68 protein-coding genes (1 of these 68 cut by a window edge) are annotated in these 55657 nt (G+C 43.5%); 53 read left to right on the top strand and 15 right to left on the bottom strand.

Translation table 11 applies throughout. The features are described from left to right. The 3 genes from astA to DZ860_RS07805 all read left to right on the top strand — a co-directional run. Positions 1–212 carry the end of an arginine N-succinyltransferase gene (astA, locus tag DZ860_RS07815; protein WP_120030371.1) on the top strand. Its footprint begins 808 nt before the window's first position, so 212 of the gene's 1020 nt are visible here — the last part of the coding sequence; its start codon lies off the left edge, out of view; it ends in the stop codon at positions 210–212. Between the two features lie 35 nt (positions 213–247). Continuing rightward, positions 248–1705, top strand: a complete 1458-nt coding sequence (gene astD, locus DZ860_RS07810) for a succinylglutamate-semialdehyde dehydrogenase (protein WP_120030370.1) — start codon at positions 248–250, stop codon at positions 1703–1705. Positions 1706–1840: 135 nt separating this feature from the next. Then, positions 1841–2632, top strand: coding sequence for a DUF1338 domain-containing protein (locus tag DZ860_RS07805; RefSeq protein WP_120030369.1), 792 nt, complete (start codon positions 1841–1843; stop codon positions 2630–2632). A 69-nt stretch (positions 2633–2701) separates the two neighbouring features. On the opposite strand, the gene crp is transcribed toward DZ860_RS07805, so the two are convergent. The 6 genes from crp to DZ860_RS07775 all read right to left on the bottom strand — a co-directional run bounded on the left by crp (position 2702) and on the right by DZ860_RS07775 (position 8324). Further along, positions 2702–3334, bottom strand: a complete 633-nt coding sequence (crp, locus tag DZ860_RS07800) for a cAMP-activated global transcriptional regulator CRP (protein ID WP_005597159.1) — start codon at positions 3332–3334, stop codon at positions 2702–2704. 240 nt (positions 3335–3574) lie between these two features. Further along, a complete protein-coding gene (locus tag DZ860_RS07795; RefSeq protein ID WP_120030368.1) occupies positions 3575–4444 on the bottom strand; it encodes a phosphoribulokinase in 870 nt (289 codons plus the stop codon). A 217-nt stretch (positions 4445–4661) separates the two neighbouring features. Next, positions 4662–4874 (bottom strand): YheU family protein, encoded by a 213-nt coding sequence (locus DZ860_RS07790; RefSeq protein ID WP_120030367.1) that lies wholly within the window; start codon positions 4872–4874, stop codon positions 4662–4664. A 53-nt stretch (positions 4875–4927) separates the two neighbouring features. After that, a complete protein-coding gene (locus DZ860_RS07785; protein WP_120030366.1) occupies positions 4928–5920 on the bottom strand; it encodes a hydrolase in 993 nt (330 codons plus the stop codon). A 5-nt stretch (positions 5921–5925) separates the two neighbouring features. Then, positions 5926–6405 (bottom strand): TIGR02444 family protein, encoded by a 480-nt coding sequence (locus DZ860_RS07780; protein ID WP_120030365.1) that lies wholly within the window; start codon positions 6403–6405, stop codon positions 5926–5928. After that, positions 6405–8324, bottom strand: a complete 1920-nt coding sequence (locus DZ860_RS07775) for an ABC transporter ATP-binding protein (RefSeq protein WP_120030364.1) — start codon at positions 8322–8324, stop codon at positions 6405–6407. Before DZ860_RS07775 ends, DZ860_RS07780 begins: the two co-directional genes overlap by 1 nt. 235 nt (positions 8325–8559) lie before the next feature. Here DZ860_RS07775 and kefG point away from each other — a divergent pair, with 235 nt between their 5' ends. From kefG to motX, 7 genes are all read left to right on the top strand, one after another. After that, the gene (gene kefG / locus DZ860_RS07770; RefSeq protein ID WP_120030363.1) at positions 8560–9123 is read left to right on the top strand and encodes a glutathione-regulated potassium-efflux system ancillary protein KefG; all 564 of its coding nucleotides are present in this window, start codon (positions 8560–8562) and stop codon (positions 9121–9123) included. Beyond that, positions 9123–10919: a glutathione-regulated potassium-efflux system protein KefB gene (gene kefB, locus DZ860_RS07765; RefSeq protein ID WP_120030362.1), complete on the top strand. Its 1797-nt coding sequence runs from the start codon at positions 9123–9125 to the stop codon at positions 10917–10919. Before kefG ends, kefB begins: the two co-directional genes overlap by 1 nt. A gap of 39 nt (positions 10920–10958) precedes the next feature. Further along, entirely contained in the window at positions 10959–11153 is a 195-nt protein-coding gene (locus tag DZ860_RS07760) for a YheV family putative zinc ribbon protein (RefSeq protein ID WP_120030361.1), read from the top strand. A gap of 87 nt (positions 11154–11240) precedes the next feature. Then, positions 11241–11819 carry a peptidylprolyl isomerase gene (slyD, locus tag DZ860_RS07755; protein ID WP_120030360.1) on the top strand — a complete coding sequence of 193 codons (579 nt, stop codon included), beginning with the start codon at positions 11241–11243 and terminating at the stop codon, positions 11817–11819. A 155-nt stretch (positions 11820–11974) separates the two neighbouring features. Then, entirely contained in the window at positions 11975–12916 is a 942-nt protein-coding gene (locus DZ860_RS07750; RefSeq protein WP_120030359.1) for an isoaspartyl peptidase/L-asparaginase family protein, read from the top strand. Positions 12917–13052: 136 nt separating this feature from the next. Then, the gene (locus DZ860_RS07745) at positions 13053–14369 is read left to right on the top strand and encodes an adenylosuccinate synthase (RefSeq protein ID WP_120030358.1); all 1317 of its coding nucleotides are present in this window, start codon (positions 13053–13055) and stop codon (positions 14367–14369) included. 252 nt (positions 14370–14621) lie between these two features. Beyond that, positions 14622–15257 carry a flagellar protein MotX gene (motX, locus tag DZ860_RS07740; protein WP_120030527.1) on the top strand — a complete coding sequence of 212 codons (636 nt, stop codon included), beginning with the start codon at positions 14622–14624 and terminating at the stop codon, positions 15255–15257. 78 nt (positions 15258–15335) lie between these two features. Here the strand turns inward: motX and DZ860_RS07735 are convergent, their stop codons facing one another. Further along, a complete protein-coding gene (locus DZ860_RS07735; protein WP_120030357.1) occupies positions 15336–16739 on the bottom strand; it encodes an amidohydrolase in 1404 nt (467 codons plus the stop codon). A 259-nt stretch (positions 16740–16998) separates the two neighbouring features. Between DZ860_RS07735 and rnr the strand changes: the two genes are divergently transcribed. The 30 genes from rnr (at position 16999) to rplQ (ending at position 34366) form a co-directional block, all read left to right on the top strand. Continuing rightward, positions 16999–19485, top strand: coding sequence for a ribonuclease R (gene rnr, locus DZ860_RS07730; protein WP_120030356.1), 2487 nt, complete (start codon positions 16999–17001; stop codon positions 19483–19485). Between the two features lie 21 nt (positions 19486–19506). Continuing rightward, a complete protein-coding gene (gene rlmB, locus DZ860_RS07725) occupies positions 19507–20250 on the top strand; it encodes a 23S rRNA (guanosine(2251)-2'-O)-methyltransferase RlmB (RefSeq protein WP_120030355.1) in 744 nt (247 codons plus the stop codon). Positions 20251–20706: 456 nt separating this feature from the next. After that, positions 20707–21018 carry a 30S ribosomal protein S10 gene (gene rpsJ, locus DZ860_RS07720; protein WP_001181007.1) on the top strand — a complete coding sequence of 104 codons (312 nt, stop codon included), beginning with the start codon at positions 20707–20709 and terminating at the stop codon, positions 21016–21018. A gap of 14 nt (positions 21019–21032) precedes the next feature. After that, positions 21033–21662: a 50S ribosomal protein L3 gene (gene rplC, locus DZ860_RS07715; protein WP_120030354.1), complete on the top strand. Its 630-nt coding sequence runs from the start codon at positions 21033–21035 to the stop codon at positions 21660–21662. 16 nt (positions 21663–21678) lie between these two features. Continuing rightward, positions 21679–22281: a 50S ribosomal protein L4 gene (gene rplD, locus DZ860_RS07710; RefSeq protein WP_005597132.1), complete on the top strand. Its 603-nt coding sequence runs from the start codon at positions 21679–21681 to the stop codon at positions 22279–22281. Beyond that, positions 22278–22580, top strand: a complete 303-nt coding sequence (gene rplW / locus DZ860_RS07705; protein ID WP_120030353.1) for a 50S ribosomal protein L23 — start codon at positions 22278–22280, stop codon at positions 22578–22580. Before rplD ends, rplW begins: the two co-directional genes overlap by 4 nt. 16 nt (positions 22581–22596) lie before the next feature. Then, entirely contained in the window at positions 22597–23421 is an 825-nt protein-coding gene (gene rplB / locus DZ860_RS07700; RefSeq protein WP_120030352.1) for a 50S ribosomal protein L2, read from the top strand. Between the two features lie 19 nt (positions 23422–23440). Beyond that, positions 23441–23719, top strand: a complete 279-nt coding sequence (gene rpsS, locus DZ860_RS07695) for a 30S ribosomal protein S19 (protein WP_011078827.1) — start codon at positions 23441–23443, stop codon at positions 23717–23719. A gap of 10 nt (positions 23720–23729) precedes the next feature. Continuing rightward, positions 23730–24062: a 50S ribosomal protein L22 gene (gene rplV, locus DZ860_RS07690; RefSeq protein ID WP_120030351.1), complete on the top strand. Its 333-nt coding sequence runs from the start codon at positions 23730–23732 to the stop codon at positions 24060–24062. A gap of 19 nt (positions 24063–24081) precedes the next feature. Continuing rightward, the gene (gene rpsC, locus DZ860_RS07685; protein ID WP_120030350.1) at positions 24082–24780 is read left to right on the top strand and encodes a 30S ribosomal protein S3; all 699 of its coding nucleotides are present in this window, start codon (positions 24082–24084) and stop codon (positions 24778–24780) included. A gap of 11 nt (positions 24781–24791) precedes the next feature. Beyond that, a complete protein-coding gene (rplP, locus tag DZ860_RS07680; RefSeq protein ID WP_005379577.1) occupies positions 24792–25202 on the top strand; it encodes a 50S ribosomal protein L16 in 411 nt (136 codons plus the stop codon). Further along, positions 25202–25393, top strand: coding sequence for a 50S ribosomal protein L29 (gene rpmC, locus DZ860_RS07675; RefSeq protein ID WP_120030349.1), 192 nt, complete (start codon positions 25202–25204; stop codon positions 25391–25393). The genes rplP and rpmC overlap by 1 nt, the downstream gene beginning before the upstream one ends. After that, on the top strand, positions 25393–25647 hold the full coding sequence (gene rpsQ / locus DZ860_RS07670) for a 30S ribosomal protein S17 (protein WP_120030348.1): 255 nt from the start codon (positions 25393–25395) through the stop codon (positions 25645–25647). Before rpmC ends, rpsQ begins: the two co-directional genes overlap by 1 nt. A 165-nt stretch (positions 25648–25812) precedes the next feature. Next, positions 25813–26184 carry a 50S ribosomal protein L14 gene (gene rplN, locus DZ860_RS07665; RefSeq protein WP_004745883.1) on the top strand — a complete coding sequence of 124 codons (372 nt, stop codon included), beginning with the start codon at positions 25813–25815 and terminating at the stop codon, positions 26182–26184. An 11-nt stretch (positions 26185–26195) separates the two neighbouring features. Next, positions 26196–26513: a 50S ribosomal protein L24 gene (gene rplX, locus DZ860_RS07660; RefSeq protein ID WP_120030347.1), complete on the top strand. Its 318-nt coding sequence runs from the start codon at positions 26196–26198 to the stop codon at positions 26511–26513. Positions 26514–26536: 23 nt separating this feature from the next. Continuing rightward, positions 26537–27076 carry a 50S ribosomal protein L5 gene (gene rplE / locus DZ860_RS07655; protein WP_120030346.1) on the top strand — a complete coding sequence of 180 codons (540 nt, stop codon included), beginning with the start codon at positions 26537–26539 and terminating at the stop codon, positions 27074–27076. A gap of 17 nt (positions 27077–27093) precedes the next feature. After that, the gene (rpsN, locus tag DZ860_RS07650; protein ID WP_120030345.1) at positions 27094–27399 is read left to right on the top strand and encodes a 30S ribosomal protein S14; all 306 of its coding nucleotides are present in this window, start codon (positions 27094–27096) and stop codon (positions 27397–27399) included. A 29-nt stretch (positions 27400–27428) separates the two neighbouring features. After that, positions 27429–27821 carry a 30S ribosomal protein S8 gene (gene rpsH / locus DZ860_RS07645; protein ID WP_120030344.1) on the top strand — a complete coding sequence of 131 codons (393 nt, stop codon included), beginning with the start codon at positions 27429–27431 and terminating at the stop codon, positions 27819–27821. 13 nt (positions 27822–27834) lie between these two features. Continuing rightward, the gene (gene rplF, locus DZ860_RS07640) at positions 27835–28368 is read left to right on the top strand and encodes a 50S ribosomal protein L6 (protein ID WP_120030343.1); all 534 of its coding nucleotides are present in this window, start codon (positions 27835–27837) and stop codon (positions 28366–28368) included. Positions 28369–28377: 9 nt separating this feature from the next. Continuing rightward, the gene (rplR, locus tag DZ860_RS07635) at positions 28378–28731 is read left to right on the top strand and encodes a 50S ribosomal protein L18 (protein ID WP_120030342.1); all 354 of its coding nucleotides are present in this window, start codon (positions 28378–28380) and stop codon (positions 28729–28731) included. 14 nt (positions 28732–28745) lie between these two features. After that, the gene (gene rpsE, locus DZ860_RS07630; protein WP_093278393.1) at positions 28746–29246 is read left to right on the top strand and encodes a 30S ribosomal protein S5; all 501 of its coding nucleotides are present in this window, start codon (positions 28746–28748) and stop codon (positions 29244–29246) included. A 7-nt stretch (positions 29247–29253) separates the two neighbouring features. Further along, positions 29254–29430, top strand: coding sequence for a 50S ribosomal protein L30 (gene rpmD / locus DZ860_RS07625; RefSeq protein WP_000201159.1), 177 nt, complete (start codon positions 29254–29256; stop codon positions 29428–29430). 5 nt (positions 29431–29435) lie between these two features. Then, entirely contained in the window at positions 29436–29870 is a 435-nt protein-coding gene (gene rplO / locus DZ860_RS07620) for a 50S ribosomal protein L15 (protein ID WP_120030341.1), read from the top strand. Positions 29871–29890: 20 nt separating this feature from the next. Next, positions 29891–31225, top strand: a complete 1335-nt coding sequence (gene secY, locus DZ860_RS07615) for a preprotein translocase subunit SecY (RefSeq protein WP_120030340.1) — start codon at positions 29891–29893, stop codon at positions 31223–31225. Between the two features lie 39 nt (positions 31226–31264). After that, entirely contained in the window at positions 31265–31378 is a 114-nt protein-coding gene (gene rpmJ, locus DZ860_RS07610; RefSeq protein ID WP_000868186.1) for a 50S ribosomal protein L36, read from the top strand. Between the two features lie 149 nt (positions 31379–31527). Next, the gene (gene rpsM, locus DZ860_RS07605) at positions 31528–31884 is read left to right on the top strand and encodes a 30S ribosomal protein S13 (RefSeq protein ID WP_120030339.1); all 357 of its coding nucleotides are present in this window, start codon (positions 31528–31530) and stop codon (positions 31882–31884) included. 18 nt (positions 31885–31902) lie between these two features. Then, the gene (rpsK, locus tag DZ860_RS07600) at positions 31903–32292 is read left to right on the top strand and encodes a 30S ribosomal protein S11 (protein WP_001118870.1); all 390 of its coding nucleotides are present in this window, start codon (positions 31903–31905) and stop codon (positions 32290–32292) included. A gap of 27 nt (positions 32293–32319) precedes the next feature. Further along, positions 32320–32940, top strand: a complete 621-nt coding sequence (gene rpsD / locus DZ860_RS07595) for a 30S ribosomal protein S4 (RefSeq protein ID WP_120030338.1) — start codon at positions 32320–32322, stop codon at positions 32938–32940. Positions 32941–32963: 23 nt separating this feature from the next. Further along, positions 32964–33956 (top strand): DNA-directed RNA polymerase subunit alpha, encoded by a 993-nt coding sequence (locus DZ860_RS07590; protein WP_120030337.1) that lies wholly within the window; start codon positions 32964–32966, stop codon positions 33954–33956. A 26-nt stretch (positions 33957–33982) separates the two neighbouring features. Further along, positions 33983–34366 carry a 50S ribosomal protein L17 gene (gene rplQ, locus DZ860_RS07585; protein ID WP_120030336.1) on the top strand — a complete coding sequence of 128 codons (384 nt, stop codon included), beginning with the start codon at positions 33983–33985 and terminating at the stop codon, positions 34364–34366. Positions 34367–34445: 79 nt separating this feature from the next. Here the strand turns inward: rplQ and DZ860_RS07580 are convergent, their stop codons facing one another. Both DZ860_RS07580 and bamJ read right to left on the bottom strand, forming a co-directional pair. Then, positions 34446–34931 (bottom strand): DUF2780 domain-containing protein, encoded by a 486-nt coding sequence (locus DZ860_RS07580; protein WP_120030335.1) that lies wholly within the window; start codon positions 34929–34931, stop codon positions 34446–34448. 120 nt (positions 34932–35051) lie between these two features. After that, positions 35052–35672 carry a BamJ family beta-barrel-assembly machinery protein gene (gene bamJ, locus DZ860_RS07575; protein WP_120030334.1) on the bottom strand — a complete coding sequence of 207 codons (621 nt, stop codon included), beginning with the start codon at positions 35670–35672 and terminating at the stop codon, positions 35052–35054. A gap of 233 nt (positions 35673–35905) precedes the next feature. Here bamJ and DZ860_RS07570 point away from each other — a divergent pair, with 233 nt between their 5' ends. Next, a complete protein-coding gene (locus DZ860_RS07570) occupies positions 35906–36469 on the top strand; it encodes a LysM-like peptidoglycan-binding domain-containing protein (RefSeq protein ID WP_120030333.1) in 564 nt (187 codons plus the stop codon). Positions 36470–36471: 2 nt separating this feature from the next. Here the strand turns inward: DZ860_RS07570 and DZ860_RS07565 are convergent, their stop codons facing one another. The 4 genes from DZ860_RS07565 to cpdB form a co-directional block, all read right to left on the bottom strand. Beyond that, complete coding sequence (locus tag DZ860_RS07565) at positions 36472–37323, bottom strand: DMT family transporter (protein ID WP_120030332.1); 852 nt, start codon at positions 37321–37323, stop codon at positions 36472–36474. A 1-nt stretch (position 37324) separates the two neighbouring features. Then, positions 37325–37777, bottom strand: a complete 453-nt coding sequence (locus DZ860_RS07560) for a GNAT family N-acetyltransferase (protein WP_120030526.1) — start codon at positions 37775–37777, stop codon at positions 37325–37327. 78 nt (positions 37778–37855) lie between these two features. Continuing rightward, a complete protein-coding gene (locus tag DZ860_RS07555) occupies positions 37856–38419 on the bottom strand; it encodes a Crp/Fnr family transcriptional regulator (RefSeq protein WP_120030331.1) in 564 nt (187 codons plus the stop codon). A 141-nt stretch (positions 38420–38560) separates the two neighbouring features. Further along, entirely contained in the window at positions 38561–40522 is a 1962-nt protein-coding gene (gene cpdB / locus DZ860_RS07550; protein ID WP_120030330.1) for a 2',3'-cyclic-nucleotide 2'-phosphodiesterase, read from the bottom strand. Positions 40523–40785: 263 nt separating this feature from the next. Here cpdB and cobA point away from each other — a divergent pair, with 263 nt between their 5' ends. The 5 genes from cobA (at position 40786) to cysC (ending at position 46578) form a co-directional block, all read left to right on the top strand. Continuing rightward, positions 40786–41670 (top strand): uroporphyrinogen-III C-methyltransferase, encoded by an 885-nt coding sequence (gene cobA, locus DZ860_RS07545; protein ID WP_120030329.1) that lies wholly within the window; start codon positions 40786–40788, stop codon positions 41668–41670. A 69-nt stretch (positions 41671–41739) separates the two neighbouring features. Then, positions 41740–42681 carry a sulfate adenylyltransferase subunit CysD gene (gene cysD / locus DZ860_RS07540; protein WP_120030328.1) on the top strand — a complete coding sequence of 314 codons (942 nt, stop codon included), beginning with the start codon at positions 41740–41742 and terminating at the stop codon, positions 42679–42681. Positions 42682–42701: 20 nt separating this feature from the next. Beyond that, entirely contained in the window at positions 42702–44129 is a 1428-nt protein-coding gene (gene cysN, locus DZ860_RS07535; protein ID WP_120030327.1) for a sulfate adenylyltransferase subunit CysN, read from the top strand. Between the two features lie 91 nt (positions 44130–44220). Next, positions 44221–45945 (top strand): SLC13 family permease, encoded by a 1725-nt coding sequence (locus tag DZ860_RS07530; RefSeq protein ID WP_120030326.1) that lies wholly within the window; start codon positions 44221–44223, stop codon positions 45943–45945. A 12-nt stretch (positions 45946–45957) separates the two neighbouring features. Then, positions 45958–46578 carry an adenylyl-sulfate kinase gene (gene cysC / locus DZ860_RS07525; protein WP_120030325.1) on the top strand — a complete coding sequence of 207 codons (621 nt, stop codon included), beginning with the start codon at positions 45958–45960 and terminating at the stop codon, positions 46576–46578. 200 nt (positions 46579–46778) lie between these two features. On the opposite strand, the gene DZ860_RS07520 is transcribed toward cysC, so the two are convergent. Both DZ860_RS07520 and zur read right to left on the bottom strand, forming a co-directional pair. Next, the gene (locus tag DZ860_RS07520; RefSeq protein WP_120030324.1) at positions 46779–47240 is read right to left on the bottom strand and encodes a chemotaxis protein CheX; all 462 of its coding nucleotides are present in this window, start codon (positions 47238–47240) and stop codon (positions 46779–46781) included. Positions 47241–47256: 16 nt separating this feature from the next. Next, entirely contained in the window at positions 47257–47721 is a 465-nt protein-coding gene (zur, locus tag DZ860_RS07515) for a zinc uptake transcriptional repressor Zur (protein ID WP_120030525.1), read from the bottom strand. Positions 47722–48136: 415 nt separating this feature from the next. Between zur and dusA the strand changes: the two genes are divergently transcribed. The 7 genes from dusA (at position 48137) to DZ860_RS07480 (ending at position 55119) form a co-directional block, all read left to right on the top strand. After that, the gene (gene dusA / locus DZ860_RS07510; RefSeq protein ID WP_120030323.1) at positions 48137–49117 is read left to right on the top strand and encodes a tRNA dihydrouridine(20/20a) synthase DusA; all 981 of its coding nucleotides are present in this window, start codon (positions 48137–48139) and stop codon (positions 49115–49117) included. A 160-nt stretch (positions 49118–49277) separates the two neighbouring features. Further along, positions 49278–49487 carry an envelope stress response protein PspG gene (pspG, locus tag DZ860_RS07505; protein ID WP_120030322.1) on the top strand — a complete coding sequence of 70 codons (210 nt, stop codon included), beginning with the start codon at positions 49278–49280 and terminating at the stop codon, positions 49485–49487. A gap of 87 nt (positions 49488–49574) precedes the next feature. Next, positions 49575–50246, top strand: coding sequence for a TIGR04219 family outer membrane beta-barrel protein (locus DZ860_RS07500; protein ID WP_120030321.1), 672 nt, complete (start codon positions 49575–49577; stop codon positions 50244–50246). A gap of 151 nt (positions 50247–50397) precedes the next feature. Continuing rightward, positions 50398–50637 (top strand): hypothetical protein, encoded by a 240-nt coding sequence (locus DZ860_RS07495; RefSeq protein ID WP_120030524.1) that lies wholly within the window; start codon positions 50398–50400, stop codon positions 50635–50637. 96 nt (positions 50638–50733) lie between these two features. Continuing rightward, positions 50734–52623, top strand: coding sequence for an assimilatory sulfite reductase (NADPH) flavoprotein subunit (locus tag DZ860_RS07490; RefSeq protein ID WP_120030320.1), 1890 nt, complete (start codon positions 50734–50736; stop codon positions 52621–52623). Further along, the gene (gene cysI / locus DZ860_RS07485; RefSeq protein ID WP_120030319.1) at positions 52623–54350 is read left to right on the top strand and encodes an assimilatory sulfite reductase (NADPH) hemoprotein subunit; all 1728 of its coding nucleotides are present in this window, start codon (positions 52623–52625) and stop codon (positions 54348–54350) included. Before DZ860_RS07490 ends, cysI begins: the two co-directional genes overlap by 1 nt. Beyond that, the gene (locus tag DZ860_RS07480) at positions 54343–55119 is read left to right on the top strand and encodes a phosphoadenylyl-sulfate reductase (RefSeq protein ID WP_120030318.1); all 777 of its coding nucleotides are present in this window, start codon (positions 54343–54345) and stop codon (positions 55117–55119) included. Before cysI ends, DZ860_RS07480 begins: the two co-directional genes overlap by 8 nt. Positions 55120–55657 lie beyond the last annotated feature (538 nt).

The raw sequence follows: 55657 nt of genomic DNA, 5'->3' as shown, positions 1-55657 counted from the left end.
CTGTACGTCACTCAATACGGGCCAAAGTCAGTGTTGCTGAGCACTCTAGCTCGCAAGATTATTTGGTCGCAAATACCTCATTTGAAAACTTCCGTGCCACAGCAGCAAAAGTGGCTTATGACCAAGAGACAGAAAGCGTCATTATCTCTCCTGACGTAGCAGATTTACTGTTGGTTAGTGAGGGCGATTACGTACGTATGCTTCCTCAGTAATAGAACCCAACAACAGAAACAAGGATGGACTCGAAATGACACATTGGATTGCAGGTGATTGGGTACAAGGACAAGGTGAGGCTATGTCTTCGCTTAGCCCTTACGATGATGAAGTGATCTGGCGTGGTAATAGTGCCACACCAGAACAAGTGGATTCAGCTGTTGCTGCGGCGCGTGAAGCTTTGATGGTTTGGAAGAAACTCAATTTTTCTCAGCGAGAGAAAGTCATCTTAGCTTTTGCCGATGAAGTTAAAGCGCATAGCGAAGAGATTGCTGTCGTGATTGCTCAGGAAACGGGTAAGCCGCTATGGGAAACTCGAACGGAAGCCGGAGCGATGGCTGGGAAGATTGCCATATCAATTCGTGCTTATCATGAACGTACGGGAGAAGCGGTTCGAGAAGTTGCAGGTAATCAAATCGTTCTCCGCCATCGACCTCTTGGGGTGTTAGCCGTATTCGGTCCGTATAATTTCCCCGGTCACTTACCTAATGGCCATATTGTGCCAGCGTTATTGGCGGGGAATACCGTGGTATTTAAACCATCTGAGCAGACGCCGCTTACCGGCGAGTTGGTCATGAAGCTATGGCAAAAAGCAGGCTTGCCATCCGGTGTTATTAACCTCGTTCAAGGGGCGAAAGAAACTGGTGTTGCTTTAGCTAACTCTAAAGGTATCGATGGTTTGCTATTTACCGGAAGTGCCAATACTGGGCATATTCTGCATCGCCAATTTGCCGGACAGCCAGAGAAGATGTTGGCGTTAGAGATGGGTGGCAATAACCCGATGGTGATTTCTGAACAATACGGTCAACTTGATGCTACCGTGTACACCATTATTCAATCAGCATTCATTAGTGCAGGGCAACGTTGTACTTGTGCTCGCCGTCTCTATGTTCCAATTGGCCTCAAAGGCGATGAGCTTGTCGAGGCTCTCGTTGAGGCGACAAAGAAGATTCGTGTTGATCAACCTTTTGCAGAGCCCGCTCCGTTTATGGGCCCACAAATATCCAAAGCAGCCGCCAACTTTATTCTAGAAGCGCAAGCTAATCTGCAGCGTCTTGGTGCTAATTCGTTACTTGAAGCGCAAGCAGGGAAAGCCGCATTTGTCTCTCCGGGTATTATCGATGTAACGAACGTTACTCATCTGCCTGATGAAGAATACTTTGGGCCTTTACTTCAAGTCATTCGTTATCGTGATTTAGAACAAGCGGTTGAACTGGCTAACAATACCCGCTTTGGTTTATCGGCAGGACTTGTCTCTACTGATGATAGTGAGTGGGACTATTTTGTTGAGTACATTCGTGCTGGGATTGTAAATCGAAACCGACAACTAACGGGAGCGAGTGGTGATGCACCATTTGGCGGTCCTGGTGCTTCTGGTAATTTACGCCCGAGTGCTTATTACGCTGCAGACTACTGCGCTTACCCTATGGCGTCGATGGAAGGGCAAGAAACGGTATTGCCGGCCACATTGAGTCCGGGTTTAGATCTCTAACTCCCTGTTCGAGCATCAACGAAAGTTCGAACAACATTAGAAGTGGCTGACGAAATATTAATTTTGAAAGTCACTTCAACGTTAACGCGTTTATATGGAATTGATACACACCGATAGCCAATGCAAGGAGGCGTTATGACGCCAGAAGCACTATTTCACTCACTTTGGGGCGATTACATTGACCGATTGTGCCCATCAGCAAGAAATGTCCACCAGTTGCTCCAAGAGGACGAAGCCTTGATAAATGATCATATTGCACTTCGCACCTTCAATATTGCGCCAGTTAATCTCGCGACATTAGCAAAGCCATTTATTGAATTAGGATATCGTGAGGCTGGCGATTATCTTTTTGAGAGTAAAAAGTTGGTGGCGAAGCATTTTGAGCACCCAGATCCGAAGCAACCGAAGGTGTTCATCAGTGAGTTGAAAGTTGATGAGTGTTCAGAAACACTGCAAGGCATAGTAAAGGGTCTTATTACACAAGTGGCTGAAACGGATTTTTCTGATAGTCGCTTTCTTTACCAAGGTCGCCCATGGCAATTGAGCTATGAGCAATATGCATTGCTTTCAAAAGAGAGTGAATATGCCGCTTGGCTTGCCGCTCATGGGTATGGCGCGAATCATTTCACCGTCAGTGTTAATCAGCTCAATCAATTTGAGCAAGTACAACAAGTGAATGACTATTTAAAACTAAATGGCTTTGATATCAACCAATCAGGTGGTGAAGTGAAAGGTTCTCCCGAGGTGTTACTTGAACAGTCTTCGACGATGGCAGATAAAGTGGAAGTCATATTCTCGGAGGGGACTAAAGTTATTCCCGGTGGTTTTTACGAGTTTGCTAAGCGTTATGCGATGACAGATGGTGAGTTATACCCAGGATTTGTGGCCGCTTCGGCAGATAAGATTTTCGAAAGTACGGACAGTTAAGCTTTAACTGAAAACAAAAAAGCCACCGTTAAGGTGGCTTTTGAACAGTAATTGCTTATTCCCAAAGAATTAGCGAGTACCGTAGACAACGATCGTTTTGCCGTGAGCAGAAATTAAGTTCTGTTCTTCTAGCATCTTCAAGATACGACCAACCGTTTCGCGAGAACAACCCACGATTTGACCGATTTCTTGACGAGTGATCTTGATCTGCATCCCATCAGGGTGAGTCATCGCATCAGGTTGCTTCGCTAGGTTAAGTAGCGTTTGAGCAATACGGCCTGTTACGTCTAGGAATGCTAGGTCACCAACTTTTTGGCTGGTTACCTGTAAACGGCGAGCCATTTGAGAAGATAGACGCATTAGGATATCAGGATTAACTTGAATCAGCTGACGGAATTTCTTGAACGAGATTTCCGCAACTTCGCAAGGAGATTTAGCGCGAACCCAAGCGGTACGCTCTTGGTCTTCTTCGAATAGACCTAGTTCACCGATGAAATCACCTTGGTTTAGGTAAGATAGAATCATCTCCTTACCTTCTTCGTCTTTGATAAGTACTGCAACTGAACCTTTAACGATGTAATACAAAGTTTCAGCTTTTTCGCCCGCATGAATTAGCGTGCTTTTTGATGGGTACTTATGAATATGACAGTGTGAAAGGAACCATTCTAATGTTGGGTCGGTTTGAGGTTTACCTAGAACCATAATATCTCACTTCCTCTGCAGGGTACGCTTGTCGCTTTCCATGATATAGCCAAGCTATTATCAAGCTTGCTCGGATAAGAGCACATTATTTGTGCTGCAAGCCAACTTGTGTTTCGCTACAAATAGTATCCTTTTTCTCAAACGATTTCTTGATTTTAATCGGGTCGAGTAAAGGATTTTGATTATTAAAACGTGCACATGATCACGGTATGAAAAGTAATCGTGTTTTAGGCGCAGCCACTAACCAATTTTTCCAGTTTCAATCAACTGTTGAAGTATCGGTCGAACGATCAGTTCCATAGCGAAACTCATTTTTCCCCCGGGTACGACAATCGTATTATGACGCGACATAAATGAGCCATCAATCATCGCCAGCAAATAAGGGAAATCGACGTTTTTGATGCCTCTTAATCGAATAACTACGAAGCTCTCATCGAGACTGGGGATACCTTTCGCATTGAGCGGGTTTGAAGTATCGACGGTAGGAACGCGCTGAAAGTTGATATGAGTACGAGAAAACTGAGGGGTAATGTAATTTAAATAATCATCCATTGAGCGAACAATCGAATCCATTACGGCTTCTCGAGAGTGGCCACGATCGCGGGTATCACGAACAAATTTCTGAATCCACTCTAAGTTTACAATCGGTACCATTCCAATCAGAAAATCGACATGTCGTGCGACATTCACATCGCCATCAACGACACCTCCGTGTAAACCCTCGTAAAACAGAACATCACTATCGGCAGGCAATTCTTGCCACGGAGTAAAGGTGCCGGGCATTTGGTTGTACGGAACCGCTTCATCAAAAGTATGTAAGTAACGGCGGATTTTCCCGGTTCCATCATGACCGAATGTTTTGAAAAAACTTTCTAGGGCGGTGAAATCGTTGGCTTGTGGGCCAAAGTAACTAATGTGGCGTCCTTGTTCGCGCGCCTTACGGATTTCCACATCCATTTCAGGACGAGTAAATTGGTGGAAACTGTCTCCCTCAACCCATGCAGGCTTGATGTTCATCATATTGAACATTTTGCGAAAGGCTTCTGAGGTGGTGGTCGTTCCGGCTCCGGACGAGCCAGTCACGGCGATAATTGGATGTTTAGCTGACATGACAAACCTTGTCTTAGGATTACTTACCTGTAATGCCGAGTGATATAGGTATGGCCTGTGTCAGGCAAATGACGATGACTAGGTAAACCTAACATGATTCATTGCTGAGTGAGTTGTGTTATTCACAACTTACAGGTCATAACCTAACGATGTTGGTTAGGCTACAGCAATATAACATGCTGGTATAAATAATCACCGTTTGCTGTTTGGGAACGTGCTAGAACTGACGTTTGAGTTGAATATCGACGGTTTCATGAAGCTCAGAGTAGACAACGGTGGCTTCCCCCGATGCTAGCTTATGTTTCACCTGATCGACTTTATCTTGCAATGAAACCTCTACTGAACCGTAATCAGTACCTTCACGTAACACAAATTCGCGAATAAGGTTATCTAGCGTGTCTGGTGCAATGTCTTGCCAAGGGATAATCATAAATACCTCGTTTTTTTATGATTTTGAATAGCGGTATTCTACTGTAATTGTCATCAAGAGACAGTTTGAAGATAGTATTTAGCGATACTTTCATAGTAGGCAGGTAAGGCTTCTTCTAACCAAAAACGCGGTTTTAGAGCATGGCCTGATAGGAAACCGACATGACCACCTTGATCAAATAATCGGTAATCAATGTTATCTGGCAAGATAAACTTTGGGATCACGGCATCAGTCATAAACGGATCATCTTTGGCATGAATGATCTGCGTCGGCAGACGAATTTCATTGAGACGATGAATTCCAGAGCAGCGTTGGTAGTAATCCTCAGCATCTCTAAAACCATGCAGTGGCGCTGTAATTAAGTCGTCAAACTCATAGAGGCGTCGGACTTGTTTTATGTGATTGAGCGAAAGACCGAGTTTTCCCTCTAATAGGTGGTGCTTATGTAACGCGCTATTTTTTAATGAGCGCAATAAGTAGCTTTTATAGAGTTTTGAAAATCCTTTTTCTATTCGCTCAGAGCAAGCCGCTAAATCTAACGGAGCGGAAACCAAGGTGGCTGCGGTAAGCAAAGGGTCATCTGCATATGTTGCTAAGTAATTCGCGAGCATGTTACCGCCGAGTGAAATCCCCACGGCAACTTTAGGTTGGTTTGGGAATAACGTATCGAGATGCGATAAGAATAGTCGAGCATCTTCAATTTCGCCTGAATGATAGGCTCGAGCGAGTTTATTGGGTTTTCCGCTACAGCCGCGAAAATGCATCATAACGGATAACCACCCAGATTGAGCAAAGGCGTTCATCAAACCATTCGCATACGGACTATAAAAGCTACCCTCCAAACCATGGAATAAGACAAAGATGGGTTTGTCATTTGCTTGCTCTGTTTGCCAATCTTCTGACCAAGCGAGATCAAGAAAATCACCATCATGCGTGTTGAGTGTCTGCCACACAGGAGTGAATAGCGCTTTTTTACGAATGAGTCGAGGCGTTAGTGTTTGCAAATGAGGGTTATTCAGTCCGGTTGCAGCAACGAATTGGGTCATGATGTCTACTTCATTTTTAGTTGTTCAGCACTCGTTTCAAACGAGGTAAATAGATGTTCACAGCCTAATTTAAGGCAGTACTGTTGCGTGAGGGGCTTTTCAGTGGCGCGGTATAACGTGAGTGTGTTGATGTGCTCAACAAGATCGGATTGTTGTCGTTGTTCTAATTGCAGTTCAAATTCTAAGGCTTCTCGATAAAGCGGTTCTGATACGTGATTCTTGAGTTTTCTTCTTAGCTCTCGGTAAGGCAGTAATAGGCTTTCCGAATGATCTAATGTGTTTTCTATACTTACCCAATCTTCTGCTTGAATAGTTAATTGATGTTGATCGAGCCATACTAAAAGCAGCAATAAATTGACGTTACCATTGAACTGGTTTTGCAAATTTAAGCACGCCGTTTTTACTTCTCTAATACCATAGTAATTAAGACTAAATTGCCATAATTGTGCAGTGGTGAGTAAAAGTGAGGCGTGCTGTTTGGTCATTATTGGTTAAACTCCATTTCCATTTCTTCAAGAGTTTCTTGATGCCCCATCCATTCAAGCTCGACTTCTTCCAGTGCTGTCTTATTCGTGGCTTGAGAAGCTAGGACTTGAGTAAGTTTAGCCTTATTTTCCGCCTCATACAGTGATATATCTGACAATTGCTCTTCTGCTTCGCTCAGTGCTTGGCTGATTTTGTCCATCTGGTTTTCGAGGCGTGTGATCTCTTTTCGAATTGGTGCAGTTTGTTTTCTAAACTCCGCATCTCTGCGTTTTTGTTCTTTTTTGGCCGCGGCGCTATTGGCACTATTTTTTTCTGGTTGATCTGCTTGAGCTTCACGACGTTCAGCTTTTTGCTGATCAGTTAACCACTTGTAGTAGTCACTGAGATCACCATCGAAAGGCGCAACTTGGCGATCATGTACAAGGTAAAGATCATCTGTGGTGGCTCGGAGTAAGTAGCGGTCGTGCGAGACAATGACCATCGCACCCTCAAATGTTTGCAGTGCAAACGTCAGGGCTTGGCGCATGTCTAAATCCAAGTGGTTGGTTGGTTCATCGAGTAATAGCAAGTTAGGTTTTTGCCATACAACGAGTGCTAATACGAGGCGAGCTTTTTCACCACCAGAGAATGGCGCCACTTTTTCTAGGGCTTTATCCCCTTGAAAACCAAAGCTACCCAAATAATCACGCAATTGTTGTTCTGTGTGCTTAGGCGCAATCTGCATCATATGCTGCAGTGGTGTTTCTTCCGGGTGCAATGTTTCGAGTTGATGCTGAGCAAAGTAACCAATTTTTACGCCCTGTGAATAAGTCAACTCGCCGCTTTGCGGTGTTAATTCTCCAGAGAGTAATTTGATTAGCGTTGATTTACCCGCGCCGTTACGACCAAGCAAACCAATACGACTGCCAGGAACAAGATTAAGGCGAATCTTCTCTAGGATCAGATTATCACCATAGCCTGCAGATACTTCATCCATCATCATGATCGGATTTGGTAGTGCATCAGGTTCACGGAACTCAAAGCTAAATGGGTTATCAAATTGAGCAGGTAGTACCTGTTCCATTTTTTCAAGTGCCTTAATACGGCTTTGGGCCTGGCGTGCTTTTGATGCTTTATAACGGAAACGGTCAATATAGCTCTGCATATGTGCCATGTGCTTTTGCTGCTTCTGGTACATTGCTTGTTGCAGAATTAACTTTTGAGCGCGTTGTGTTTCAAATGAAGAGTAGTTGCCGGTGTATTCATTTAACTGCTGGTTCTCAACGTGAATGATACGTCCAATAATTGGATCTAGGAAATCACGGTCGTGAGAGATTAGAACTAACGTACCAGGGTAGTTTTGCAGCCAACGTTCAAGCCACATAACCGCATCTAAATCTAAGTGGTTCGTTGGTTCATCGAGTAGCAATAGATCAGAGCGACATAATAAGGCTTGAGCTAAGTTAAGACGCATACGCCAACCACCTGAAAACTGTGTCAGGCTCCAACTCATCTGTTCTTGGGAAAAACCTAAGCCATCAAGTAGTTCTGCGGTACGGGCGCGAATACTATAACCACCGATAGTTTCAATTTTGCCATGTAATTCGGCAACCAAATTGCCATTGTCGGCATTTTCAGCTTCGACTAGACGGCGTTCTAAATCGCGGTATTCACGGTCACCATCAATAACATATTCGATTGCGCTACGATCCAGTGCTGGAGTTTCTTGAGCTACCCAAGCGAGTTCCCAGTGTGCTGGCTTGCTAAAGTTACCAGCATCGATGGAGAGTTCATCCTTAATCAAAGCGAATAACGTGGATTTACCGCAGCCATTTTTTCCGACCAAACCGACTTTGTCGCCCGGATGGATAGTGGCTGAGGTTTGCTCTAAAAGCGGTTTGCCGCCGCGCAGTAGTTGGATATCAGAAAAGGTAATCATAGTTTCAGTATTTTAGTGGTGGTGACACATCAAATGGGTGAGGCGATATTATACCCAACTTCTCGTAAGAAGCTCGTTACGAGTCATGGGTATGTCTATTTCTGTCATCGGTTAAAGGAGATTCCACTCGATTGAGGGTTATTGTGTTATGCTTCTCAAGTGCGTATAACAAACTGATAACGAAAAACAAACAGCATTTTTTTACTTTTTAGAACCCAAAGGAATGAGCTCACGGATGACGATGTTTGCCTCGACTAAACCCCAAGTGTTGGTTATTTATGCCCACCCAGAATCTCAAAGTTCGGTCGCGAATCAAACCTTGATCAATAAGATCGAATCACTAGAGCATGTCACGGTGCATGATCTTTATGCCCACTACCCAGATTTTTTTATCGATGTAAATGCCGAGCGTCAACGTCTACTAAAGCATGATGTGATTGTTTTTCAGCACCCACTTTATATGTACTCCTGTCCTGCATTACTAAAAGAGTGGTTGGATCGAGTTCTAGGGAAAGGATTTGCATTTGGTGATGGTAATGCGTTGCAAGGCAAGGTATGGCGCAGTGTGATTACAACTGGCGGCAATAGGGATGCTTTTGGGTCTGAGGGTTATAATAAATATCCTCTTGATCAAATCTTGCAACCTTTCGAACTAACGGCGGCACTTTGCCGAATGAGCTGGTTTGATCCTTTGGTGCTGTATTGGGCGCGTAATGTGTCGGATAGTGAGCGTCATCAACATGCCCATCAATATTATCAGTGGTTAATGAATCCTCTTGCCAGTATGGAGGTTAGCTAATGGCTTTAGAAAATGATTTCTTACAAAGCAGTGCCATTTTTCTTGCTGCCGCTGTTATTGCGGTACCACTAGCTCAACGACTTGGACTGGGTTCGGTTTTAGGCTACTTACTTGCGGGTGTTGCGATTGGTCCATGGGGGTTGGGGCTAATCAGTGATGTTGAAGCCATTTTGCACTTTGCTGAATTTGGTGTGGTCTTGCTGTTGTTCTTGATTGGTTTAGAGCTGAACCCTAGTAAATTGCTACAAATGAAAGGCCCAATCCTTGGCTTAGGGGGAGCGCAAGTCATACTCACCACTGTAACGTTAGCTGGGATCGCTCATTTTTCTGGTTTAACTTGGCAAACCAGTCTAGTGATAGGTATGGGCTTGGCTCTCTCTTCTACGGCAATAGCACTTAAAGTAATAGAAGAACAGGGATTAGCTGGTAGTGAAGCGGGTGAATCTGGCTTTGCTGTGTTGTTATTTCAAGATATTGCTGTGATTCCGATGTTAGCTGTTCTGCCTATATTAGCCGGAAATACAAGCGGTAATTGGTTAGATGCTCTTTGGATGATCGGGGGGGTTGCAGGCCTGCTGGTTGGCGGGCACTTTCTGTTGCGTCCGTTATTTCGCTATGTAGTGACAAGTGGTGTTCGTGAATTATTTACCGTAGCAGCTTTGCTGTTGGTGATTGGTATCGCTTTGATCATGAAACAGCTCGGACTTTCTATGGCATTGGGTGCTTTCTTGGCCGGGGTGTTATTAGCTGAAAGTGAATACCGTCATGAATTAGAAATTGCCATTGAACCTTTTAAAGGATTGCTGCTGGGGCTGTTTTTTATCGCAGTAGGCATGGCCGTCAACTTAGGCTTGCTGGCGCTCCACCCAGTTAAAATTCTATTTTACGTCATGGTATTAATTAGCATCAAAGGACTCATTCTCTATTTTCTAGCTCGTGTTTCCGGAAGCCGTGCTAAGGCTCGTAGTAAAATGGCGGCGATACTAAGCCAAGGGGGGGAGTTTGCGTTTGTTATTTTTACTGCAGCCTCCGCACAAGGGTTATTAACTCCGGAACAAACCTCATTTCTTTTGGTTGTTGTCAGCTTATCTATGGTGACAACACCTTTAATCCTTATGCTACAGAAACGTTGGTATGCTAAAGACCTCAATGATGACGATGAGCAAAATCTTGAGATGGACGTCATTGATAAAGAGCCAAGGGTCATTATTGCAGGCTTTGGACGTTTTGGTCAGATTGTTGGCCGTTTGATGTACGCCAATAAAATAAAACTCACGGTATTAGAAAGCGATGCTAGCCAAATAAAACTACTAAGGAAGTATGGCTACAAAGTCTTTTATGGTGATGCTACCCAACTCGATTTATTGCGTGCAGCTGGAGCGGATAAAGCAGAAGCTCTCGTCATCTGTACAGATTCGCCGGATGAGGTGATGTGTATTGTAGATCTGTGTAAGCAACATTTCCCACAGTTGAAGCTTCTCGCAAGGGCACGAAGTCGAGTGGAAGCTTATCAATTACTTAGCCATGGTGTAGACAACTATTCACGCGAGACGTTTTTGGGAGCTCTCGACTTAGGTCGACAGACGCTGGTGGAGTTAGGAATGCACCCTTATCAAGCAAAGCGAGCCGAAGCGCATTTTCGTAAGATAGATAATGCTATGTTGAAAGAATTATTGCCTCAGCATAATGAAGATAAGCAATTGGCACTGCGAGCGAAAGAAGCACGTAAAGAGTTGGAAGAGATTTTTGATCGTGAGATTGAAGACGACAAACAATCGAAAAAATATTGGGATTAGCTTTACCTAACTCAAGTTAGGGTACCTAGTGAGACGAACATGAAAAAAAGATTTATAGCAGGAGCTCAGTGCCCAGCATGTCAAAAGCAGGACACATTACGTTGGTGGATTGAGAACAATATTGAGTTGGTTGAGTGTGTTGATTGTAATCACCAAGATCAACGAACGCCCCAGGGAGTCGAAAAGACAGAACATGAGAGCGAACAAATGATCGGCATTTTTAAACCAGATTGATTGAGTTTCTTGAATTCATCCCCATAATACCAAGGTTATTGTTTTATTCCCCCGTCGATATGGGGAACTAATCGCCTTGGAGCAATTATGAAAATTGAAAAGAACGTAGTCGTAAGCCTAGCGTACCAACTAAAAGTTGAAGATGCAGTTGTTGATCAATCAACAGCAGACGCTCCACTAGATTACCTACACGGTAACAACAACCTAATCACTGGCCTTGAAAATGCGCTAGAAGGTAAAGTCGCTGGCGACAAGTTCGAAGTAACTGTTGCTCCTGAAGATGCATACGGCGAACACAACGATGAACTTGTTCAACGTGTTCCTGCTAACGTATTCCAAGGTGTTGATCAAATTGAAGTCGGTATGCGTTTCCTAGCGGATACAGACCAAGGTCAAATCCCAGTAGAAATTACTGAAGTTGACGGCGACGAAGTTGTTGTTGATGGTAACCACATGCTTGCTGGTCAAACTCTAACTTTCGTTGTTGAAGTTGTCGCTGTACGTGAAGCAACTGAAGAAGAAATTGCACATGGCCACATCCACCAAGGTGGCGGCTGTTGCGGTGGCCACGATCACGACCATGACCACGAAGGTGGCTGTTGTGGTGGCGAAGAGAAAGGCGATGATCACGAATGCTGCGGTGGCGGCGGTTGTGGTTCTCACTAATCGAGACTGCACGAACGCTGCTCTTGTCTAGATGAGCAGTGTATCGATATAAAGAAGGCGTTGAATGGTAGACACTCAACGCCTTTTTTGTACCTGCTATTCAAACGAGATCGCCCCTAAACCGTATCAAGGCGACACTATTTCCGGAGAGACAAATGACTAAGCCTTTTGCTATTGCCATACATGGTGGAGCTGGAACTATATTATCGAGTCAAATGACTGAGACTCATCATCAACAAATCGTTTCGGCGCTTGAAACGGCTGTCTGTGCTGGCTATCAAGTGTTAAAGCAAGGTGGGGATGCATTAGAAGCTGTCGTTGTTGCCGTCACCCATCTTGAAAATTCACCTCACTTTAACGCTGGATGCGGTTCGGTGTTAACTCATAAAGAGATGGTCGAAATGGACGCGTCAGTTATGTTTGGCGATCAGAAGCAAGTCGGAGCTATCGCGGGTGTTCGCCATATCAAGAACCCAATTACACTCGCTCGAGATGTATTGAAACATAGTCAGCATGTTTTTCTAGTCGGTGATGGCGCGGAAGAGTTTGCGTTTGAACAAGGTCATACCTATACCGAACAAGACTATTTCTTTACTGATCGCCGCTATGAACAATTACAGTCAATGAAAGAGAAAGGGTTATTTGCTCTCTCAGAGTCATCGTATCCTGATGATAAGAAGTTTGGCACGGTTGGTTCGGTGGCACTGGATCAATCAGGTAACTTAGCTGCAGCCACCAGTACGGGAGGAGTGACGAATAAAAAATATGGGCGGGTAGGGGATTCCGCCGTGATTGGAGCGGGAACATTCGCAGAAAATAATAACGTCGCAATTTCAACGACTGGAATGGGTGAGGCTTTTATTCGACATACAGTGGCAAGCGATGTTGCAGCACGTATGCGTTATTTAAATGAAGAGATTAACGTGGCTTGTGATTCAGTGATTCATGGCGAGTTAAAAAACATTGGTGGTGAGGGTGGTTTAATCGCGATTAATGATAAAGGTGAGATACATTTTTCTATGAATAGTTTGGGGATGTATAGAGCGAGTATCGATCTTGATGGGAATGTCAGTGTAAAAATTTATGCAGATGAATAAAAAGCTAACAATCGACTAACGGATAAAAGTGCAGCAATGGTTAATGCTGAACCTTAAATAGTGTGACCAAAAAATGACTGCAAGGAGAGTAATTCGGTGCTAGAATCCTTTTTTAACTAGCAACAGAACTGGAAAGATGGGAAATAACGTAATCGTTCTAGGCACCCAATGGGGTGACGAAGGTAAAGGTAAAATCGTAGACCTTTTAACTGAAGATGCAAAATATGTGGTTCGCTACCAAGGCGGTCACAATGCAGGTCACACTCTTGTAATCGACGGTGAAAAAACCGTTCTTCACTTAATTCCATCAGGTATCCTTCGCAAGAATGTGAAATGCATTATCGGCAACGGTGTAGTGCTATCACCTGACGCATTAATCAAAGAAATGAAGCCTCTTGAAGAGCGCGGCATTGCAGTACGTGACAGTCTTTTCATTTCTGAAGCATGTCCTCTAATTCTTCCTTACCATGTTGCTTTAGACCAAGCGCGCGAAATCGCTCGCGGTAAAAAAGCCATCGGTACGACTGGTCGTGGTATCGGTCCTGCTTACGAAGATAAAGTTGCTCGTCGCGGTCTACGCGTTGGCGACCTATTCGACATGGAATCATTCGCAGAGAAGCTAAAAGAAGTAATGGAATACCATAACTTCGCTCTAGTGAACTACTACAAAGCAGAAGAAGTAAGCTACGAAGAAGTACTTGAGCAAGCGAAAGGCTATGCTGATCTACTAACTTCAATGGTTATCGACGTAACTGACGAACTAGATGCAGCACGTAAGCGCGGCGATAAAATCATGTTCGAAGGCGCGCAAGGTACACTGCTTGATATCGACCACGGTACTTACCCATACGTAACGTCTTCTAACACGACTGCTGGTGGTGTTGCTGCAGGTTCTGGTTTTGGTCCTCGTCACCTAGGTTACATTCTAGGTATCGCGAAAGCATACTGCACACGTGTAGGTGCAGGTCCATTCCCAACAGAACTTTACGATGGTCTTGAAAAGCAAGATCCAGTTGGTAAGCACCTAGGTACAGTTGGTCACGAGTTTGGCGCAACAACGGGTCGTCTACGTCGTACTGGTTGGTTCGATGCTGTCGCTATGCGTCGCGCGATCCAAATCAACTCTGTTACTGGTTTCTGCCTAACTAAGCTTGATGTACTAGATGGTCTAGAAGAGCTAAAAATCTGTACTGGTTACAAGATGGAAGATGGTTCTGTTCTAGAAGTTTCGCCAATGGCTGCTGACGCTTACGAAAAAGTAACGCCAATTTACGAAACTATGCCTGGTTGGTCTGAAAATACATTCGGTGCTAAATCTATCGATGCGCTTCCACAAGCTGCTCTAGATTACATCAAGCGTATTGAAGAACTAACTGGCGTTCCAGTTGATATCATCTCAACTGGTCCAGATCGTAACGAGACTATTATCAAAGTTCACCCATTCAACGTTTAATCGTTTAATGTTTCGTACTAGATAAATTGAAAGCCGACATTGAGTGTCGGCTTTTTTGTATCTGAATCATTGAAAGTACATATTGGTGCTATGCTGAATAACTCATCCGTTGTGGCAAAAAATTGCCACTCGATGGCAAAAATTGTCTAAAGGCTTTGGATGAATTGCCGATAACCATTTTAAGCAGCATGATTAGGTTAGGCGTATTGCCTTGCCCGTTTGTTGTTATCGGAATCAATGAAGAGTGCAGATATGAAGCTACGAACAGTAGCAGTGTCGTTATGTTTGGCATTAAGCTCAAGCTTAAGTTATGCCGCCCAGGTGAACATTGGAGAACCTGTGCCCATTTATAGCGAAACTGAACTGATAAAACTGATAGAAGAAAACAAGCATTTAGAACGAGTTAAATCGGATAACTGCCAGTTGGTGGAAGATATAGTGGCGCGAGCGACCCGTATCAGTTTGCCGTCTTATGAGTTTTTATATGGTGACATGCTTGCATGGGGGGTTTGTGTGGAGCAAGACGTAGAGCTTGGTCTTTACTATATGGAAAATGCCGCACATCAAGGTTTACCGACAGCACTAGAGCAATTGGGACGTTATTACTCTCGTGGGACTCTTGTGCAACAAGATAAAGAGCGAGCAATTCCTTACTTGCGTGAAGCTGCCTCGATGGGGAATTTGAATGCAAGGATTCACCTAGCTGAACTTTTATTACGTGATTACGGTAGCCCACTTGATTACGAAGATGCATATCGTTGGCTGTATAACTCCGCCACGGCCGATCAGCGTCAGCACAAACGTATTACTCGCCTAAGAACAGGTTTAGAGCTGCGTATGCCTGATAATATTATTGCTCGAGCCAAACGCCGAGAAACGTTCTGGTAAAAAACGCACTTTTCATTCGATTTATTCAGATACAAAAAAGCCCACATCAGTGGGCTTTTTTACGAGTCACGCTTTCAATTATTGAACGACTTCACCTGATTCAATAACGGTTTGGCGAACTACATCAGTAAACGCTAGCGCTTCCTTACGGATTTGTTCTTCGTCGACGGTCAGGATCTGGCGATCTTTCATTAGCAATTTACCATCAACAATAGAGTGACGAACGTTCGCTGAGTTTGCAGAGTACACGAGTGCCGAGTATGGGTTATAAACTGGAACCATGTTTGGCGCTTTGGTATCGATAACGATAATGTCCGCCAGTTTTCCAACTTCCAGAGAACCAATCTTATCTTCCATGTGTAGTGCTTTAGCTGCGCCCATTGTTGCCATATCAATGACTTTTAATGGTGGCATCGCTGCGCGGTCTTTATTCACTAGCTTATGAACTTTGGCTACTTGGTTGAATTCATCGATAGTGCTTAGTGTATTACCTGACATTGGGCCATCAGTACCTAGACCAATACGAACGTCCTCATCATACATTTGCAGTGCAGGTGAAACGCCTTTTGCAGATTTGATGTTTGCACTCATGTTGTGTGCCACACCCATATCTGATTTTTTCACTAGCTCGATGTCATTATCATCAACCAAAATCATGTGCGCACCGACCAGATTTTTGTTCAATGCACCAATGCTTTCCATATAAGCGACAGGCGATAGGCCGTTTGAACGCTCAGCAATCACTTGTTGTTCACGGTCTGATTCTGCAAGGTGCATCATTACTGGTACACCTTTCTCAAGAGAAAGCTTGGCTACTTTTTGTAGAGTTTCAGTCGTGTTCGTGTATGGACCGTGTGGGGCGAACGCAGGAGTGATACGTGGATGGTCTTTATATTGCTCAATGAAGTTCAACGTGTAATCAATACCTGCATCAGCATTTTTTGCTGAAGCAACAGGGAACTTGATGATGGTTTCGCCTAAGATCGCGCGCATACCAATTTTGTCGACCGTTTTTGCTACTTCATCTTCAAAATAGTACATATCAGCATAAGTGGTTACGCCGCCTTTTAGCATCTCAACGTTACCTAGGTTTGCACCAATACGAACCATATCACGCGAAACTAACTTAGCTTCTAACGGGAAGATATAGCGGTGTAGGCGATCTGGCACGTCATCGGCCAATGAGCGAAACACGGTCATCGATACGTGAGTGTGTGTGTTAATAAGACCAGGCATGACGATATCGCCATCAACGTCGAGCACTTTATTTGCTTTGTATTGCTTTTCTAAAGATTCATCACCAACGGCAATGATCTTGTTGTCTTTAATCACGACAGTACCATTTTCGTATACGGTTTTATCTTGGTTCATGGTTAGAACCATAGCATCCGTGATCATCAGGTCGACTTTCTCAGCTGCATTGGAAACAGTTGAAAAGAGACCTAAGCTTGCAATAGCTGTAGCTAATAAAGTGCGTTTCATCGTTGTCACTAAACCTATAAAAAGAGAGGGGATAGGAAATTGCGATGAATATGGCAACAAGCTCCCTTATTTGCAATCGTTTGCTTTATAAATTACAAGAAAGTGTGATCTTGATCGGGGTGATTTAGATTGGGATTAAAATGGAGCTACTGGTGAAAATCTCAGCGGAATTGTATTTTTTCCATCAGGTTAACTGTAGCTTGTACAGTTAGTCAGATATACTAGCCCTATACCTTCCTTGCTATAAGTAGGCTTGCCTATGTCAGATAAACTCCAGAACGATCCATTTGCGGTACGTGAAGCGGAGAATTACGAAAATCCAATTCCAAGTCGCGAATTTATTATAGAATTCTTAGAGCAAGCGGGCGTTCCAATGAACCGTAATGATCTCTTTGAAGCGTTGCAATTATCAGGTGAAGAACACTATGAGGGTCTTCGTCGTCGCTTACGTGCGATGGAACGAGATGGTCAGTTAGTCTTTACCCGCCGTCAGTGCTATGCACTGCCAGAGAAACTTGAGTTGATCAAAGGCTACGTAATTGGTCATAAAGATGGCCATGGTTGGGTTCGACCAGATGGTAGCCATGGCAAGGATAATGACATTATGCTGCCGCATCACCAGATGCGAAGCATTATTCATGGCGATTATGTTTTAGTTCAGCCAACGGATAACAGTAAGCGTGGACGACGCGAAGGTCGCCTAGTTCGCGTACTAGAAGAACGTAAATCGCAAATCGTGGGCCGTTTTTTCCTCGAGTATGGTTATTCATATGTAGTTGCTGATGACTCTCGTATCAGTCAAGACATCTTGATCCCTAATGAGCACAAAGGCAGTGCACGAATGGGCAACGTCGTCGTGATTGAGTTGACTGATCGCGGTACTCGCTCTCGTAAAATGATGGGCAAAGTCGTTGAAGTTTTGGGCGAAAACATGGCGCCGGGAATGGAAACGCAAATCGCTATCCGTACACATCAAATTCCTCATGAATGGCCACAAGAAGTCGACAAGCAAATTGAAGGCCTAGGTGAAGAAGTTCCGGAAGAAGCTAAAGTAGGTCGTGTTGACTTACGAGATCTCCCATTAGTTACAATCGATGGTGAAGATGCCCGTGACTTTGATGACGCTGTTTTTTGCGAAGCGAAGAAAAGTGGCGGCTGGCGTTTATGGGTTGCGATTGCTGATGTGAGTTATTACGTAAGACCAGATACAGCACTAGACAAAGAAGCGATTAACCGCGGTAACTCGGTTTATTTCCCATCTCAAGTTGTGCCAATGCTGCCAGAAGTTTTATCTAATGGTTTGTGTTCACTAAACCCACAGGTTGATCGCCTGTGTATGGTGTGTGAAATGACCATCTCGGATACCGGCAAACTGTCTGGTTATAAGCATTATGAAGCAGTAATGAACTCTCATGCTCGTTTGACTTATAACAAAGTGGGTTCGATTCTAGAGGGGGATGAAGAGCTAAGAGATCGCTATCAAGCGGTAGTTCCTCATTTGGAAGAACTGCACAAAATGTACAAAGTACTCAAACTTGCCCGTGACAATCGTGGTGCGATTGAGTTTGAAACGATTGAAACGAAATTTATCTTCAATGCCGAGCGTAAGATTGACCGTATTGAACCTGTCATTCGTAACGACGCACATAAAATCATTGAAGAATGTATGATTTTAGCCAACATCGCTTCAGCATCTTTGGTTGAAAAGGCGAAAGAGCCTGCGTTGTATCGAATCCATGAAACTCCAGGTGAACTTCGTTTGCAGGGGTTCCGTGATTTCCTTGGTGAGTTGGGCTTAAATCTTGGTGGAGGCTTAGAGCCATCACCGACTGATTATGCGGACTTAGTTAAGCAGATTGGTGAGCGCCAAGATAAAGAACTGATCCAGACAATGCTGCTGCGCTCAATGAAGCAGGCAGTATATAACGCAGATAACTGTGGTCACTTTGGCCTAGCATTAAAACGCTATGCACACTTTACCTCACCAATTCGTCGTTATCCTGACTTGTTGCTTCATCGTGCAATTAAATATCTTATTGCTAAAGAGAAAGGGCAGAATCAAGACCGTTGGACTCCGACAGGTGGTTATCATTATTCGTTTGATGATATGGACTTCTACGGCGAGCAATGTTCAACAACAGAGCGTCGTGCTGACGATGCCACTCGAGAAGTGTCTGATTGGCTGAAGTGTGAATACATGCAAGATCACGTTGGTGATGAGCTTGATGGTGTAATTGCCAACGTAACCGGATTTGGTTTCTTTGTGCGCCTGACAGATTTGCATATTGACGGTTTGGTACATATTTCTGCACTAGCTAATGACTACTATCAATTTGATCCTGTTGGTCAAAGACTTATCGGTGAAAGTTTTGGTGCGATCTATCGCTTAGGCGATGCCGTTAAAGTGAAAGTCTTAGCAGTAAACTTAAATGACAAACAAATTGACTTTGAGTTAGTCGAAACTAGCCGTAAGCTACGCGGCAAAGGTAAGACGGCGAAAAAACGCGCAGAAGAAGCGCAGCAGAAAGCCAAAGCGAAAAAACAAGCTTCAACAAAATCGTCGACTAAACCGAGAACGCGAGTCACTCCGGCAATAGAGGCGACTAAGCGACCTGATGGTACAGTAGAAGCAAAAGATGCAGCAAAACCGAAAAAAGTAAGAAAGGCGCGTAAGAAAAAACCAAATAGCCGACCAAGAAAAACCAAGTCTGGCAAAACTTCGACGCCTAGCAATGAGACTAAATAGACCAGAGAAACAGGTTTAATAATGAGTAATGAATTTATTTATGGCATTCATGCTGTAAAAGCTGTTTTAGCAAAAGAGCCTGAACGCTTTATTGAAGCGTATGTGCTCAAAGGCCGTCAAGACGATCGATTAATGCCAATTTTGAATGAGTTACAACGATGTGGTGTTTCTATTCAACAGATGGGGCGTAAGACTCTGGATGATAAAGCCAGTGGTGCAAACCACCAAGGTCTTATTGCTCGTGTAAAACCAGCTAAACAGCTTAACGAAAATGACTTGGACGATATCATCGCGAGCCATGAAGCACCGTTATTGTTGGTTCTTGATGGTGTAACTGACCCGCACAACTTGGGCGCGTGTCTACGTAATGCGGATGCTGCCGGTGTAGCTGCAGTTATTGTGCCTAGAGATAAATCTGCACAATTGAATGCGACGGTAAGTAAAGTTGCTTGTGGTGCAGCAGAAACAGTTCCTCTGGTTCGTGTAACAAATCTTGCGAGAACAATGCGAGCGTTACAAGAAAAGGGGATCTGGTTTGTTGGTACAGCGGGTGAAGCGACACACGATGTTTATCAAGCGAAATTAACTGGACCTCTTGCTATCGTAATGGGTGCAGAAGGGGATGGCATGCGTCGTTTAACTCGCGAAACATGTGATGACCTAATCAAAATTCCAATGGCAGGTAGCGTATCTAGCTTGAACGTATCGGTTGCGTGTGGTGTGTGTTTGTTTGAAGCGGTTCGTCAAAGAATTGTGGCTAAATAAACAAGCGAGTAACAGTTAAACATAGAGGATAAAACAATGTTTTTATCCTCTATTATTCCCATCAAAAATCATCTCATTTTTTTTCCGTTTAATTTTCCAACAGTCCTTGCAAGTAAAACTGTGATCTGTATAATGCATCGCACTGGTTAAGCCAGTTGTGAACCAATGAGCGGTGAGGAGCGAGTTGTTTAGTGATTTATCATCAAACAATCGGTAATGTATACTCAGCTTATGTTCGCAGTTAGTACAATTAGTCTTCTTTCCTTTTAGGTAAACTATTTAGTCAAAAGCAATTCGTTGCTGACTACGTGGGGATTATTAATTCGTTACTAGCTGACAATGCGTCCTAATTTTGGATGCTACGGTTTCACATAAATCAATCGGCATTCTCTCGCCTTACGCGAGTCTGAGTGGCGATATTGTTTGTGTAATTTTTACTAATTGGAGCTCTGTCTCATGCAGAACCAACGTATCCGTATCCGCCTAAAAGCGTTCGATTACAAACTAATCGATGCTTCTACAGCGGAAATCGTTGAAACAGCTAAGCGCACAGGCGCACAGGTTCGTGGTCCAATCCCACTACCTACTCGTAAAGAGCGTTTCACAGTTCTTATCTCTCCACACGTTAACAAAGATGCACGTGATCAGTACGAAATTCGTACTCACAAACGTCTAATCGACATCGTTGAGCCAACAGACAAAACTGTTGATGCTCTGATGCGTCTAGACCTAGCTGCAGGCGTTGACGTTCAAATTAGCCTAGGTTAAGGGAGATTAGAATAATGATTGGTCTAATCGGTCGTAAAGTGGGTATGACCCGCGTATTTACTGAAGATGGCGTTTCTATCCCTGTAACTGTTGTTGAGGTTGAAGCGAACCGTGTAACTCAAGTTAAATCTCTTGAGACTGACGGCTACGCAGCAATCCAAGTTACAGCTGGAACTAAGAAAGCTAACCGCGTTACTAAACCAGAAGCTGGTCACTTTGCTAAAGCAGGTGTTGAAGCTGGTCGCGGTCTTTGGGAATTCCGTTTGGAAAACGATGAAGAGTTCGCAGTTGGCGCTGAGCTAACAGTTGAACTATTCAACGAAACTAAAAAAGTAGACGTTACTGGTACATCTAAAGGTAAGGGCTTCCAAGGCGCTGTTAAGCGTTGGAACTTCCGTACTCAAGATATGACTCACGGTAACTCATTGTCTCACCGTGCACCGGGTTCAATTGGCCAATGTCAAACTCCAGGTCGCGTGTTCAAAGGCAAGAAAATGGCTGGTCACATGGGTGCTGAGCGTGTAACGACTCAAAACCTAGAGATCGTACGTGTTGACGCTGAGCGCAATCTGCTTCTTATTAAAGGTGCAGTACCAGGCGCAGTTGGCGGCAACGTGATCGTTAAACCAGCTATTAAAGCATAACGTCTAGGAGTAAGTAATGGAATTGATGGTTAAAGGTGCTGATGCACTAACTGTTTCCGAAACTACTTTCGGACGTGAGTTCAACGAAGCTCTTGTGCATCAAGTAGTTGTTGCGTACGCAGCAGGTGCTCGCCAAGGTACTCGTGCTCAAAAAACACGTTCAGAAGTTTCTGGCGGTGGCGCTAAGCCATGGCGCCAAAAAGGTACTGGCCGTGCACGTGCTGGTACGATTCGTAGCCCAATCTGGCGTTCAGGTGGTGTTACTTTTGCTGCGAAACCTCAAGATCACAGCCAAAAAGTAAACAAGAAAATGTACCGCGGCGCTATGAAGAGCATTCTTTCTGAGCTAGTTCGTCAAGAGCGTTTAATCGTTGTTGATAACTTCTCTGTAGAAGCTCCAAAAACTAAAGAGCTAGTTGCTAAGCTTAAAGAGCTTGAGCTTAACGATGTACTAATCGTAACTGGCGAAGTAGATGAGAATCTATTCTTAGCGGCTCGTAACCTGTACAAAGTAGATGCACGTGATGTTGCTGGTATTGACCCAGTATCACTAATTGCATTCAACAAAGTACTAATGACTGCTGATGCAGTTAAACAAGTTGAGGAGATGCTAGCATGATCACTGAAGAACGTATCCTAAAAGTTCTACGTGCTCCGCACATCTCTGAAAAAGCAACTATGGCTGCAGAGAAAGCGAACACAATCGTTTTCAAAGTAGCTAAAGATGCAACTAAGAAAGAGATCAAAGCAGCTGTAGAAAAGCTATTTGAAGTTGAAGTTAAGTCTGTAAATACTCTTATTATTAAGGGTAAGACCAAACGTCAAGGTCTACGCCAAGGTCGCCGCAGCGACGTTAAGAAAGCGTACGTTACTTTGAACGAAGGTCAAGATCTTGACTTTGTTGGCGGCGCGGAATAACAGGAGTAGTTGAGAAATGGCTATTGTTAAATGTAAGCCGACTTCCCCTGGTCGTCGTCACGTAGTTAAAGTTGTTAACGCTGACCTGCACAAGGGCAAGCCTTACGCACCTCTTCTAGAGAAAAACTCTAAGAACGGCGGTCGTAACAACAACGGTCGTATTACAGTACGTCACATCGGTGGTGGTCATAAGCAACACTACCGTTTGATTGACTTCAAACGTACTAAAGACGGTATCCCAGCGAAAGTTGAGCGTCTAGAATACGATCCAAACCGTAGCGCAAACATTGCTCTAGTTCTGTACGCAGACGGTGAGCGTCGTTACATTATTGCACCAAAAGGTGTTAAAGCAGGTGATGCTATCCAGTCTGGTGTTGATGCACCAATCAAAGCTGGTAACACTCTACCAATGCGTAACATCCCAGTAGGTTCTACAGTTCACTGTGTTGAATTGAAACCTGGTAAAGGTGCTCAGCTAGCTCGTTCTGCTGGTGCTTACGCTCAAATCGTTGCTCGCGACGGTTCGTATGTAACTATCCGCCTACGTTCTGGCGAAATGCGCAAAGTACTTTCTGAAGGCCGTGCAACAATCGGTGAAGTTGGTAACTCTGAGCATATGCTACGTGAACTTGGTAAAGCTGGTGCTAACCGCTGGCGCGGTGTTCGTCCTACCGTCCGCGGTGTGGTAATGAACCCAGTGGATCACCCACACGGTGGTGGTGAAGGTCGTACATCAGGCGGTCGTCACCCAGTATCACCATGGGGTATGCCAACTAAAGGCTTCAAGACTCGTAAGAACAAACGCACTGACAAGTACATTGTACGTCGTCGTAATAAATAATCTATAAAGAGGAATCGCCATGCCACGTTCTCTCAAGAAAGGTCCTTTTATTGACCTACACTTGCTGAAGAAGGTAGAGAAAGCGGTGGAAAGCGGAGACAAAAAGCCACTTAAGACTTGGTCCCGTCGCTCAATGATCATCCCTACGATGATCGGTTTGACCATCGCTGTCCATAATGGTCGTCAGCACGTTCCAGTTTTCGTTACCGAAGAAATGATCGGTCACAAACTGGGTGAATTTGCACCAACTCGTACTTATCGCGGCCACGCTGCAGATAAGAAAGCGAAGAAGCGTTAAGGAGTAGATGATGGAAGCAGTAGCTAAACATAACTTTGCTCGCATTTCGCCTCAGAAAGCTCGCTTAGTTGCAGATCAAATTCGCGGTAAAAACGTTGATCAAGCACTTGAAATCTTAACATTCAGCAACAAGAAAGCTGCTGTACTAATTAAGAAAGTTCTTGAATCAGCTATCGCGAACGCGGAGCACAACGAAGGTGCGGATATCGACGATCTAAATGTCGCTAAAATCTTCGTAGATGAAGGCCCAACCATGAAGCGTATTATGCCTCGTGCTAAAGGTCGTGCGGATCGTATCTTGAAGCGTTCAAGCCACATCACTGTTGTTGTAGCAGATCGCTAAGAGACTAGGAGAGTAAGCAATGGGTCAAAAAGTACATCCTAATGGTATTCGTCTAGGCATCGTTAAGCCTTGGAATGCTACATGGTTTGCTAATACCAAAGATTTCGCTGACAACCTAGACGGCGACTTCAAGGTACGTCAGTTCCTAACTAAGGAACTAGCAAAAGCGTCACTATCACGCATCGTTATCGAGCGTCCAGCTAAGAGCATCCGTGTGACTATTCACACTGCTCGTCCTGGCGTTGTTATCGGTAAGAAAGGTGAAGACGTTGAGAAACTACGCACAGCTGTAGCGAAAATCGCAGGTGTACCAGCGCAAATTAACATCGCTGAAGTACGTAAGCCTGAGCTTGACGCTCAACTTGTTGGTGATAGCATCGCGTCTCAGCTAGAGCGTCGCGTTATGTTCCGTCGTGCTATGAAGCGCGCGGTACAAAATGCTATGCGTCTAGGCGCTAAAGGTATCAAAGTGGAAGTAAGCGGTCGTCTAGGCGGCGCTGAAATTGCACGTTCAGAGTGGTACCGTGAAGGCCGTGTGCCTCTACACACTCTACGTGCTGACATTGATTACGCAACTTCTTCGGCTCACACCCAATACGGTGTAATCGGCATTAAAACTTGGATCTTCAAAGGTGAAATCCTAGGTGGTATGCCAGCAGCTAACGCTGTAGAGCCTAAGGCTGACAAGCCTAAGAAGCAGCGTAAAGGCCGTAAGTAAGGAGTCGACAGATGCTACAACCTAAACGTACCAAGTTCCGTAAGGTTCAGACTGGTCGTAACCGTGGTCTAGCTAAAGGTACTGATGTAAGCTTCGGCGAATTCGGTCTTAAAGCTGTTGGCCGTGGTCGTCTGACTGCTCGTCAAATTGAAGCAGCACGTCGTGCAATGACACGTCACGTTAAGCGTCAAGGTAAAATCTGGATCCGTGTGTTCCCAGACAAACCAATCACAGAAAAGCCACTAGAAGTTCGTCAAGGTAAGGGTAAAGGTAACGTTGAGTACTGGGTAGCCCAAATCCAACCTGGCAAGGTTATGTACGAAATGGGTGGTGTACCTGAAGAATTGGCTCGTGAAGCGTTCCGCCTAGCGGCACGTAAACTGCCATTCAAGACTACATTTGTAACTAAGCAGGTGATGTGATGAAAGCACAAGATCTACGTGATAAAAACGTTGAAGAGCTTAATGCAGAGCTTTTGAATTTGCTACGTGAACAGTTCAACTTGCGCATGCAAGCTGCAACTGGTCAACTACAGCAAACTCACACTCTTAAAGCTGTACGCCGTGATATCGCACGTGTGAAAACTGTTTTGACTGAGAAGGCAGGCGCATAATGAGCGAACAAAAACGTACTCAACAAGGCCGTGTAGTTAGCGACAAGATGGACAAGTCTATCGTAGTTGCTATCGAACGCTTCGTAAAACACCCGATTTACGGTAAGTTCGTTAAACGCACGACTAAAGTTCACGCACACGACGAGAACAACGAATGTGGCCTAGGCGACAAAGTTGAAATCGCTGAGTGTCGTCCACTGTCTAAGACTAAGTCTTGGACTTTGGTAAACGTTCTAGAAAAAGCAAAAGGTTAATCCTTAGCTAATTCTATGAAACGAAACGGCTCCAAAAAATATTTTGGAGCCGTTTATTTTTTGACTACCCAATTGAAAAAAAGGGTGGTACAATTCGCGTCCCTTTTAAAGAGGCAGCCCGACCCGTGATGGGTCTAGTTATTAATATTTAGCGGAGCACTAACAATGATCCAAATGCAAAGTACACTTGACGCAGCTGATAACTCAGGTGCGCGCAAGGTAATGTGTATTAAGGTCCTGGGTGGCTCTCACCGCCGTTATGCACATATCGGTGATGTCATCAAGGTTACTGTGAAAGAAGCAATTCCTCGCGGTAAAGTTAAAAAAGGTGATGTCCTGAAGGCGGTTGTGGTGCGCACCCGTAAAGGCGTTCGTCGCCCAGACGGTTCTGTCATTCGCTTCGACCGTAATGCTTGCGTATTGCTTAACGATAATACAGAGCAACCAATCGGTACGCGTATCTTTGGCCCTGTGACACGCGAACTTCGTGGCGATAAGTTTATGAAGATCGTATCACTGGCTCCAGAAGTTCTGTAAGGAGCGCTATAATGGCAGCTAAAATCCGTCGTAATGACGAAGTAATCATTCTTGCTGGTAAAGACAAAGGCAAGAAAGGTAAAGTAACTAAGGTTCTGACAACTGGTAAAGTTGTTGTTGAAGGTATCAATCTAGTTAAGAAACATCAAAAACCTGTTCCAGCTCTAAATATCCAAGGTGGTATTGTTGAGCAGGAAGCGGCTATTGATGCATCTAACGTTGCTATTTTCAATGCAGCTACTGGCAAAGCAGACCGCATCGGTTTCCGTTTCGAAGATGGCAAGAAAGTTCGTTTCTTCAAGTCTAACAACGAAACTGTTTCTAACTAATAGAAGTAATTTGGAGTTCTACTATGGCGAAACTGCATGATTACTACAAGTCGTCTGTAGTCGCTGAACTGACCAAAGAGTTCAGCTACACAAGCGTCATGCAAGTCCCTAGAATCGAGAAAATCACCCTAAACATGGGTGTTGGTGAAGCGATCAACGATAAGAAACTGCTAGAAAACGCAGCAAGTGATATGGCAACGATCTCTGGTCAAAAGCCTCTTATCACTAAAGCTCGTAAATCTGTTGCAGGTTTCAAAATCCGCGAAGGCTACCCTATCGGTTGTAAAGTAACCTTGCGTGGCGAACGTATGTGGGATTTTCTGGAGCGTTTGATTAACATCGCTCTTCCACGTGTACGTGACTTCCGTGGCGTTAGCGCTAAGTCTTTTGACGGACGCGGTAACTACAGCATGGGCGTTCGCGAGCAAATCATCTTCCCGGAAATCGACTTTGATAAAGTTGATCGTGTACGCGGTCTTGATATTACTATCACGACGTCAGCTGGTACCGATGCGGAAGGCCGTGCTCTGCTGGCTGCCTTTAACTTCCCATTCCGTAAGTAAGGTGAAGGGTTACTGTTATGGCTAAACAATCAATGAAAGCACGTGAAGCAAAACGTGCAAAGCTAGTAGCTAAGTTCGCTGAAAAGCGTGCAGCGCTAAAAGCTATCATCAGCGATGTAAACGCATCTGAAGAAGATCGTTGGAACGCAGTTCTAAATCTGCAAACTCTTCCACGTGATTCAAGTGCATCACGTCAGCGCAACCGTTGCAACCAAACTGGTCGTCCACACGGTTTCCTACGTAAGTTCGGTCTAAGCCGTATTAAAGTTCGTGAAGCTTGCATGAAAGGCGAGATTCCTGGACTTCGTAAGGCTAGCTGGTAATTGCCACTTAATCATTTGGAGTAAATCTTATGAGCATGCAAGATCCGATTTCGGATATGCTGACCCGCGTTCGTAACGGTCAGGCAGCAAACAAAGTTGCTGTAAAAATGCCTTCTTCAAAGCTTAAAGTTGCTATTGCTGCACTACTAAAAGCTGAAGGTTACATCGTTGATTTCGCTGTTGAAGGCGAAACAAAACCTGAGCTAGAAGTTACACTTAAGTACTTCCAAGCAAAACCAGTAATTGAGCAACTTAAACGTGTTTCTCGTCCAGGTCTACGTGTTTACAAGAAGAAAGATCAACTTCCTTCTGTAATGGGTGGTCTTGGTATTGCTGTCGTTTCTACTTCCAAGGGTCTGATGTCAGACCGCGCTGCTCGTAAAGCAGGTCTTGGTGGTGAAATCATCTGTTACGTAGCTTAATAAGGAGTAGACTATGTCTCGTGTTGCAAAAGCACCTGTCGCTATTCCAGCTGGCGTAGAGGTGAAACTAAACGGCCAAGAAATCACTGTTAAAGGTGCTAAAGGTGAATTGACTCGCGTTCTAAACGACGCAGTAGTTATCGCTCAGGAAGATAGCAATCTTACTTTCGGTCCACGCGAAGGTGTTGTTAACGCTTGGGCACAAGCAGGTACTGCTCGTGCACTAGTAAACAACATGGTTGTTGGTGTTACTGAAGGCTTTACTAAGAAGCTGACTCTTAAAGGTGTTGGTTACCGTGCTGCTATTAAAGGCAACGCTGTAGGTCTAACACTAGGCTTCTCTCACCCAGTTGAGCACGAGTTGCCAGCGGGTATTAAAGCTGAATGTCCAAGCCAAACTGAGATCATTATTACTGGTTGCGATAAGCAAGTAGTAGGTCAAGTTGCAGCTGACATTCGTTCTTACCGTCAACCTGAGCCTTACAAAGGTAAAGGTGTTCGTTACGCAGATGAAAATGTGCGTACCAAAGAAGCTAAGAAGAAGTAAGGTAACACTATGGATAAGAAAGCATCTCGCATCCGTCGTGCTACACGTGCACGTCGTAAGATTGCAGAACTTGGTGCAACTCGCCTGGTAGTACATCGTACTCCTCGCCATGTTTACGCTCAAGTTATCGCGGCAAACGGCTCTGAGGTTATCGCAGCTGCTTCTACTGTAGAGAAAGCGATCCGTGAGCAAGTGAAATACACTGGTAACATCGATGCAGCTCAAGCAGTGGGTAAAGCTGTTGCTGAACGCGCTCTTGAAAAAGGCGTAACAGCAGTTGCATTTGATCGTTCTGGTTTCCAATACCACGGTCGAGTAGCGGCGCTAGCAGAATCTGCTCGCGAAGCTGGTCTGAAATTCTAAGGTAGGGTTGGAAGATGGCTAAAGAACAACAACAAGCTAATGATTTGCAAGAAAAGCTAATCGCAGTTAACCGCGTTTCTAAAACGGTTAAAGGTGGTCGAATCATGAGCTTTACTGCACTAACTGTAGTTGGTGACGGTAACGGTCGCGTAGGTTTCGGTTACGGCAAAGCTCGTGAAGTACCTGCTGCGATTCAAAAAGCAATGGAAAAAGCGCGTCGTAACATGACTACTATCGCGCTTAACGAAGGTACTCTTCACCACCCAGTGAAAGGTCGCCATTCGGGCTCTAAAGTTTACATGCAGCCTGCTGCTGAAGGTACTGGTGTTATCGCCGGCGGCGCAATGCGTGCAGTACTTGAAGTTGCTGGTGTACACAACGTACTATCTAAAGCATACGGTTCTACGAACCCTATCAACATCGTTCGTGCTACGATCGATGCTCTAGGTAGCGTTAAGTCACCTGAAATGGTTGCTGCTAAGCGTGGTCTAACTGTTGAATCTATTTCGGAGTAAGCACACGATGGCAACTATTAAAGTAACTCAAACTAAAAGCTCAATTGGTCGCCTACCAAAGCACAAAGCTACTTTGCGCGGTTTAGGTCTTCGTAAAATCAACCACACAGTAGAACTTGAAGATACTCCGTGCGTGCGCGGTATGATCAACAAGGTTTACTACATGGTTAAAGTTGAGGAGTAATCAGAATGCGTTTGAATACTCTATCACCGGCTGCTGGTTCTAAGACTTCTGCTAAACGCGTAGGTCGTGGTATCGGTTCTGGTCTAGGTAAAACTGGTGGCCGTGGTCACAAAGGCCAAAAATCACGTTCTGGCGGCAAAGTTCGTCCAGGTTTTGAAGGCGGTCAAATGCCTTTGAAACAACGTCTACCTAAGTTCGGCTTTACTTCTCGTAAGAGTCTAGTATCTGCTGAAATTCGTCTAGCTGAGCTAGCGAAAGTAACAGGTGACGTTGTAGATCTAAACAGCCTTAAAGCTGCTAACCTAATCACTAAGAACATCGAGTTTGTTAAAGTTGTTCTTTCTGGTGAGCTAAGCAAAGCGGTAACTGTTAAAGGTCTACGCGTGACTAAAGGCGCTAAAGCTGCAATCGAAGCTGCAGGCGGTAAAATCGAAGAATAATCTTCGAAGGAAAGGTACAGATGGCTAAAAAACCAGGACAAGATTTTAGTAGTGCGAAAAATGGATTGGCGGAGTTAAAGTCGCGCCTATTGTTTGTATTAGGTGCTCTTCTAGTATTCCGTGCAGGTTCTTTCGTGCCGCTACCTGGAATTGACGCAGCTGTACTTGCCGATTTGTTCGAACAGCAAAAAGGTACCATCGTTGAAATGTTTAACATGTTCTCCGGTGGTGCCCTTGAGCGTGCATCTATATTAGCATTGGGCATCATGCCGTATATTTCGGCATCAATTGTTGTCCAATTGCTAACTGTAGTTCATCCAGCGTTAGCTGAACTCAAGAAAGAGGGTGAAGCAGGCCGTCGTAAGATAAGCCAATACACACGCTATGGCACGCTTGTACTTGCAACATTCCAAGCTATTGGTATTGCAACAGGGCTACCAAGCATGGTCGATAATTTGGTTGTTATCAACCAAACCATGTTTACGCTAATTGCAACCGTAAGTTTAGTAACCGGTACCATGTTCCTAATGTGGTTAGGTGAACAAATTACAGAGCGCGGAATTGGTAACGGTATTTCGGTACTTATTTTTGCAGGTATTGTTGCTGGATTGCCATCGGCAATCGGTCAGACAATCGAGCAAGCGCGTCAAGGTGAATTGCATGTACTTCTTCTGCTGTTAATTGCTGTACTTGCTTTTGCAGTTATTTATTTCGTTGTTTTCATGGAGCGTGGTCAGCGTCGTATCGTCGTTAACTATGCAAAACGTCAACAAGGTCGTAAAGTATTTGCTGCGCAAAGCACTCACTTGCCACTTAAAATTAATATGGCAGGTGTAATTCCAGCGATTTTCGCTTCAAGCATTATCCTGTTCCCAGGAACACTGGCTCAGTGGTTTGGACAGAATGGTGAGAGCAGCATGTTCGGTTGGTTAACCGAAGTGTCTTTAGCTCTTAGCCCTGGTCAACCATTGTATGTAATGCTTTATGCGGCAGCGATTATATTCTTCTGTTTCTTCTATACAGCGTTGGTGTTTAACCCTCGTGAAACAGCAGATAACTTGAAGAAGTCCGGCGCATTCGTACCCGGTATCCGCCCAGGCGAGCAGACAGCGAAATATATCGATAAAGTGATGACACGTTTAACCCTTGCTGGTGCGTTGTATATTACTTTTATCTGTCTGATCCCAGAGTTTATGATGGTCGCGTGGAACGTACGTTTCTACTTCGGCGGTACTTCACTACTAATCGTAGTGGTAGTAATCATGGACTTTATGGCACAGGTACAGACTCATCTGATGTCTCAACAGTATGATTCTGTGTTGAAAAAAGCGAATCTGAAAGGCTATGGCCGTTAATTCGGCGGTAGACTAAAGATTACATTACGGAGTTTAGCAATGAAAGTTCGTGCTTCCGTTAAAAAAATCTGCCGTAACTGTAAAGTAATCAAGCGCAACGGTGTTGTGCGTGTTATTTGCAGTGAGCCAAAGCATAAACAGCGCCAAGGCTAATTAGCAGAAATTTTTACTTGAAATAGAGGGTAGTGTCGAGTATATTTCTCGGCCTACCTTTTGCGTGCAAAAGAAGTAGTACTCCGCAGTGTATCCTAGACGGGCTTTACTGCGGCTAATTCTTTTATGAAACACTTATGGAGTGAATAATGGCCCGTATAGCAGGCATTAACATTCCTGATCAAAAACATGCTGTGATTGCACTAACGTCAATCTACGGCATCGGTAAGACTCGCTCTCAAGCTATCCTAGCTGAAGTTGGTATTGCAGAAAATGTTAAGATCAGTGAACTATCTGATGAACAGATCGATCAACTGCGTGATGGTGTAGCTAAATACACTGTGGAAGGTGATCTACGTCGTGAAGTATCAATGAACATCAAGCGCCTTATGGATCTTGGTTGTTACCGTGGTCTTCGTCATCGTCGCAGTCTACCACTACGTGGACAGCGTACTAAAACCAACGCTCGCACCCGCAAGGGTCCGCGTAAGCCGATCAAGAAATAGTCGGGAAGGTAGAGTACAATGGCTAAACAACCAACTCGCGCACGTAAACGCGTTCGCAAACAAGTTGCAGACGGTGTGGCACACATCCATGCTTCTTTCAACAACACAATCGTAACCATTACTGACCGTCAAGGTAACGCATTAGCTTGGGCTACTGCAGGTGGTTCAGGTTTCCGTGGTTCTCGTAAGTCTACTCCGTTTGCTGCACAGGTTGCTGCAGAACGTTGTGCTGAAATGGCCAAAGAGTACGGTCTTAAGAACTTGGAAGTTATGGTTAAGGGTCCTGGTCCAGGTCGTGAATCTACTGTTCGCGCTCTGAATGCAGCTGGTTTCCGCATCACAAACATTGTTGATGCTACACCAATCCCTCATAACGGTTGTCGTCCACCTAAGAAACGTCGCGTATAACGTTTCTGGGATAATTGGAGAAGAATCATGGCAAGATATTTGGGTCCTAAGCTGAAGCTTAGCCGTCGTGAAGGCACTGACTTATTCCTTAAGTCTGGTGTTCGTGCGATCGATACCAAGTGTAAAATTGATAACGCACCAGGTGTACACGGCGCTCGTCGCGGTCGTCTATCTGAATATGGCGTTCAGCTTCGTGAGAAGCAAAAAGTTCGTCGTATGTACGGCGTTCTAGAAAAACAATTCCGTAACTACTACAAAGATGCTGCTCGCCAAAAAGGCAACACGGGTGAGAACCTACTTCAGCTTCTTGAAGGTCGTCTTGACAACGTAGTATACCGTATGGGTTTTGGTGCTACTCGCGCTGAAGCACGTCAACTAGTTAGCCACAAAGCTATCGTAGTTAACGGTAAAGTTGTAAACGTTCCTTCTTTCAAAGTAGCGGCTAACGACGTTGTATCTATTCGTGAGAAAGCTAAACAGCAATCTCGCATTAAAGCGGCTCTAGAAGTTGCTGAACAACGCGAAAAACCAACTTGGATTGAAGTAGATGGTAGCAAAATGGAAGGTACATTCAAGCGTATGCCTGAGCGTTCTGACCTGTCAGCTGACATCAACGAACAATTGATCGTCGAGCTTTACTCTAAGTAAGGTTAAACAAAAGAGAGGACACAATGCAGGGTTCTGTAACAGAATTTCTTAAGCCACGTCTTGTTGACATCGAACAAATCAGCACGACTCATGCAAAAGTAACTCTTGAGCCGTTAGAGCGTGGTTTTGGCCATACTCTTGGTAATGCACTTCGCCGCATTCTTCTATCTTCTATGCCGGGTTGTGCGGTAACAGAGGTAGAGATCGAAGGCGTTCTGCACGAGTACAGTACAAAAGAAGGCGTTCAAGAAGATATTCTTGAAATTCTTCTGAACCTTAAAGGTTTAGCTGTTCGCGTTGCTGAAGGCAAAGATGAAGTGTTCATTACGCTGAACAAATCAGGCTCGGGCCCTGTGGTTGCAGGTGACATCACCCATGATGGTGATGTAGAGATCACTAATCCTGAACACGTTATTTGTCACCTAACGGATGACAACGCTGAGATCGCTATGCGTATCAAAGTTGAACGTGGTCGTGGTTATGTTCCAGCTTCCGCTCGTATCCATACTGAAGAAGATGAACGTCCAATTGGTCGTTTATTGGTTGATGCTACATACAGCCCAGTAGATAAAATCGCTTACTCTGTTGAAGCAGCTCGTGTAGAGCAACGCACAGACTTAGATAAGTTAGTTATCGATATGGAAACGAACGGTACTCTAGACCCTGAGGAAGCAATCCGCCGTGCAGCTACTATCCTAGCTGAACAATTGGATGCGTTCGTAGATCTTCGTGATGTACGTGTACCTGAGGAGAAGGAAGAGAAGCCAGAATTCGATCCTATCCTACTGCGTCCTGTAGACGATCTTGAACTAACAGTTCGCTCTGCTAACTGTTTGAAAGCAGAAGCGATTCACTACATCGGTGATCTTGTACAGCGTACTGAGGTTGAGCTACTTAAAACGCCTAACCTTGGTAAAAAATCTCTTACTGAGATTAAAGACGTACTTGCATCACGTGGACTTTCTCTTGGCATGCGCTTAGAGAACTGGCCACCAGCGTCTATCGCTGAAGATTAATCGATACTAGTTAGAAGGATTAGGTCATGCGCCATCGTAAGAGTGGTCGTCAACTCAACCGCAATAGCAGTCATCGCAAAGCGATGTTCAGCAACATGGCTAGCTCTCTAGTACGTCATGAAGTTATCAAAACTACACTACCGAAAGCTAAAGAGCTTCGTCGCGTAGTAGAACCTTTGATTACACTAGCTAAGACAGACAGCGTTGCTAACCGTCGTCTAGCGTTTGCACGTACTCGTGACAACGAAGTAGTTGCGAAACTATTCAACGAATTAGGTCCACGTTTTGCAGCTCGCCAAGGCGGCTACACACGTATCCTAAAAGCTGGCTTCCGTACTGGTGATAAAGCTCCAATGGCTTACATTGAGCTTGTAGATCGCCCAGCTACAGAAGAAGCAGCTGCTGAGTAATCAGCATTCGTTTCTAAGAAAAAACCGAGCCTAGGCTCGGTTTTTTTGTTTCTGCGGTTTGCATCAGTTCTTTTCTCTGTTATTTGTTTTTCCAGAGGCTGCTCAGGGAATTGAGCAATCCATCACTTGCCCCATTTTCTCCTAAATACCCCATAATGATCGGCGCAAATTTGCCAATCATGGTTGGATCTAAACCAACACTTTCAAACACGTTTTGTACTGCCTGCATATTTTCTACGCTGCCTAATAGGCCTTGTGTATCCGGTAGTGTGGATGACCATGGAATCAATGATTCAAGCTCAGATAGATCCGCTGACGATAATTGACTTTGCGCTAATGAAAGTAAAGCACCACTACCAGCTGTTGCTTGCTCAGGCGTTACTGATAAACCATTAGTGAGTAAATCGGTTACAGGTACAGCATGATTAGTTGATGATTTAACGCTGTCGGTAACTGCATTCATTAAGTTATTTTGCGTATCTTTATCTTCTAAAGCATCTAAGAATGCGTAAGCATTGTTTGCGCTAAATGTAAGGAGGATGATGGCTGCTAACTTTTTACCCATAGTCGTAGTTCCTTTTTAGTGTGATTTGAAAATGATGACGTCTATTACATAGCTGATACTATATTTTAGTTAAAAAAAACGGCGCAGAGCGCCGTTTAGAATTATTTAAATCATATTCAATTATAGAATGTCTAGTAGTTCTACTTCGAATACTAGAGCTGCGAATGGTGGAATTGCTGCACCAGCACCGCGCTCGCCGTATGCTAGATCTTGAGGAATGTATAGTTTCCACTTAGATCCTGCTGGCATAAGTTGTAGAGCTTCAACCCAACCTTGGATTACACCTGTTACAGGGAATTCAGCTGGTTGACCGCGTGATACTGAGCTATCAAATACAGTGCCGTCAGTTAGCTCACCGTGGTAGTGAACACGTACTGATTTGTCAGAAGTTGGGATTTCACCAGTACCTTCAGTGATCACTTCGTATTGTAGGCCAGACTCAAGAACAGTCACTTCAGGACGTAGAGCATTGTCTTTTAGGAATGCTTCACCGTCAGCTGCTGCTACTTTAGCTGCTTCTTGACGCATAGCTTCTGCACGAGTGTGTAGCTCTTGAAGTGCTTTGTTGATTTCATCCACTTCGATTGCTGGCATATCGCCAGTTAGTGCAGTTGCGATACCAGCTGCGATTGCATCAACGTTTAGGCCTTCGATGCCAGAACCTGCTAGTTGTTGACCCATTTGCAGACCAATACCGTAGCTTGCTTTTTGTTCTACAGTTTCAAATGTAACTTCAGACATTGTGTCTCTCTTTTTCGCTGTGTTTGAAATAGGCCTCTAGGATACCAGTAATAAATCGGTTATGAAACGTTAGGTAGTGGTGCAATGGTAGGGGAAGAGTGAGAGGTAGATCAGACTTTGCGACCTCGCCGATGAGAATTGACGTTACCATTACTTGAACTCATCAATTTCTCTATACTCACAAGCCCATCATTTTTATACTTAGGCAGATAAGTCTTTGGAGATGGGTCGCGATGAATCGCAGAAAAAAGAAAGTTCAACAGGTTGATTACCTGCAGCTATTTAAAGATAAGGTCGAGAGTATCGATCTTTCACAGCAGCGGGAAAAGTTAACAGCTATTTGGCAACAACTTCCTAAGTTGCATCAACGCGTACTGATGGTGTTGGTTCCCTTGGTCATCTTGTTGGCACTGATTCCATTTCCAGAGCAGCAAGTAAAAGAAGACGCCCCCTTAGAGCAACGCATTGCAATTGATATCAATACCCAAGGTATGAGTGAGCAAAATACCGAATCGCCAATAGGGAATGAGCAATCGGATACTTGGAAAGAATATACGGTTCAACGTGGCGATACCCTTGCTCAAGTTTTTCGAAATAATGGATTGCCGATGGCTGATTTGAATGCTTTGGTCAAAGTTGAAGGTAGTGATAAGCCTCTTAGCTATATCAAGCAAGGACAGTTAGTTCGATTTAAGCTAAAGCCAGACGGTGAATTAGACATTTTGCAGTTAGAGAAAAGCGATAAATCAGTGATGTTTTTCCGCATTGCTGATGGCACTTTTGGCCGAAGCAAGTAACACTATTTTGTTCTTCTGAGCGCTTTTATAGGTAATAGTGGAAGAATGATTAATATAATGCCAAAAGCGGTGAGTGTGTCTGGTATTTCATTAAACCACCAGACACCAAATAGAACGACAAAGATCAGTCCAGTATATTCAGCGAGTGCAATTTGACTTGCCGGAGCTCTTTGATAGGCAAGCACAGCCAAGCCGTTATAGAGTAAAATCAGTAGGGAACTTGCAGCAATCCATAGCCATTCTCTGATGGAAATCGGTTGCCAATGAAATACGGATAGAAGCGCAGCAACGGGTAGAGAAAAGAGAGATGTCCAGAAAAGCGTCGTGATGACGCTTTGCTCTTTTGGAAGCTTTCGCGCCATGATATTGAAAAGAGCCAAAGTGACAGCTGTACCTAGTGCAAATAGAGCCGCCCAGTGATATTGGGATGGTCTAAGTACAACCAACACTCCTACAAATGCTATAGACGTAGCACATACCTTTCCAAAACTAGGGTACTCCTTTAACAATACGATTGATAATGGCAGCATCAGCAAAGGTGCGGCATAAAATATCGCATTGGCAGTAGCAAGAGGCAGATAGGTTATTGATACCATCATGCACCCACTCCCAATTAGAACTAAGTGTGCTCTAAATAGCGTTAGGTAGGGAGCGGATAATCTGCGCTGTTGAGTCGACACTTTTCGCCAAAATGGCCAGATTAAAATAACGGCGATTAATTGGCGTAAAAACATGTATTGAAAAGGTGATACTCCCCCATCAAGTAACTTTACGGTGACGTCTGAAAGGGAAGCAAATAGGTTACCGATGATCAGAAAAAAGATAGCATGTGTTGTATTAATAGCTTGCGGCATACTATTTAGTTAATTTCATATCGATATGGGGGATGCCATCTTCAAAGTAACTTTCAGATGTTTGTATAAAACCATGCTGACTATAAAATTGAGCTAAATGCTCTTGCGCACCGATTTCAATGCTTTCATTCGGCCATATTTCTTGGCACTTTTCTTTTGCCGCGGCGAGTAAGTGATGGCCTAAACCATTACCGCGTGCTTGTTGTAATGTTGCCACTCGACCAATACTTACTGATGGATAACTTACTCCTTTAGGCAGCAAACGAGAGCAGGCAACCAATTCTCCATTTTGATATCCGAGTAAGTGATAAACGTCAGGTAGCGTATCTTTTCCATCCAACTCTGGATAAGGGCACGTTTGCTCTACAACAAAAACATCAACGCGCAATTTAATAAGCTGATAAAGCTCAATATTGCTCAATTGAGCAAACGGTATTAATTTCCATTCAATCATATAATTATTTTTTGCGTCATAAGATAAACATGAGTTAATCAAATTATCAATTTTCCATCTAATACGCATTAACAAATGTTATGACTCATAACGATTTTTGATTCGGCTAAGACTAACCGGTGTAATACCTAGATAAGCTGCAATTTGATAGTCAGATAGCCGTTGTTCTAGTTCAGGAAAATGTTGGCAAAAGAGTTGATAGCGTTGCTCTGCACTATAGAGCAGCATGAAACGTTCTTTGTTCTCTTTATGCATTAATTGAGCTTCAACGAGTTTTAGGTAAATGGGGTGGTTGATACTTCGCCATTGCTTGAGAGTCTCGATAGGCAAGCACATAAGATAGCAGGGAGTTAGAGTTTCAAGGAGAAATGCTGATGGTTGCTGTTTAATCAGACTTTCAAAACCAATGATCCAATCCAATTCCCAATAAAATTCTTTACTGAACTCTTTACCTTGCTCAGTAAGGTAACTGGCATGACACAAACCATCGACCACAAAATAGAAGAGATCAGCCAGTGATCCTTGTTCAATAAGGATATGACGAGTGGGTAATTCTAATGGCTTTGCTAATCTGGTTAGCTCATTGATTTCATCACTTGAAAATCCTTGTTGTGATAAGTAGTCGCTGAATCTTGATGTCATACTCTCTCCGATCTAAAAAAGCCGCTATAAATTTATAGCGGCTTGATATTAGCACCTATACCCGCCCAACTTGTAGTTGCAGAGTCGCTGCTCGCTAACCCGACACTTCAATTTGTTGGGGTATAGAATCAGGGCAAGATATTATTTTTGTAAGTTAATTTGGTAAATCGCAAAACCTACATCATCGGTCGCCACTTTTTTCATTGGGTATTGACCTTTGTCTTTTACAAATTGAGCTGCTTTCTCGCTTGGTGATGTTTCGAAGCGAATATCGAGCGCCTTATCTGCATTAATTGGTGCAAAACTCCAGTTATTATCGGCACTTGGTGTTACTTCACCTTTCTCTTTGCTTACGCGAGAGATGTAAGCGGCAACAACAGCGCGGTTTTCATCTGGAGAATCAAATGCAATGTGCTCGCTACCAGTACCAGCAAACTTGTTGCTGTACGCGCGATAGTTATTGGTTGCAACAATGAACTCTTGATCTGGATCGATTGGTTTACCTTGATAGGTTAAACCGATAATACGTTTAGCATCAGCGTTTACAACTTTGCAATCACCATCGTATTTTGCCGGTTGAGTGATATCAATTTGGTAGTTAACACCATCCATTACATCAAAATTGTAAGTACGGAAGCTATCCCAGTTAATAAGAGATTGAGGTGCCGTTGTGTTGACATCGATTTGGTTAAATTGTCCTGCAGAGCATTCCAACCATTCTTGAACATCTTTACCGGTCATTTTCAGTGCAACCAGTGTATTCGGGTAAAGGTAAAGATCGGCTGCATTACGGAATGTAAGCTGACCTGATTCCACTTCTGTAAAACCTGATGGGTCATCTTTACGACCACCCGCTTTGAATGGTGCTGCGGCAGAGAGGACAGGAATATCGGCTAGGTCTGGATCCCCTTGGATAAAGCGTTCTACGTAATCTTGCTGTGCAAGGTTTACGATTTGTACCGTAGGATCGTCTTGAACCAATGATAGGAAGCTGTACATAACGTCGTTTGCTTTACCAATTGGTTGGCTAACGAATTCACGAGTGGCACTGTGGTCATGCTCCAGAGCTTTGACAATTCCTTCGTCGGCCTTGGCTAGCGATTTTTTACCAATAGCATCGTAAATAGGACGTGCTTCAGTTTTACCTGAAGTTACTTCCCATTTACCGTCTTTCTGCTCAAGTTTAAGATCGATCACACCAACGTGGCTACCCCAGCGGCCTGGCATGACAGCAGCCACACCATTAATCGTACCATTTTGGTTATCGACACCTGGGATGTTATCAAATCCTTTACCTGGGAATACGGCATGTGAATGGCCAAACGCAATAGCATCAATACCTTCAACATCAGCTAAGTAATACGTGGAATTTTCCGCACCAAGTTTGTATGGATCAGATGAAACACCCGAGTGAGGGATAGCAACGATAACGTCAGCGCCTTCCGCTTTCATTTTAGGTACTAGCTCTTCAGCTGATTCTTTAATGTCTTTTGCGTATACCTGACCTTCTAAGTTTTTCTTATCCCAAACCATGATTTGTGGTGGAACAAAACCAATGTAGCCAACTTTGATTTGATGCTCAGCGCCGTCGGTGTCTTTGAAAGTATGAGTTTTGATGATGTAAGGTTTGAAATAATGCTTACCGGTTTTTTTATCAAACACGTTAGCACTTACATATGGGAAGTTCGCATCATTTAGTGTTTCTGCTAGGAACTCCAAACCATAGTTGAATTCGTGGTTACCAATGTTACCGACATCATAGTTAAGTTGGTTCATTGCTTTGTAAACAGGATGCACTTCGCCAGCTTCGATGCCCTTATCAGCCATATAGTCACCCATAGGGCTACCCTGAATTAAGTCACCATTATCAACAAGAACGCTGTTTTCAACTTCACCACGTACCTGTTTAACTAAAGTCGCCGTTCGTGTTAAACCGATTTTTTCAGACGGAGCATCTTTGTAGTAGTCATGATCCATAACATTGGTGTGAATATCTGTTGTTTCAATGATACGAAGTTTGATCGTATCAGCCATAGCAGGGCCGGCCATGCTTAGCATGCCACCTAATACAGCAATAGAGAGAGGTTTCACAGCTACTTTCATTTCATATGCTCCGGATTACATTGGATTAAATCAGGGGTAATGTAACAAAGTTTTATGAAACAATGATTTTGATGAATATCAAAGTGTGACACTGCTCGTTTTCTTTATGCTGTTCTGACCAAGAGATCTCAAAATGTTCAAATAAGCAACAGTGTGACTAATAAATCCCTTATCAGTATTTGATATAAAAAATGAAATTTTAGAATTTCAGGTAATATATATACGCAGCCATAATGCATTGAGTTAAATCGAAGGAACGTATTATGGCAAGTAAGGAAAAGGTGTCTCAGTTTCCATTGAAGCATCAGCGAGTAAAGCAAGATAACGGTCAAATCTCCTCTCACTTTGGCGGAGCAAGTCAATTGGGGTATGGCGAGGTTGCACTTGTCGGGGCAGGACCGGGTGATGCTGAATTGCTCACGATTAAAGCATTGCGCTTTATTCAGCAAGCAGATGTTGTCCTGTATGACTATCTAGTCTCTGAAGATATTTTGGACTTGATTCCAAGTGATACGATTTTAGTTTGCGTTGGAAAGCGTGCGGGTCACCATAGTGTTCCTCAAGAAAAAACCAATCAACTATTAGTCGACTTTGCTAAACAAGGACACCGAGTTGTTCGTATTAAAGGTGGCGATCCATTTGTTTTTGGTCGTGGTGGTGAAGAATTAGAAGTATTGGCAGATCACGGTGTGCCATTTCAAGTTATCCCCGGAATCACCGCAGCCGCAGGTGCAACCGCCTATGCCGGTATCCCATTGACCCATCGAGACTGTGCTCAGTCAGCCATGTTTATTACCGGACATCTAAAAGCAGAAAGCGATACGATGGATTGGTCGACGTTAGCTCGTGGTAATCAGACCTTAGTTATTTATATGGGTTTGATGAAATCAGAATATATCCAGCAACAACTCATCAAACATGGTCGCCAAGCCAACACCCCGATTGCCATCATAGAGCGTGGCACTCAAACATCTCAACAAGTATTCAAAGGACAGCTTTCTCAACTGGCTGCACTAGCGAAAAATGCACAATCACCATCACTCATTGTTGTGGGTGAAGTTGTCTCTCTTTCAGAAAAATTACAGTGGTTTAATCAATCATCTTCCTCCCAAGGACAAGTTTTGAAATCACAGCGGCACTATGCCTAGAAAAATATGCCTAGAAACAATATGCCTAGAAACACCATACAGAGAGAAAAATAATTTAAGTTCAGTCAAATGCTCGAAAGGAGCAGGAAAGGAAGCACCAACATGGACCAAGAACGTTTAACCCATCTTAAGCAGCTTGAAGCTGAAAGCATTCACATTATTCGTGAAGTCGCTGCTGAGTTTGATAATCCGGTAATGATGTACTCGATAGGTAAAGATTCATCGGTAATGTTGCATCTTGCAAGGAAAGCATTTTATCCCGGGAAGATACCATTCCCATTGCTACACGTTGACACTGATTGGAAATTTAAACAGATGATCGACTTTCGCGATAAAACAGCGGAAAAGTATGGCTTTGAGCTTTTGGTACATAAGAACCCAGAAGGTATCGCTATGGGGTGTAGCCCATTTGAACATGGTTCATCAAAGCATACGGATATCATGAAAACTCAAGGGCTTAAACAAGCTCTGAATAAATACGGTTTTGATGCAGCTTTTGGTGGGGCTCGCCGTGACGAAGAGAAATCTCGCGCTAAAGAGCGGGTCTATTCGTTCCGTGATAAAAACCACACGTGGGACCCGAAAAACCAACGCCCAGAATTATGGAAAACATATAACGGTCAGATCAATAAAGGCGAGAGCATTCGTGTATTCCCATTATCGAACTGGACTGAATTGGATATCTGGCAATACATCTATCTTGAAAATATTGAAATTGTCCCTCTGTATTTAGCAGAAGTTCGTCCAGTGGTTGAACGTGATGGCATGTTGATCATGGTTGATGATGACCGTATGAAGCTACTACCAGGTGAAGTGATCGAAGAAAAAAGTGTTCGTTTTCGAACATTAGGTTGCTACCCACTGACAGGGGCAATTGAGTCTGAAGCGAATACCTTAACCGGGATTATTGAAGAGATGTTAGTGGCAACCTCAAGTGAACGACAAGGACGAGCGATCGACCACGATCAATCAGGATCGATGGAGCTTAAGAAGCGTCAGGGCTATTTCTAATTAGGATCTAAGGAAAGAACATGAACAGTGTAGTAGAAGCGCAACTAGCGGAACTGGGTATTGAAGGCTACCTAACACAACACCAATATAAATCATTACTTAGATTTCTAACATGTGGCTCAGTTGATGACGGTAAGAGTACTTTGATTGGCCGCTTGCTCCATGATTCAAAGCAAATTTATGAAGATCAATTGGCTGCGGTTCATTCTGATAGCCAGCGCGTTGGTACTACGGGTGAACGTCCAGATCTTGCGTTGCTAGTTGATGGCCTACAAGCAGAGCGTGAACAAGGGATTACGATTGATGTCGCTTACCGCTATTTCTCAACTCAAAAGCGTAAGTTCATCATCTCCGATACACCGGGACACGAGCAATATACGCGCAATATGGCGACAGGTGCATCAACCTGTGATCTCGCTGTGATCTTGATTGACGCACGCAAGGGCGTATTAGATCAAACTCGTCGTCATTCGTTCATTGCGAATCTGCTGGGGATTAAACACTTTGTGGTCGCGATCAACAAAATGGATTTAGTGGATTATTCACAAGATCGATTTGAGACAATTCGAGATGAGTATCTTGAGTTTTCTAAAAATCTACGTGGTGAAACCGATATTCAGATCATCCCACTGTCAGCTCTTGAGGGAGATAACGTGGTTGAGCCAAGTGCACATATGAGTTGGTTTGAAGGCCCATCATTACTGGAAATTTTAGAAAACGTCGATATCGATCAAGATAAAGGTACTGGAGATTTCCGTTTTCCAATCCAATACGTTAACCGACCAAACCTCGATTTCCGTGGCTTTGCCGGCACGATTGCCTCGGGTAGTGTTAGCGTGGGTGATAGTGTGCAATCCTTACCGTCAGGTAAAAGTTCAAAAGTAGCCCGAATTGTAACGTTTGATGGTGATTTGCCTACGGCGTATTCAGGGCAAGCGGTTACTTTAACGCTAGAAGATGAAATCGATATCAGCCGTGGTGATTTATTGGTGCTTAGTGATGCGGATGTGACGTCCAGTAACCACTTGCTTGCCGATGTCGTGTGGATGACAGAGCAACCGCTGCAGCCTGGGCGAGAATATGACATTAAGATCGCGGGAAAGAAAACCGTGGGACGTGTTGAAGCTATCCGTCACCAATATGATATCAACAACTTGTCGTCACACAGTGCGGCAGAATTGCCATTGAATGGCATCGGTTTATGTGAGTGGAGTTTAACGGAATCAGTAGCACTAGATAAGTATACAGACACGCAAGATACCGGAGGTTTTGTGGTGATTGACCGCTTAACTAATGTGACTGTTGGTGCTGGTTTAGTACGTGAAAGCCTCAATAAGATAGAGCATAAAATCGGTGATATTTCTGCTTTTGAAGTAGAGCTAAATGCTTTGATTCGTAAGCACTTCCCGCATTGGGAAGCGAAAGATCTTTCTCAATTTTTGAAGTAGTCCTACGGGGTGTTTCGATAGAGAAAATCGAATTAAAGCTGAGTACAGCACAATAGGCTGTTCGAGAGTTGGGATGAAGTAAGGACGCGGTATGTGGCAACAAGGATTTGTGCTGGCTATCTTACTTGGCATTGTCATATGCCTTGTAGCCACCCGTATTAAGCCGAGTTTTATTTTTGCCGGCGCGGCGTTTGTCGCATTTATGGTTGGAATAATAGAACTTAAAGAAGTGGCAACGAATTTCACTAACTCATCATTGCTGACTTTAGTGTTGTTAATTCTGGCGTCGAGCGCGTTAGAGAAAACCTTATTGATTAGTTGGGTCAGCCGCAGTTTATCAACTGGTCGTCTTGGTTCGGTGGTTGCGAAAATGGGCATATCTACCGCTCTGCTTTCTTCGTTTACCAACAATACTGCAGTGGTTGTTTCCCTCATAGGAGCAATCAAGCGTAATCAGCAACACGCTCCCTCCAAATTATTGATACCGCTTTCTTATGCGGCGATATTAGGGGGGACGCTGACCTTGATCGGCACTTCAACCAACTTGATCATTAATAGCTTTGTTGAAGATGCAGGTTTACCGAGTTTGGGATTCTTTACTCCGACAATGATCGGTCTATCAGTATTATTCGGCGGTTTATTGATACTGATCCCTCTTAGTTATCTTTTACCGAATTACGACGATCAATCTCAGGATGATTTACCGTATTTTCTTGAAGCCAGAGTCGAGGCGGGATCGCCTTTAGTTGGACGCAGTATCACTGAGAATAATTTACGAGCTTTACGGAAGTTATTCTTAGCAGAAGTTATTCGGAGTGGGAAAACTATGCCGTCGGTCGACCCCGAATTCATTCTGCATGCTAATGACCGACTCTTGTTTTGTGGTGACATTGAAAGTGTAGCCACTTTACAAGAAATTCAAGGCTTAACACTATTTGGCCAACATCACCTTAACGGGCAGGGTTTTATTGAAGTTGTCGTTAGTTCATCGGCGAGTTTTTGTAATAGAACGCTTAAAACCAGCCATTTCCGAGACCGTTTTGATGCTGTCGTAGTCGCTATTCGTCGTGGCCATGAACGCTTAGAGGGAGGATTGGGTAATATTACCCTTAATGCCGGTGACACTCTGGTGTTGGTACCGGGAAAGCGTTTTGATTCCGAACGGAGAGCTCACCGTAAAGAGTTCGTATTGGTTAATGATCTTGATTCGAGTGCTCGGTTAGATTTTCAAAAGTCAGCCATGGTGTTAGTTGGGTTTAGTTCAGTGATTGCCCTAGCCTTATTGGAGTGGGTTCCACTTATTAAGGGCTTAGCCATATTTTTGTTAGCTACTTTATTTCTTGGCATTGTGCAATTAAGCGAGTTACGTCGCCGTTTTCCCATTGATATTGTCGTCATTGTTGGTTCGGCATTGTCTATTGCCCAGTTAATGCTTTCATCTGGCTTATCGATCAAGCTTGGGCAGTTGTTTATTGAAACATTTAATGGCTGGGGAGTATTTGGTGCACTGGTGGCGACTTACTTATTGACATTAATTTTGACTGAGTTAGTAACAAATAATGCCGCTGCAGCACTGGCTTTCCCTATTGGTTATAGCATGGCGCTAGGCTATGGCGTTGATCCAATGCCGTTCATTATGGCCGTGTTATTTGGCGCGAGTGCCAGTTTTATTTCGCCTTACGGCTATCAAACTAACTTGCTGGTTTATAGCGTAGGGAACTACAAGTTAACCGACTATGTACGAGTGGGGATCCCTATATCCATTGTTTATTCAGTCCTAGTACTGACGCTGATTCCCCTGTTTTTCCCTTATTAAAGGATTTAACTGATGACAACAGAAGCCAACATTAAAGATGAAAATATCGTTTGGCACCAACATACCGTTGATAAAGTATTCCGTGCCAAGATAAAACAACAAAGACCAGCCGTACTTTGGTTTACTGGTTTGTCGGGAGCCGGAAAATCGACGATTGCCGGCGCCCTCGAAAATCAATTGGCAGAGCTTGGATATCATACTTACCTACTTGATGGCGATAATGTACGCCATGGTTTATGTAATGATTTAGGTTTTTCAGATCAAGACCGTCGAGAGAATATTCGTCGTATTGGTGAACTGGCCAAATTGATGGCTGATGCGGGGCTTATTGTATTGTCCGCATTTATTTCACCTCATCGTGCAGAGCGTCAGTTAGTGCGAGATTTATTGCCTGAGGGAGAGTTTCTCGAAGTGTATGTTAATGCATCTCTAGATGTGTGCGAGCAGCGAGACCCTAAAGGGTTGTACAAAAAAGCGCGTGCAGGGCAAATCTCTAATTTCACAGGGATTGATTCTGATTACGAAGCGCCACTCGCGCCTGAAGTGGATTTACCCGCTGGAGAGTTACCGATTGAAGCGCTGGTAGAGCAGTGTATTCGAGTTCTACAGCAAAAAGGCATCATTAATACGTGATAAGGCAGTAGAAGAAGTTCAGCTTCAATTGCTTTTGGTTACCCATGATCTAAAAGCTATCAAAAAGACGCTAACTGAGCGTAGGGTTATCTATGATCCAAAAGCTATTTAACCGGTACAGCTAGCTCGTATAAGTCAGAAAAAACGAAAAAAGCTTCCATTGTGGAAGCTTTTAAACCATGTGAAGCGAGGTGAAATATTTATTCGAAACAGATTTCGATAAATGCATTACCCCATTGCGAAGTGAATGGCATGATGATGATTGAGCCGTCGCATTTGTGACGAATAGTATGGCCTTTGCCTGAGACGACAACCGGTGTAGCCAAATCAAAGTCGAACCCACTATCGGCTAGAATTCGTTTTGCTCCACCTGTTACCATGTTGGTTATTTCACCAACCATGTCAGTGACTTCTTCATTAAGACCATTTGGGCGTTCACCCAACATGTTTTCCATAATCTCTAAAGCTAAGCTTTCATCAAACGTGATCGACATAGAACCGCGACTTTGCGGGCCAACCATCCCAATTAAACCTGAAACGTCACCGCGAGCGATTTCATCTTTTTTTACACGAGGTTTCAGTGGCTTCAATTCCAACGAAGCCATCGTTTTTAATACATTCATTAATGATGCTAAAAACGGGTTTACAAATTCAGCGCGCATAATCTTCTTCTATATCTTATTTTGTTATCTCAGATGTGCATGACTGACAAACACCATGTGATTCAATGACATGGTTGGTAATGTTAAAACCATGCTTTTCAGCATTGTCAGCCAATAGTGCTACCAAACTATCATCTTGAAGTTCAATAACATTACTGCACTTATCGCAAATCAGTAGATGGGAGTAGTGCTTATGTGCATTACATGAGCAACATTGGATGAAGCTATTCGTCGATTCAACTCTATGGATGAATCCTTGCTCCAATAAAAAGTCCAATGCACGATATACCGTAGGTGGCTTCGCTTGAGGTTCTGTGGCTTTTAACTGTTCTAAAAGTTCATAAGCACTAGATGCTTTTAGACTCGCACATATTAATTCAAACACTCTTTTCCGCTGAGGCGTTAAACGAACGCCTCGGGCTGCACATATCTCTTCAATCTGCTTAACTAGCTGTTGGTCCAAATTTATCACCATAACGATTGGACGTGGTTTATCATATATCACTTAAGTATGAATATCGTTTAGCATTCACTAATTTGTGATACGCCTTTCAAGGTGCCTAAATATTTAGCCTTTAGAGACGGATATCCCCCTACTTATAAGGCTTATAACTTACCTTATCTGTCACCAAAACGATACAGGCTCATTATCCTAGGCATCGCAAAAGAGAGGACGCTGATATTGGGTCTATATACCAACGGCTTTTTCTCGTTTGAAGCAAAGATATTTGGGCTGTATAATCTTCGACCCAATTTCGCACAAGAACGTTATGTTCGTGTGTTTTTATCATTTCGATGCTTCTTTAGAGCATTGGTACCAAATCGGATCAAATAGAGAAAAGTTGTCGAATTGAGAACTTTACTATTTCGGTATTGATTGATTAAGGCTGTATTGTATGTACCCATCATCTCGTTTTTCTATTGCCCCAATGCTCGATTGGACAGATCGCCACTGTCGTTACTTTCATCGTTTAATGACGAGTGAAACATTGCTGTACACAGAAATGATCACCACGGGTGCAATTATTCACGGAAAAGGTGACTTTTTAGCATACAACGAAGAAGAGCATCCAGTTGCCCTTCAGTTAGGGGGATCAAACCCTCAAGATTTAGCAACATGCGCCAAGCTAGCTCAAGAGCGTGGATATGATCAAATTAACTTGAACGTTGGTTGCCCATCAGATCGCGTTCAAAATGGTCGTTTTGGTGCATGCTTGATGGCTGAGCCTCAGCTGGTGGCTGAGTGTGTTTCAGCAATGAAATCTGTGGTTGATGTTCCTGTCACGGTAAAAACTCGAATTGGTATCGATGATTTTGATTCGTACGAGTTTTTAACTGATTTTGTCAGCATTATCTCTGAACAAGCGGGCTGTGAAGATTTTACTATCCATGCTCGTAAAGCATGGCTATCAGGTTTAAGTCCGAAAGAAAATCGCGAAATTCCACCACTAGATTACCCGCGCGCATACCAACTTAAAAAAGATTTCCCTCATCTGAATATCTCGGTCAATGGTGGTGTTAAAACGTTAGAAGAAACGATTGAACATCTAAAGCACCTCGATGGAGTGATGGTAGGACGTGAGGCCTATCAAAATCCATATATTTTGGCTGAAGTAGACCAGCTGATTTATGGTCTAGATAAACCAGTGAAAAAGCGAACTCAAATCGTTGAAGAGATGTATCCATACATTGAACGTCAACTTTCTAATGGTGCTTACCTAGGTCATATGACTCGTCATATGCTAGGTCTATTCCAAAATATGCCAGGCGCACGTCAATGGCGTCGCCATATTAGTGAAAATGCCCATAAACCGGGTTCTGGTATTGAAGTAGTTGAAGCGGCATTAGCTAAAATCCCGAAAGAATTGAATGTGTAAAATTAACCACCACTAGGTGGTTAATTTAGCTAACATTTTCAATGAATAGGTCTACATACAGGTAGGCCTATTTTTTTATCTAATAAATTCATTGTCTTATGTTTTTTATCGAGTTGGCCTACTTCCTGCAACGTTGAAAGGTAAATAAAGGAGAATAATGATGTTTGAACTGATTTTTATCTTGGTTTTTGTTGCAACATTGCTAGTGACGGGCATAACCATGCTGAGTGTGTTTTTAGCTACAGGGTTTGCTTTTGCCATTATGTTATTACTAGGCATGGTTGGTGCGGTAATAAAGCTAATTCCATGGTTAATTGTAATTGCGATAGGAATTTGGTTTTTTAAAAATTACGTGCATGGTCATCGATAACTACCGTGCAATTGACAACAGATACTGCGCTTGAATGTGATACTATTAGTAAGTGATTACGTTATTGAGTTCAGGAGCTTAAAGTAGATGAGCAAATCAGCACCAGCAATTTTGTCAATGGCTGTTATGTCTTTGTGGACAAGTTCGGCAACAGCACAGTCTTCATTTGGCGGTGAAGTTGGTACCGATATGTGGTTTGGCAGCACTAAAATTGATGAAGTTCGCCGTGATAAACCAAACACACCCGTCGTTTATGCTGCTCTAGAGCATGATCTACCTTATCTTCCGAATGCGAGTATCCGATATACATCCGTTGATGCTGATTTCAGCGGATTTGATAAGTACGACTTTACCTTTTATTACAAGGTACTTGAACGTGAACTCATGACATTTGATGCGGGTATTACGTTAACCAACTACAGTAATAGCCATTATCGAACTAAAGATGCGGCATCAGCTCGTTATAGTTTCGATGAAACAACATTTAATTGGTACGCATACGGTGAGTTGTATGTACCTAATACTAACTTTGATATTTTCGGCCAATTTGATTTTGGTAGTTCAAAAGGTATCAAAAGTGCCGATGTTATTGCTGGAGTGCAGTACCTAATTAAATTGGATAATAGTCACGTCGCTTTACGTGGTGGTTATCGAGTCATTGATTTAGAGTTTACAGATCTTGGTCCTCAAACTGAAGATTCAACATCTCCATTAGTTTTTGTTGATGGCTGGTTTATTGGCGCTGAGTACAATTTCTGATTGTGAATATGGTTTTTTAGAACGTCGCTCTATATAGCGGCGTTTTTTTATATCTATTTTTTATATTCAAGCGATTAATTAAGCAGTTTATGTGCTTTCCACCATGCTTAAAGAGGAACCTTTTACCTTTTCTTTTAGAGAAAGGACTTTCATGACGATTAATGAACTAAGAAATTTGTACCGTGAAAACCAACTGGTGGAAGCAATAATCGAACCTTCTGTACAGGAAGGGAGTTGGATCGTGGAATTCCGTCATGCAAGAGGTGGCCTTGTATTATTAACGGATGCACATGGAGAAGAATGCCACTATATGGATTTAGATCTTGCTTCACGCTCCGCAATGGCTGTCGGGTTTCAGCAAGTTAGGGTGGAAGCTAAGCAAGTTCTTTAACGATAAGATCGGCATTCCTTTAATTCAAAAAGTTATAAAACATTCACTTCTATTCTTTCTTGTTATTAAAAAGAGTGGTTAATCTATAATCACGCAATGAACAGGGATGTCGAGACAATGTCTTTAAATGAGAAAGGGTCGGTGAATAAGAATGTGGCCTCTCAAGGAAACACACCAGAGCTACCATCGATAGCAAGCCCGCTGAATGATCAGCAACTTAACCAATTACAACAAACGGTAACGGATCTTTCCTCTCAGCAATTAGCTTGGGTAAGTGGTTATTTCTGGGGATTAGCACAAAACCAACCTACAGCATCATCGACTCCGATGAATCAAACGGCTGTTGCTATTGCCGCAAAACCTGCGGGTAAGCTTTCCATTATCTATGCTTCGCAAACGGGTAACGCTAAAGGTGTCGCAGAAGCTCTAGAGCAAGAAGCGAAAGCACAAGGTATTGCGGTTGAGCTTTTCGATGCCGGTGACTACAAAGGTAAAAACTTAGCTAAAGAAACACATGTCATTATTGTTGCCTCAACTAATGGGGAGGGGGAAGCTCCTGATAATGCCATCGAATTGCATGAGTTTCTCCAATCAAAAAAAGCCCCTAAATTACCTAACCTGCAATTTGGTGTGATTGGTTTAGGCGATTCAAGCTATGAATTTTTCTGCCAGACAGGTAAAGACTTTGCAGAGTATTTATCGAAGTTGGGAGCCACACCATTTATCGACAGAATAGATTGTGATGTTGACTATGAAGCAGATGCTCAAAAGTGGAGAGTAAAAGCGCTCGATACAGTAAAAGATGCGCTTTCTTCTGGTTCAGAAGCAGAGATCGTTCAGCTCCCAGTAGGAGCGGCGGCAGTTGGCCACTCTCCTTATAGTAGGCAGAAACCCTATACCGCGACATTATTAACGAACCAGAAGATCACCGGTCGTGATTCTGGAAAAGATGTTCGCCATATTGAGATTGATTTAGAAGACTCAGGTATTTCTTATCAACCCGGTGATGCATTAGGGGTGTGGTATGAGAATAGTGGTGATTTAGCAAATGCTATTTTGTCGAAGGTTGGTCTTTCAGGCGTTGAAAGTATCGATGTTGACGGGGAAAGTCTCTCTATCCACAGCGCATTAGTATCGAAATATGAAATCACCTCAGCAAATCTTCAGTTAGTGACTAAATTCGCCGAATTATCGGGAAGTAAGAAATTATTGAAGCTGGTGGAAGACAAAGACAAGCTACGTCAATACGCCAGTAATACGCAAGTTATCGATGTTTTAGCTGAGAAGAAAACCAAGCTTAGTGCTGAAGAGTTGCTTGGTTTATTACGCCGATTGACGCCTCGTCTTTACTCGATTGCTTCAGCACAATCAGAAGTGGATGAAGAAGTTCATCTGACTGTCGCTCTTGTTGAATACCAACAAGGTGAGGACTCTCGTTTTGGTGGTGCATCAAGCTACCTTTCTCGCCGCTTAGAAGAGGGGGAGGAAGTTAAAGTCTTTATCGAGAACAATAACAACTTCAAGCTACCTCAAGATGATAATACCCCTGTAATCATGATTGGCCCAGGTACTGGCATCGCACCATTTCGTAGCTTTGTTCAAGAGCGTGATAATCGGGATGCAAAAGGGAAAAACTGGATTTTCTTTGGGGATAGAACGTTCACTCAAGACTTTCTCTACCAAGTCGAATGGCAAAAATATCTTAAGTCGGGAGTACTTACCCAGTTGGATGTCGCTTTTAGTCGAGATCAACATGAGAAAGTGTATGTACAGCACCGAATTTTAGAGCAGGCGGCAACAGTTTGGGAGTGGATTGAACAAGGCGCTCATCTATACATTTGTGGAGACGCAAATAGAATGGCAAAAGATGTTCACGAAGCGTTGATTGAAGTTGTTGAGCAGCAAGGAAAAATGTCACGAGATGATGCGGAAGAGTTTGTCAGTGGTTTACGTAAAGAAAAACGTTATCAAAGGGATGTGTACTAATGAGCGGGAAAAACAACCAAGTTGTATTAGGTGAAGAGTTGGGGCCATTATCAGATAACGAAAGGCTTAAAGATAACAGTAACTTTTTACGTGGAACCATAGAAGAAGATCTCCAGGACCGTATTACCGGTGGATTTACCGCTGATAACTTTCAGTTGATTCGATTTCACGGGATGTACCAACAAGATGATCGTGATATTCGTACTGAACGAGTAAAGCAGAAGTTGGAACCGCTACATAATGTTATGTTGCGAGCTCGTATGCCCGGTGGTGTGATTTCGCCAAAACAATGGCTGGCGATTGATAAGTTTGCGGCAGACCATTCGCTTTATGGCAGCATTCGGTTGACGACTCGTCAAACGTTTCAGTTTCATGGTGTTCTAAAACCGAATATCAAATTGATGCACCAAACTCTTAATAGTATTGGTATTGATTCCATTGCAACTGCGGGGGATGTAAACCGAAATGTATTATGTACAACAAACCCAGTTGAATCGGAATTACATCAAGAAGCTTATGAGTGGGCAAAAAAAATTAGTGAACATCTATTACCCAAGACAAAAGCTTACGCAGAAATTTGGTTAGATGGAGAGAAAGTTGAAACCACCGATGATGATGAACCTATTCTAGGCAAACACTATTTGCCGCGTAAGTTCAAAACAACAGTAGTGATCCCACCACAAAATGATGTGGATGTGCATGCCAATGATTTGAATTTTATTGCTATTGCTCAAGACGGAAAGTTGGTGGGCTTTAATGTATTAGTGGGTGGTGGCCTCGCGATGACTCATGGTGATACATCGACTTATCCTCGACGTGCTGATGACCTTGGTTTCATCCCATTAGACAAAACTCTTGATGTCGCAGCGGCAGTCGTGACGACTCAGCGTGATTGGGGAAATCGTTCAAACCGAAAAAACGCTAAAACTAAATATACATTAGACCGTGTTGGTACTGATGTGTTTAAAGCTGAAGTAGAAAAACGAGCGGGTATCGACTTTGCGAAGAGTCGCCCATATGAATTCACTGAACGCGGTGATCGTATTGGATGGGTTGAGGGGATTGATGGTAAGTACCACCTTGCTCTATTTATAGAGAATGGACGTATTCTTGATTTTCCTGGAAAACCGCTAAAAACAGGTATGGCTGAGATTGCAAAGGTTCATAAAGGCGATTTCCGTATGACGGCAAACCAGAATGTGATTGTGGCAGGTGTAGCTAAGAATCAAAAAGCCAAAATAGAAAAAATTGCGCGCGAGCATGGTCTAATGGACGATGCGGTTAGTGAACAGCGTAAAAATTCAATGGCATGTGTAGCATTTCCGACTTGTCCTCTCGCGATGGCTGAGGCCGAAAGATTTCTCCCACAATTTGTTACCGATGTAGAGAGTATTCTGGCTAAACATGGTTTACCTCAGGAAGAGAACATAATTTTGCGTGTAACTGGTTGTCCTAATGGTTGTGGCCGGGCGATGTTAGCTGAAATTGGATTAGTTGGGAAAGCGCCTGGTCGGTACAACCTACATTTAGGAGGTAATCGTGCAGGTACTCGCATTCCAAAAATGTATAAAGAGAACATCACCGATATACAGGTTTTACAAGAGATCGATCAACTGGTGGAACGATGGGCAAAAGAACGTAATTCAAATGAGGGCTTTGGTGATTTCACAATACGAGTTGGAATTATAGAAGAAGTGTTCGTATCGAAGAGGGACTTCTATGCTTGATTTGACGGCACAGCAAATTGATTTAAAGCAGCTACTGTCTGTGACCAAAACAGAACAGATCCTACAACTCTCTTCTATTAACCACCAGTTAGAGCAGATGAATGCTCAACAAAGAGTTAAATGGGCGATAGACAATCTCGGGGGAGTACATGCGGTCTCATCAAGTTTTGGTATTCAAGCAGCATTAATGCTGCACTTAGTGACACAGGCTAAAGCGGACATCCCAGTTATCTTGACGGATACGGGCTATTTGTTTCCAGAAACGTATCTATTTATAGAGCAACTAACAAAGAAGTTGAATCTTAATCTAAAAGTATATCGTGCTCAGCAAAGTCCAGTGTGGCAAGAGGCTATCTATGGAAAATTGTGGGAGCAGGGAGTTGAGGGTATAGAGAAGTATAATAAATTGAACAAAGTCGAACCGATGCGTCGCGCACTGGATGAATTGCAGGTTGAAACTTGGTTTTCAGGTCTACGTAGGGAGCAATCTCAATCGCGTTCGAATTTACCCATTCTTTCTATACAAAATGGTGTGTTTAAGTTCTTACCTGTAATTGACTGGAGTAATAGTGATGTACATAGTTACTTAGACTTGCATGGATTAACTTACCATCCTTTAAAAGAAGAGGGCTATCTTTCAATCGGAGATACTCACACGACTAAAAAGTGGGAACTCGGGATGAAAGAAGAAGAAACGCGATTCTTTGGTTTGAAGAGAGAGTGCGGTCTCCATGAAGATGATGCTGAGGAGAATGGATCGGGTATTTAGTCCCAGGGTTAAAGTAAAAAAGCTGCGTCTAGCAGCTTTTTTTTATGGTTTGGATATGCCAATGTGGATAACTTTGTGGATAGCGTGTTAGCCGCCTTGGGGTAAAGTTGAATAAATAAGGCTTTGGTGATAAAAAGCACGCATAAGTGGTATTTTTGCAATATTTGCAAATTAACACTTGCCAATGTGATGGTGTTCTCTATAATGCACCCCTGTCAACGAGGCAAGGCCCCATAAGGGTTTGAGCTGAATTGGCAAGGTCATAAAGAAAAGCAAAAGATAATTTGGTTTTACTTTTTAAAAGTAAAATAAAAACAAAAATCGTTTGACACGACGAATTATCTAGCTAGAATGGCCGCCTCTTCCGAAGTGATGTGAATCACAAAGAAGAAAGCTCTTTAACAATATAAACCTATCAATCTGTGTGGGCACTCGTTGATGATAATCCAATAAGTTTTTGCTTAGGCAAAGACTGTTTCTTCGGAAACAAATTGGGTTCAATGAACTGAGTGACCAAATTTGATAACACTTTCTTTAT

Source organism: Vibrio sinensis (genome assembly GCF_003605645.1).
GTDB classification, from domain to species: domain Bacteria; phylum Pseudomonadota; class Gammaproteobacteria; order Enterobacterales; family Vibrionaceae; genus Vibrio; species Vibrio sinensis.
This window is presented reverse-complemented; position numbering and strand designations above follow the sequence as displayed.

Coding starts and splice junctions, on each gene's coding strand:
- DZ860_RS07795 (WP_120030368.1), bottom strand. CDS start 4,444: ATGTCAGCTAAACATCCAATTATCGCCGTGACTGGCTCGTCCGGAGCC.
- dusA (WP_120030323.1), top strand. CDS start 48,137: ATGTACCCATCATCTCGTTTTTCTATTGCCCCAATGCTCGATTGGACA.
- cysC (WP_120030325.1), top strand. CDS start 45,958: ATGACAACAGAAGCCAACATTAAAGATGAAAATATCGTTTGGCACCAA.
- DZ860_RS07495 (WP_120030524.1), top strand. CDS start 50,398: ATGACGATTAATGAACTAAGAAATTTGTACCGTGAAAACCAACTGGTG.
- astD (WP_120030370.1), top strand. CDS start 248: ATGACACATTGGATTGCAGGTGATTGGGTACAAGGACAAGGTGAGGCT.
- rplP (WP_005379577.1), top strand. CDS start 24,792: ATGCTACAACCTAAACGTACCAAGTTCCGTAAGGTTCAGACTGGTCGT.
- cysI (WP_120030319.1), top strand. CDS start 52,623: ATGAGCGGGAAAAACAACCAAGTTGTATTAGGTGAAGAGTTGGGGCCA.
- DZ860_RS07760 (WP_120030361.1), top strand. CDS start 10,959: ATGAAAAAAAGATTTATAGCAGGAGCTCAGTGCCCAGCATGTCAAAAG.
- rpmD (WP_000201159.1), top strand. CDS start 29,254: ATGGCAACTATTAAAGTAACTCAAACTAAAAGCTCAATTGGTCGCCTA.
- rplC (WP_120030354.1), top strand. CDS start 21,033: ATGATTGGTCTAATCGGTCGTAAAGTGGGTATGACCCGCGTATTTACT.
- DZ860_RS07555 (WP_120030331.1), bottom strand. CDS start 38,419: ATGACATCAAGATTCAGCGACTACTTATCACAACAAGGATTTTCAAGT.
- rpmJ (WP_000868186.1), top strand. CDS start 31,265: ATGAAAGTTCGTGCTTCCGTTAAAAAAATCTGCCGTAACTGTAAAGTA.
- rpsS (WP_011078827.1), top strand. CDS start 23,441: ATGCCACGTTCTCTCAAGAAAGGTCCTTTTATTGACCTACACTTGCTG.
- DZ860_RS07735 (WP_120030357.1), bottom strand. CDS start 16,739: ATGAAACGCACTTTATTAGCTACAGCTATTGCAAGCTTAGGTCTCTTT.
- cysD (WP_120030328.1), top strand. CDS start 41,740: ATGCTCGAAAGGAGCAGGAAAGGAAGCACCAACATGGACCAAGAACGT.
- rplW (WP_120030353.1), top strand. CDS start 22,278: ATGATCACTGAAGAACGTATCCTAAAAGTTCTACGTGCTCCGCACATC.
- rlmB (WP_120030355.1), top strand. CDS start 19,507: ATGAGTAATGAATTTATTTATGGCATTCATGCTGTAAAAGCTGTTTTA.
- DZ860_RS07745 (WP_120030358.1), top strand. CDS start 13,053: ATGGGAAATAACGTAATCGTTCTAGGCACCCAATGGGGTGACGAAGGT.
- crp (WP_005597159.1), bottom strand. CDS start 3,334: ATGGTTCTAGGTAAACCTCAAACCGACCCAACATTAGAATGGTTCCTT.
- rplR (WP_120030342.1), top strand. CDS start 28,378: ATGGATAAGAAAGCATCTCGCATCCGTCGTGCTACACGTGCACGTCGT.
- cobA (WP_120030329.1), top strand. CDS start 40,786: ATGGCAAGTAAGGAAAAGGTGTCTCAGTTTCCATTGAAGCATCAGCGA.
- DZ860_RS07590 (WP_120030337.1), top strand. CDS start 32,964: ATGCAGGGTTCTGTAACAGAATTTCTTAAGCCACGTCTTGTTGACATC.
- rnr (WP_120030356.1), top strand. CDS start 16,999: ATGTCAGATAAACTCCAGAACGATCCATTTGCGGTACGTGAAGCGGAG.
- DZ860_RS07750 (WP_120030359.1), top strand. CDS start 11,975: ATGACTAAGCCTTTTGCTATTGCCATACATGGTGGAGCTGGAACTATA.
- rplO (WP_120030341.1), top strand. CDS start 29,436: ATGCGTTTGAATACTCTATCACCGGCTGCTGGTTCTAAGACTTCTGCT.
- rplF (WP_120030343.1), top strand. CDS start 27,835: ATGTCTCGTGTTGCAAAAGCACCTGTCGCTATTCCAGCTGGCGTAGAG.
- pspG (WP_120030322.1), top strand. CDS start 49,278: ATGTTTGAACTGATTTTTATCTTGGTTTTTGTTGCAACATTGCTAGTG.
- rpsC (WP_120030350.1), top strand. CDS start 24,082: ATGGGTCAAAAAGTACATCCTAATGGTATTCGTCTAGGCATCGTTAAG.
- DZ860_RS07780 (WP_120030365.1), bottom strand. CDS start 6,405: ATGACCAAACAGCACGCCTCACTTTTACTCACCACTGCACAATTATGG.
- DZ860_RS07580 (WP_120030335.1), bottom strand. CDS start 34,931: ATGGGTAAAAAGTTAGCAGCCATCATCCTCCTTACATTTAGCGCAAAC.
- rpsK (WP_001118870.1), top strand. CDS start 31,903: ATGGCTAAACAACCAACTCGCGCACGTAAACGCGTTCGCAAACAAGTT.
- rpsH (WP_120030344.1), top strand. CDS start 27,429: ATGAGCATGCAAGATCCGATTTCGGATATGCTGACCCGCGTTCGTAAC.
- DZ860_RS07790 (WP_120030367.1), bottom strand. CDS start 4,874: ATGATTATCCCTTGGCAAGACATTGCACCAGACACGCTAGATAACCTT.
- rpsQ (WP_120030348.1), top strand. CDS start 25,393: ATGAGCGAACAAAAACGTACTCAACAAGGCCGTGTAGTTAGCGACAAG.
- rpsJ (WP_001181007.1), top strand. CDS start 20,707: ATGCAGAACCAACGTATCCGTATCCGCCTAAAAGCGTTCGATTACAAA.
- DZ860_RS07805 (WP_120030369.1), top strand. CDS start 1,841: ATGACGCCAGAAGCACTATTTCACTCACTTTGGGGCGATTACATTGAC.
- DZ860_RS07785 (WP_120030366.1), bottom strand. CDS start 5,920: ATGACCCAATTCGTTGCTGCAACCGGACTGAATAACCCTCATTTGCAA.
- DZ860_RS07490 (WP_120030320.1), top strand. CDS start 50,734: ATGAACAGGGATGTCGAGACAATGTCTTTAAATGAGAAAGGGTCGGTG.
- cysN (WP_120030327.1), top strand. CDS start 42,702: ATGAACAGTGTAGTAGAAGCGCAACTAGCGGAACTGGGTATTGAAGGC.
- rplV (WP_120030351.1), top strand. CDS start 23,730: ATGGAAGCAGTAGCTAAACATAACTTTGCTCGCATTTCGCCTCAGAAA.
- DZ860_RS07560 (WP_120030526.1), bottom strand. CDS start 37,777: ATGATTGAATGGAAATTAATACCGTTTGCTCAATTGAGCAATATTGAG.
- kefB (WP_120030362.1), top strand. CDS start 9,123: ATGGCTTTAGAAAATGATTTCTTACAAAGCAGTGCCATTTTTCTTGCT.
- DZ860_RS07530 (WP_120030326.1), top strand. CDS start 44,221: ATGTGGCAACAAGGATTTGTGCTGGCTATCTTACTTGGCATTGTCATA.
- bamJ (WP_120030334.1), bottom strand. CDS start 35,672: ATGTCTGAAGTTACATTTGAAACTGTAGAACAAAAAGCAAGCTACGGT.
- secY (WP_120030340.1), top strand. CDS start 29,891: ATGGCTAAAAAACCAGGACAAGATTTTAGTAGTGCGAAAAATGGATTG.
- DZ860_RS07570 (WP_120030333.1), top strand. CDS start 35,906: ATGAATCGCAGAAAAAAGAAAGTTCAACAGGTTGATTACCTGCAGCTA.
- rplX (WP_120030347.1), top strand. CDS start 26,196: ATGGCAGCTAAAATCCGTCGTAATGACGAAGTAATCATTCTTGCTGGT.
- rpsM (WP_120030339.1), top strand. CDS start 31,528: ATGGCCCGTATAGCAGGCATTAACATTCCTGATCAAAAACATGCTGTG.
- DZ860_RS07520 (WP_120030324.1), bottom strand. CDS start 47,240: ATGCGCGCTGAATTTGTAAACCCGTTTTTAGCATCATTAATGAATGTA.
- rplB (WP_120030352.1), top strand. CDS start 22,597: ATGGCTATTGTTAAATGTAAGCCGACTTCCCCTGGTCGTCGTCACGTA.
- rplQ (WP_120030336.1), top strand. CDS start 33,983: ATGCGCCATCGTAAGAGTGGTCGTCAACTCAACCGCAATAGCAGTCAT.
- slyD (WP_120030360.1), top strand. CDS start 11,241: ATGAAAATTGAAAAGAACGTAGTCGTAAGCCTAGCGTACCAACTAAAA.
- rpsN (WP_120030345.1), top strand. CDS start 27,094: ATGGCTAAACAATCAATGAAAGCACGTGAAGCAAAACGTGCAAAGCTA.
- rpsD (WP_120030338.1), top strand. CDS start 32,320: ATGGCAAGATATTTGGGTCCTAAGCTGAAGCTTAGCCGTCGTGAAGGC.
- motX (WP_120030527.1), top strand. CDS start 14,622: ATGAAGCTACGAACAGTAGCAGTGTCGTTATGTTTGGCATTAAGCTCA.
- kefG (WP_120030363.1), top strand. CDS start 8,560: ATGACGATGTTTGCCTCGACTAAACCCCAAGTGTTGGTTATTTATGCC.
- DZ860_RS07775 (WP_120030364.1), bottom strand. CDS start 8,324: ATGATTACCTTTTCTGATATCCAACTACTGCGCGGCGGCAAACCGCTT.
- cpdB (WP_120030330.1), bottom strand. CDS start 40,522: ATGAAAGTAGCTGTGAAACCTCTCTCTATTGCTGTATTAGGTGGCATG.
- rpmC (WP_120030349.1), top strand. CDS start 25,202: ATGAAAGCACAAGATCTACGTGATAAAAACGTTGAAGAGCTTAATGCA.
- rplN (WP_004745883.1), top strand. CDS start 25,813: ATGATCCAAATGCAAAGTACACTTGACGCAGCTGATAACTCAGGTGCG.
- rpsE (WP_093278393.1), top strand. CDS start 28,746: ATGGCTAAAGAACAACAACAAGCTAATGATTTGCAAGAAAAGCTAATC.
- DZ860_RS07565 (WP_120030332.1), bottom strand. CDS start 37,323: ATGCCGCAAGCTATTAATACAACACATGCTATCTTTTTTCTGATCATC.
- rplD (WP_005597132.1), top strand. CDS start 21,679: ATGGAATTGATGGTTAAAGGTGCTGATGCACTAACTGTTTCCGAAACT.
- DZ860_RS07500 (WP_120030321.1), top strand. CDS start 49,575: ATGAGCAAATCAGCACCAGCAATTTTGTCAATGGCTGTTATGTCTTTG.
- rplE (WP_120030346.1), top strand. CDS start 26,537: ATGGCGAAACTGCATGATTACTACAAGTCGTCTGTAGTCGCTGAACTG.
- DZ860_RS07480 (WP_120030318.1), top strand. CDS start 54,343: ATGCTTGATTTGACGGCACAGCAAATTGATTTAAAGCAGCTACTGTCT.